48 protein-coding genes and 1 tRNA gene (2 of these 49 running past the window's edge) are annotated in these 57,671 nt (G+C 30.6%); 36 read left to right on the top strand and 13 right to left on the bottom strand.

Annotation, left to right across the window (positions count from 1 at the left end; translation table 11 throughout):
* From BUC09_RS03640 to BUC09_RS03620, 5 genes are all read left to right on the top strand, one after another.
* On the top strand, nucleotides 1-466 hold the final stretch of the coding sequence (locus tag BUC09_RS03640) for a SusE domain-containing protein (protein ID WP_073308767.1). Its footprint begins 590 nt before the window's first position; only the last 466 of its 1,056 coding nucleotides appear in the window; the start codon falls outside the window, past its left edge; it ends in the stop codon at nucleotides 464-466.
* 47 nt (nucleotides 467-513) lie between these two features.
* Complete coding sequence (locus BUC09_RS03635; protein ID WP_073308766.1) at nucleotides 514-3,396, top strand: alpha-amylase family glycosyl hydrolase; 2,883 nt, start codon at nucleotides 514-516, stop codon at nucleotides 3,394-3,396.
* Between the two features lie 131 nt (nucleotides 3,397-3,527).
* A complete protein-coding gene (locus BUC09_RS03630) occupies nucleotides 3,528-3,854 on the top strand; it encodes an ArsR/SmtB family transcription factor (RefSeq protein ID WP_073308765.1) in 327 nt (108 codons plus the stop codon).
* Between the two features lie 50 nt (nucleotides 3,855-3,904).
* Nucleotides 3,905-4,360: a DUF6428 family protein gene (locus tag BUC09_RS03625; RefSeq protein ID WP_073308764.1), complete on the top strand. Its 456-nt coding sequence runs from the start codon at nucleotides 3,905-3,907 to the stop codon at nucleotides 4,358-4,360.
* Nucleotides 4,361-4,493: 133 nt separating this feature from the next.
* Nucleotides 4,494-4,916 (top strand): arsenate reductase ArsC, encoded by a 423-nt coding sequence (locus BUC09_RS03620; RefSeq protein ID WP_073308763.1) that lies wholly within the window; start codon nucleotides 4,494-4,496, stop codon nucleotides 4,914-4,916.
* Between the two features lie 46 nt (nucleotides 4,917-4,962).
* Here the strand turns inward: BUC09_RS03620 and BUC09_RS03615 are convergent, their stop codons facing one another.
* The 5 genes from BUC09_RS03615 to BUC09_RS03595 form a co-directional block, all read right to left on the bottom strand.
* Complete coding sequence (locus BUC09_RS03615) at nucleotides 4,963-5,589, bottom strand: hypothetical protein (RefSeq protein ID WP_073308762.1); 627 nt, start codon at nucleotides 5,587-5,589, stop codon at nucleotides 4,963-4,965.
* 60 nt (nucleotides 5,590-5,649) lie between these two features.
* Complete coding sequence (locus BUC09_RS03610) at nucleotides 5,650-9,054, bottom strand: hypothetical protein (RefSeq protein ID WP_073308761.1); 3,405 nt, start codon at nucleotides 9,052-9,054, stop codon at nucleotides 5,650-5,652.
* 89 nt (nucleotides 9,055-9,143) lie between these two features.
* Complete coding sequence (locus tag BUC09_RS03605; RefSeq protein WP_073308759.1) at nucleotides 9,144-10,397, bottom strand: aspartate kinase; 1,254 nt, start codon at nucleotides 10,395-10,397, stop codon at nucleotides 9,144-9,146.
* 48 nt (nucleotides 10,398-10,445) lie between these two features.
* Entirely contained in the window at nucleotides 10,446-10,919 is a 474-nt protein-coding gene (locus BUC09_RS03600) for a GNAT family N-acetyltransferase (protein WP_073308758.1), read from the bottom strand.
* A gap of 1 nt (nucleotide 10,920) precedes the next feature.
* Nucleotides 10,921-11,754, bottom strand: a complete 834-nt coding sequence (locus tag BUC09_RS03595) for a M48 family metalloprotease (RefSeq protein WP_073308756.1) — start codon at nucleotides 11,752-11,754, stop codon at nucleotides 10,921-10,923.
* A 129-nt stretch (nucleotides 11,755-11,883) separates the two neighbouring features.
* Between BUC09_RS03595 and fbp the strand changes: the two genes are divergently transcribed.
* A complete protein-coding gene (gene fbp, locus BUC09_RS03590) occupies nucleotides 11,884-12,891 on the top strand; it encodes a class 1 fructose-bisphosphatase (RefSeq protein WP_073308754.1) in 1,008 nt (335 codons plus the stop codon).
* Between the two features lie 2 nt (nucleotides 12,892-12,893).
* Nucleotides 12,894-13,226, top strand: coding sequence for a hypothetical protein (locus BUC09_RS03585; protein WP_073308752.1), 333 nt, complete (start codon nucleotides 12,894-12,896; stop codon nucleotides 13,224-13,226).
* A 95-nt stretch (nucleotides 13,227-13,321) separates the two neighbouring features.
* Here the strand turns inward: BUC09_RS03585 and BUC09_RS03580 are convergent.
* Nucleotides 13,322-13,392, bottom strand: a tRNA-Gln gene (locus BUC09_RS03580).
* A gap of 161 nt (nucleotides 13,393-13,553) precedes the next feature.
* Here BUC09_RS03580 and BUC09_RS03575 point away from each other — a divergent pair.
* Both BUC09_RS03575 and BUC09_RS03570 read left to right on the top strand, forming a co-directional pair.
* The gene (locus BUC09_RS03575) at nucleotides 13,554-16,754 is read left to right on the top strand and encodes a glycosyltransferase family 117 protein (protein ID WP_073308750.1); all 3,201 of its coding nucleotides are present in this window, start codon (nucleotides 13,554-13,556) and stop codon (nucleotides 16,752-16,754) included.
* Between the two features lie 61 nt (nucleotides 16,755-16,815).
* A complete protein-coding gene (locus BUC09_RS03570; RefSeq protein ID WP_073308748.1) occupies nucleotides 16,816-17,445 on the top strand; it encodes a polysaccharide deacetylase family protein in 630 nt (209 codons plus the stop codon).
* Here the strand turns inward: BUC09_RS03570 and BUC09_RS03565 are convergent, their stop codons facing one another.
* Entirely contained in the window at nucleotides 17,446-17,742 is a 297-nt protein-coding gene (locus tag BUC09_RS03565) for a thioredoxin family protein (protein WP_073308747.1), read from the bottom strand.
* A 52-nt stretch (nucleotides 17,743-17,794) separates the two neighbouring features.
* Nucleotides 17,795-19,030 carry a metallophosphoesterase gene (locus tag BUC09_RS03560; protein WP_073308746.1) on the bottom strand — a complete coding sequence of 412 codons (1,236 nt, stop codon included), beginning with the start codon at nucleotides 19,028-19,030 and terminating at the stop codon, nucleotides 17,795-17,797.
* A gap of 125 nt (nucleotides 19,031-19,155) precedes the next feature.
* Between BUC09_RS03560 and polA the strand changes: the two genes are divergently transcribed.
* Together polA and BUC09_RS03550 are read left to right on the top strand one after the other, a co-directional pair.
* Nucleotides 19,156-22,002: a DNA polymerase I gene (gene polA, locus BUC09_RS03555; protein WP_073309049.1), complete on the top strand. Its 2,847-nt coding sequence runs from the start codon at nucleotides 19,156-19,158 to the stop codon at nucleotides 22,000-22,002.
* A gap of 68 nt (nucleotides 22,003-22,070) precedes the next feature.
* A complete protein-coding gene (locus BUC09_RS03550; protein ID WP_073308745.1) occupies nucleotides 22,071-22,400 on the top strand; it encodes a GIY-YIG nuclease family protein in 330 nt (109 codons plus the stop codon).
* A gap of 47 nt (nucleotides 22,401-22,447) precedes the next feature.
* Here BUC09_RS03550 and BUC09_RS03545 read toward each other — a convergent pair whose 3' ends face one another.
* Complete coding sequence (locus tag BUC09_RS03545) at nucleotides 22,448-23,017, bottom strand: hypothetical protein (RefSeq protein ID WP_143161857.1); 570 nt, start codon at nucleotides 23,015-23,017, stop codon at nucleotides 22,448-22,450.
* A 159-nt stretch (nucleotides 23,018-23,176) separates the two neighbouring features.
* On the opposite strand from BUC09_RS03545, the gene BUC09_RS03540 reads away from it, so the two are divergent.
* From BUC09_RS03540 to BUC09_RS03525, 4 genes are read left to right on the top strand one after another with little or no spacing between them, the layout of a single operon-like run.
* On the top strand, nucleotides 23,177-24,082 hold the full coding sequence (locus tag BUC09_RS03540) for a hypothetical protein (protein WP_073308741.1): 906 nt from the start codon (nucleotides 23,177-23,179) through the stop codon (nucleotides 24,080-24,082).
* Complete coding sequence (locus BUC09_RS03535; RefSeq protein ID WP_073308739.1) at nucleotides 24,075-25,535, top strand: B12-binding domain-containing radical SAM protein; 1,461 nt, start codon at nucleotides 24,075-24,077, stop codon at nucleotides 25,533-25,535. The genes BUC09_RS03540 and BUC09_RS03535 overlap by 8 nt, the downstream gene beginning before the upstream one ends.
* Nucleotides 25,525-26,301, top strand: a complete 777-nt coding sequence (locus tag BUC09_RS03530) for a class I SAM-dependent methyltransferase (protein WP_073308736.1) — start codon at nucleotides 25,525-25,527, stop codon at nucleotides 26,299-26,301. The genes BUC09_RS03535 and BUC09_RS03530 overlap by 11 nt, the downstream gene beginning before the upstream one ends.
* Nucleotides 26,298-27,665 (top strand): B12-binding domain-containing radical SAM protein, encoded by a 1,368-nt coding sequence (locus BUC09_RS03525; protein WP_073308734.1) that lies wholly within the window; start codon nucleotides 26,298-26,300, stop codon nucleotides 27,663-27,665. Before BUC09_RS03530 ends, BUC09_RS03525 begins: the two co-directional genes overlap by 4 nt.
* Here the strand turns inward: BUC09_RS03525 and BUC09_RS03520 are convergent, their stop codons facing one another.
* The gene (locus BUC09_RS03520; RefSeq protein ID WP_234972513.1) at nucleotides 27,666-29,081 is read right to left on the bottom strand and encodes a B12-binding domain-containing radical SAM protein; all 1,416 of its coding nucleotides are present in this window, start codon (nucleotides 29,079-29,081) and stop codon (nucleotides 27,666-27,668) included. It lies immediately after the preceding gene.
* A 34-nt stretch (nucleotides 29,082-29,115) separates the two neighbouring features.
* On the opposite strand from BUC09_RS03520, the gene BUC09_RS03515 reads away from it, so the two are divergent.
* Genes BUC09_RS03515 through BUC09_RS03475 form a run of 9 tightly spaced genes read left to right on the top strand, consistent with a single transcriptional unit; the run spans nucleotide 29,116 to nucleotide 39,333 of the window.
* Nucleotides 29,116-30,552: a glycosyltransferase family protein gene (locus BUC09_RS03515; RefSeq protein WP_073308732.1), complete on the top strand. Its 1,437-nt coding sequence runs from the start codon at nucleotides 29,116-29,118 to the stop codon at nucleotides 30,550-30,552.
* Nucleotides 30,549-31,538, top strand: a complete 990-nt coding sequence (locus tag BUC09_RS03510) for a polysaccharide deacetylase family protein (RefSeq protein WP_073308730.1) — start codon at nucleotides 30,549-30,551, stop codon at nucleotides 31,536-31,538. Before BUC09_RS03515 ends, BUC09_RS03510 begins: the two co-directional genes overlap by 4 nt.
* Before the next feature lies 1 nt (nucleotide 31,539).
* The gene (locus BUC09_RS03505; RefSeq protein ID WP_073308728.1) at nucleotides 31,540-32,460 is read left to right on the top strand and encodes a GNAT family N-acetyltransferase; all 921 of its coding nucleotides are present in this window, start codon (nucleotides 31,540-31,542) and stop codon (nucleotides 32,458-32,460) included.
* A 1-nt stretch (nucleotide 32,461) separates the two neighbouring features.
* Nucleotides 32,462-33,502, top strand: coding sequence for a glycosyltransferase (locus BUC09_RS03500; RefSeq protein ID WP_073308727.1), 1,041 nt, complete (start codon nucleotides 32,462-32,464; stop codon nucleotides 33,500-33,502).
* On the top strand, nucleotides 33,495-34,643 hold the full coding sequence (locus BUC09_RS03495; protein ID WP_073308725.1) for a lipopolysaccharide biosynthesis protein: 1,149 nt from the start codon (nucleotides 33,495-33,497) through the stop codon (nucleotides 34,641-34,643). The genes BUC09_RS03500 and BUC09_RS03495 overlap by 8 nt, the downstream gene beginning before the upstream one ends.
* Nucleotides 34,627-36,081 carry an aryl-sulfate sulfotransferase gene (locus tag BUC09_RS03490; protein WP_073308723.1) on the top strand — a complete coding sequence of 485 codons (1,455 nt, stop codon included), beginning with the start codon at nucleotides 34,627-34,629 and terminating at the stop codon, nucleotides 36,079-36,081. The genes BUC09_RS03495 and BUC09_RS03490 overlap by 17 nt, the downstream gene beginning before the upstream one ends.
* Nucleotides 36,081-37,160, top strand: coding sequence for a radical SAM protein (locus tag BUC09_RS03485; RefSeq protein ID WP_073308721.1), 1,080 nt, complete (start codon nucleotides 36,081-36,083; stop codon nucleotides 37,158-37,160). The genes BUC09_RS03490 and BUC09_RS03485 overlap by 1 nt, the downstream gene beginning before the upstream one ends.
* Before the next feature lie 2 nt (nucleotides 37,161-37,162).
* Nucleotides 37,163-38,683, top strand: a complete 1,521-nt coding sequence (locus tag BUC09_RS03480) for a B12-binding domain-containing radical SAM protein (RefSeq protein WP_073308719.1) — start codon at nucleotides 37,163-37,165, stop codon at nucleotides 38,681-38,683.
* The gene (locus tag BUC09_RS03475) at nucleotides 38,683-39,333 is read left to right on the top strand and encodes a methyltransferase (protein WP_073308717.1); all 651 of its coding nucleotides are present in this window, start codon (nucleotides 38,683-38,685) and stop codon (nucleotides 39,331-39,333) included. The genes BUC09_RS03480 and BUC09_RS03475 overlap by 1 nt, the downstream gene beginning before the upstream one ends.
* Here BUC09_RS03475 and BUC09_RS03470 read toward each other — a convergent pair.
* The gene (locus BUC09_RS03470; RefSeq protein ID WP_073308715.1) at nucleotides 39,330-40,355 is read right to left on the bottom strand and encodes a LacI family DNA-binding transcriptional regulator; all 1,026 of its coding nucleotides are present in this window, start codon (nucleotides 40,353-40,355) and stop codon (nucleotides 39,330-39,332) included. The genes BUC09_RS03475 and BUC09_RS03470 overlap by 4 nt on opposite strands.
* A 237-nt stretch (nucleotides 40,356-40,592) precedes the next feature.
* Here BUC09_RS03470 and rplM point away from each other — a divergent pair, with 237 nt between their 5' ends.
* The 4 genes from rplM to tsf all read left to right on the top strand — a co-directional run bounded on the left by rplM (nucleotide 40,593) and on the right by tsf (nucleotide 43,430).
* Entirely contained in the window at nucleotides 40,593-41,048 is a 456-nt protein-coding gene (gene rplM, locus BUC09_RS03465) for a 50S ribosomal protein L13 (RefSeq protein WP_073308713.1), read from the top strand.
* Complete coding sequence (gene rpsI / locus BUC09_RS03460) at nucleotides 41,048-41,434, top strand: 30S ribosomal protein S9 (protein ID WP_073308711.1); 387 nt, start codon at nucleotides 41,048-41,050, stop codon at nucleotides 41,432-41,434. Before rplM ends, rpsI begins: the two co-directional genes overlap by 1 nt.
* A gap of 144 nt (nucleotides 41,435-41,578) precedes the next feature.
* On the top strand, nucleotides 41,579-42,337 hold the full coding sequence (gene rpsB, locus BUC09_RS03455; protein ID WP_073308709.1) for a 30S ribosomal protein S2: 759 nt from the start codon (nucleotides 41,579-41,581) through the stop codon (nucleotides 42,335-42,337).
* A gap of 130 nt (nucleotides 42,338-42,467) precedes the next feature.
* Nucleotides 42,468-43,430, top strand: a complete 963-nt coding sequence (gene tsf / locus BUC09_RS03450; RefSeq protein ID WP_073308707.1) for a translation elongation factor Ts — start codon at nucleotides 42,468-42,470, stop codon at nucleotides 43,428-43,430.
* Between the two features lie 60 nt (nucleotides 43,431-43,490).
* Here tsf and BUC09_RS03445 read toward each other — a convergent pair whose 3' ends face one another.
* Nucleotides 43,491-45,593 (bottom strand): M3 family metallopeptidase, encoded by a 2,103-nt coding sequence (locus BUC09_RS03445; RefSeq protein ID WP_073308705.1) that lies wholly within the window; start codon nucleotides 45,591-45,593, stop codon nucleotides 43,491-43,493.
* A 66-nt stretch (nucleotides 45,594-45,659) separates the two neighbouring features.
* Here BUC09_RS03445 and BUC09_RS03440 point away from each other — a divergent pair, with 66 nt between their 5' ends.
* The 7 genes from BUC09_RS03440 (at nucleotide 45,660) to BUC09_RS03410 (ending at nucleotide 53,454) form a co-directional block, all read left to right on the top strand.
* Nucleotides 45,660-46,319 (top strand): queuosine precursor transporter, encoded by a 660-nt coding sequence (locus tag BUC09_RS03440; protein ID WP_073308703.1) that lies wholly within the window; start codon nucleotides 45,660-45,662, stop codon nucleotides 46,317-46,319.
* Between the two features lie 58 nt (nucleotides 46,320-46,377).
* Nucleotides 46,378-47,085: a UMP kinase gene (gene pyrH / locus BUC09_RS03435; RefSeq protein WP_073308701.1), complete on the top strand. Its 708-nt coding sequence runs from the start codon at nucleotides 46,378-46,380 to the stop codon at nucleotides 47,083-47,085.
* Between the two features lie 74 nt (nucleotides 47,086-47,159).
* Complete coding sequence (frr, locus tag BUC09_RS03430) at nucleotides 47,160-47,723, top strand: ribosome recycling factor (RefSeq protein WP_073308699.1); 564 nt, start codon at nucleotides 47,160-47,162, stop codon at nucleotides 47,721-47,723.
* A gap of 133 nt (nucleotides 47,724-47,856) precedes the next feature.
* Nucleotides 47,857-48,927, top strand: coding sequence for a Ppx/GppA phosphatase family protein (locus BUC09_RS03425; RefSeq protein ID WP_073308697.1), 1,071 nt, complete (start codon nucleotides 47,857-47,859; stop codon nucleotides 48,925-48,927).
* 61 nt (nucleotides 48,928-48,988) lie between these two features.
* A complete protein-coding gene (locus BUC09_RS03420) occupies nucleotides 48,989-50,227 on the top strand; it encodes an MDR family MFS transporter (protein ID WP_073308695.1) in 1,239 nt (412 codons plus the stop codon).
* 8 nt (nucleotides 50,228-50,235) lie between these two features.
* Nucleotides 50,236-51,099, top strand: coding sequence for a hypothetical protein (locus BUC09_RS03415; RefSeq protein ID WP_073308693.1), 864 nt, complete (start codon nucleotides 50,236-50,238; stop codon nucleotides 51,097-51,099).
* 153 nt (nucleotides 51,100-51,252) lie between these two features.
* Entirely contained in the window at nucleotides 51,253-53,454 is a 2,202-nt protein-coding gene (locus BUC09_RS03410; protein ID WP_234972512.1) for a DUF5686 family protein, read from the top strand.
* On the opposite strand, the gene BUC09_RS03405 is transcribed toward BUC09_RS03410, so the two are convergent.
* Nucleotides 53,437-55,698 (bottom strand): cation:proton antiporter domain-containing protein, encoded by a 2,262-nt coding sequence (locus tag BUC09_RS03405; RefSeq protein WP_073308682.1) that lies wholly within the window; start codon nucleotides 55,696-55,698, stop codon nucleotides 53,437-53,439. The genes BUC09_RS03410 and BUC09_RS03405 overlap by 18 nt on opposite strands.
* Before the next feature lie 149 nt (nucleotides 55,699-55,847).
* Here BUC09_RS03405 and BUC09_RS03400 point away from each other — a divergent pair, with 149 nt between their 5' ends.
* Nucleotides 55,848-57,671, top strand: the 5' portion of a protein-coding gene (locus BUC09_RS03400; RefSeq protein ID WP_073308680.1) for an efflux RND transporter permease subunit. The gene runs 594 nt beyond the window's last position; 1,824 of the gene's 2,418 nt are visible here — the first part of the coding sequence; it begins with the start codon at nucleotides 55,848-55,850; the stop codon falls past the right edge of the window.

Below are 57,671 nucleotides of genomic sequence, written 5' to 3'. Positions count from 1 at the left end.
ATTTGTAGCTCCTAATGCATCTGGTCAATTTGCTTGGGGTAATACAGACTATGGGGACGATGGAACTTTTGCAGGCGTTTTAGTAGAAACAAACGAATCAAACTGTCAAGCTTCTGCTGGATACTATTTAGTAAAAGCTAATACTGCTGCAGGAACTTATTCAACTGATCAAGCGAATTGGGCAATAACTGGTTCTGCAACTCCTAATGGATGGCCTGACCCAGCTCCAGATCACGATATGACTTATAACCCAACAACAAAAAAATGGGAAATTACAATTGCTTTAAGTGCTGGAGAATTCAAATTTAGAGCAAATAATGGTTGGTCATTAAATTTAGGTGCTGACAACGATGGTGATGATTCAATGGATTACGGAGGGCCTAATTTAACAGTTTCAACTCCTGGAACTTATACAGTAATTTTAGATTTAAGCAATCCTAGAAAATACACTTACAGTATACAGTAAACAAAAAAAAGGCTGGTTTGACCAGCTTTTTTTAACAAATACTCACAATGAAAAAAATTATACAACTATTTCTTTTTACTTTTTCAATTGGAATTTGGGCACAACAACAAAACATTAGTTATAATGTAAACCCAACTGCCTTTGAAGAAAACCAATCAATAACGTTAACTTTTCAAGGGAATTCAGTTAATGAAGCCACTTGGGGAGTAGTAGGAAATGCCTTGTATTTATGGGCTTGGTCATACGACATAAATGATTCTAACATTATTGATTGCCCAACAAATGGTACTTGGACCAACTCAAGTGAAACCAATAGATTGACTTATAATTCAGGAAACGATACTTATTCTATTACATTTATTCCCAACACATTTTATAACAGATCTAATATTGGTAGAATAGGTTTTCTAGTTAAAGCTAAAGATGGTACAGGTGACAAGAAAAGCCAAGATATGTTAGTTGAAGTTGGTTTATTCAATCTTAATTTGACTTCTCCGACTGAAAACTCAGCAACAATTATAACTTCGGGAAGTAACTTAACTATTTCTGCAAATAATACTAATGGCACAGCTAATTATAATCTAAAAGCTAATAATGTTAGTATTAATACCAGTAACGGTGTTTCAACATACAATTTTAATCACACTAACATTACTGCTAATACTTCTTATGTGCTTGAAGTAACGCAAGCAAGTGTTACAAAATCGAAAAAGTTTAGTGTAATTGTAAATCCTGGAATTATCTCTCAAGCTATGGCTGGAGGTTTAGAAGATGGTATCAATTACAACATTTCAGATCCAACTAAAGCAACTTTAGTTTTAACTGCACCAGGAAAAGATTTTGTATATGTTGCAGGAAGTTTCAACAACTATCAACCTACTGCTGCGTATGCTATGAAAAAAGACCCAACATCTGGAAAGTTTTGGCTTGAATTAAATGGTTTAACACCGGGACAAATTGAGCATTATCAATACTGGGTTGTAGATCAAACTCCAATTGCCAATTCACCTTCTTTAGTTAAAACAGCAGATCCTTTTTCAACTTTGGTATTATCACCTTATGATGATCCATGGACTCCATCTTCTACTTATCCTAACATGCCCGTTTACCCAGCTGGTCAGGAAAGAGAAGTAACCGTTTTACAAACTGGTCAAACAGCTTACCCGTGGAATAATACTTCATTTACAAAACCTAAAAAAGAAGATTTAATTGTTTATGAAGCATTAGTTAGAGATTTTGATTCTGACAGAAACTTTCAAGATTTAATTGATAAAATTGACTATTTCAAAAATTTGAAAATTAATGCCATTGAATTAATGCCTGTTATGGAATTTGAAGGAAATGAAAGTTGGGGCTATAACACTGCTTTCCATATGGCATTAGACAAACACTATGGCCCTTCAAACAAGCTCAAAGAACTTGTAGATTTATGCCATTCAAATGGTATTGCTGTAATTTTAGATATTGCATTAAATCACGCATTTGGAAGAAATCCAATGAATAGAATGTGGATGAATGATCCTGATGGCGATGGATGGGGAGATCCAAGCTCTGAGAATCCTTATTTCAACACGGTAGCAAGACATAGTTATAGTGTAGGTTCTGATTTTAATCACTCATCAACATTAACAAAAGACTATGTAAAAAGAGTAGCTAAACATTGGATTCAGGAATATAAGATTGATGGTTTCCGTTGGGATTTAACAAAAGGATTTACCCAAAATTGTACTGCTGGAGATGACTCTTGTACTAATTCTTACCAAGCTGATCGTGTAGCTATATTAAAAGAATATGTAGACCATTGCTGGTCATTAGATCCTACACATTATGCTATTTTTGAACACCTTGGTTCTGAAAACGAGGAAAAAGAATGGGCAAATTACCGAATAGCTGAAAACCCTAGTAAAGGCGTTATGATGTGGGGAGAAATGACTTCTCAATATGAAATTTTAATGAAAGGTAATGCAGGCGCTGATATAAGTGGTGTTGGCCATAAAAGTAGACCTACCTTTTTAGGCAAAAGATTATTAGGTTATCCTGAAAGTCATGATAAAGATCGTTTGATGTATACTGGACTTACTAGCGGTAATGCTGGAGGAGCATTCCCTGTATTTAATAATTTACCAAATGCATTAAACAGAATGTCAACGATTGGTGCTGTTTCAATACTAGTTCCTGGTCCTAAAATGATTTGGCATTTTGCTGAATTAGGTATGGATGATTCTATTTACACATGTACTAATGGCACTGTAAATACAGAAACTGACCCAACTTCTGGAGATTGTAAATTGGCCACTAAACCTCAACCACAATGGGTAGAAAATTGGTTAGCAGATGCAAATAGAAGTGCTATTTATAATAATTGGAGAAAGTTTAACATCCTTAAAACACAAGAAGCTGTTTTTGAAGGAGACTACACTATAAATAACGATGGTAGTACTGTAAAACAAAGACTTTATGTTTTTGACAATTCTTTACCGACTACAACCCTTAAAAACGTTGTTGTTTTAGCTAATTTTTCTGTAGCCAATTTGACTATTAATCCTAATTTCCCGTATACAGGAACATGGTACAATTTAATGGATGGTTCATCAATCAATGTAACCGACACACAAGCTGTGATTTCGGTACCTTCTGGTGGATTTAGAGTTTATGGTAATCAACCTGCTCAGAGTTTATCTACTCAGCAGTTTAACTTAGCAGATACAATAACATTGTACCCTAACCCATCAAGTGATTATTTTAATTTATCAGATTCTATCAAAACGGTAGAAATCTATACAATTACTGGTCAATTGGTAAAAAGCTACAAAGGTGGTTTTTCTTCTGAACAAAATTACTCTGTTTCTGAATTATCAAAAGGAGTGTATTTTGTAAAACTTACAGATGATGCAAATAGACAAGGAACAATAAAATTTATAAAAGAATAATTTAAGTTTGAGTTGATTAGTACCCCAATTCTATTACAAAAGGCTCTATTTGAGCCTTTTGTTTTATGTTAAATTTTACAAAATCATTTTTAAATCAAGATATTAATCGTAATATTGCGATATAATTTATTATGGGAATAACTAAAACAGACATATTTAACGAAAAACAGAATAGACTAGCTTCTATACTTAAAGCTTTGGCTCATCCGGCAAGAATTGCAATTCTAGAACATATTATAAAACAAAATGCATGTATTTGTAATGATTTAGTAAATGAATTAGGATTAGCACAAGCTACAATTTCTCAACATCTAAAAGAATTAAAAAGCATTGGAATTATTAAAGGAAATATTGAAGGTGCCAGTGTTTGTTATTGTATAGATCCTATTGTTTGGCAAGAAATAAAGACTGAACTAAACGTATTTTTCACAATGGATTTTAAATCCAATTGTTGTTAGCATTTTTTTGAAATTAATCATCGTAATAATACGATATAAAATTATGAACTATGAAACTATCAGAAGTTAAAAGCATTTTACATTCATTAGAGAACGTAGAATTTCAATTAGAAAATGGAACATTTGTACCAGAACATTTCCATGTGACTGAAATTGGAACAATTACAAAAACATTTATTGACTGTGGTGGCACTATAAGAAATGAAAAAGTAGTAAACTTCCAGCTATGGGATGCTAACGATTATGAGCATCGTTTAAAACCAATGAAGTTGATGAAAATCATCGAGCTATCAGAAGAAAAGTTAGGGATAGAAGACAACATTGTAGAAGTAGAGTTTCAAGGAGAAACTATAGGCAAATACGACTTATCTTTTAATGGCAAAAACTTTGTTTTAAACAACAAAAAAACTGCCTGTTTAGCGAATGATGCTTGCGGAATACCTACAAAAGAGGCTAATCAAGAGGTGGAAACTTCATGTTGTTCTCCTAATTCTAGCTGTTGTTAATATGAAGGAAAAAATTATCAAGTATAAAAAACCAATTATAATAACCTCATCAGTAATTATACTACAAGCTGTTTTTGGTTTTGATCCTAAGTTTTGCATTATAAATATAATTTGGCTTTTTGTTTAATAGATTATGGAAAAAAAGAAAGTTTTAGTTTTATGTACCGGCAACAGTTGTCGAAGCCAAATTGCTGAAGGGTATTTGAGATACTTCGCAAAAGAAAAAGCCATCATTTATAGTGCGGGAATAGAAACTCATGGTGTAAACCCAAAAGCCATTAGCACAATGAAAGAAGACAACATCGATATTAGCACCCATACCTCTAATCATGTAGATGAATATAAAAATATCGATTTTGAATATGTGATTACAGTTTGCGACAACGCTAAAGAAAGTTGCCCAATTTTTATTGGAAATTCTAAAAAGTATCATTACAATTTCCCAGACCCTGCAAAGGCTTCGGGAACTGAAGAAGAAATAAAAAAAGAATTTGAAAGAGTAAGAGACTTAATAAAGTCTTACTGCAAGAATTTTGTTGACACTAATTTGAAATAAAAAAGGCCTTTTAATAAGGCCTCTTTTATAATTGAATATCTAGAAATTAATCTACTTTTTCATCGTCTATATAGGTTTTATTACCATTTTTATTAATATAGTATTTACCTCCTCTAGGCCCTTCATACACTTTTCTGTCATTGTATTTTCCAATTACTTTATCAGTAGTATTAGGATTTGCTTTTTCTTTAGAAACTCTTTCTTTTTTTGGCTTAATAGTTTTTACAGATTTTGATTCATCTTTAACTTTAGCATCAGCTTTATTTGCAACTGTTTTCGCTTTTTTTGCTGTAGAGTTACCTTCATCCTTTACTTTAGCATCGGATTTATTTACAGCAGCTTTAGCCTTTCCTTTGGCAGATTGAACTTGACCTTTGTCCGAAGCATTATTTACTTTTTCCTTAGCCTCTGAATTTGCTTTTGTTGATTTAGATTTCGCAGACTTTGCTTCATCTTTAATTTTGGCATCAGCCTTATTTTCTAAAGTTTTCGCTTTTTTGTCTTTGGCTTCCGCTTTTTCTTTAGCAAGCTTAGTTTTTTCTCTTTTCTCTTTAGCCAATTTTGCTTTTTCAGCTTTTTCGGCAGCAGTCAATGTTTTTGCCGTTCCAGTTTCTTGTGCGTAAAAACTATTAGAAAAAACAAATAACAAACATAGTAATACTAATTTTCTCATTTCTTTAATTTTTTAGATGTACATTAAATTTACTACTTTTTTAACAAAAAACATACCAATCTAAAAATAAGCTCTCAACTGTACATTACCAGTATGAATTACTTTACTTAACTCCGATTTTCTTCCCTGATAATTGATATTAATATCTAAGTAATCAGTCAACCCTTTTTGAAGTAACAATCGCCATGTAAAGTTTTTACCTGCTTGAAGACCTTCTAACATCTGAAAGCCAACGGGAGAAAATTCATTACCTGTAAAATCGTTATTGACTGATGAAATCTCACCATTTGCAGTAAACTTTTTCTCACTTAAAAAATTGAAAGACAATCCAAATCTATTTTGCTTTAAAACTTCTTTTTCTCCAATTGTATTCTCTTTGTTTTTAAATTCATAAAAGATATCTAAACTTGCGTTTTTGTTAAACAAATAAGATATTTTAGGCTCAAATTGAAGACCGTTTATTTTAAAATTTCGAGCAAAGTAATTTTCTGAACTAACTGAAGAAGTAAATATTTTATCCGAAAGGGTAAACAACCAATATTTCTTCAATAAATATATGTACTGCATTTCATGAGAAACATTCTTTGCTTCTTGTTGTCCAGACGATTGTAGACTTGTCAATTCATTATAGATAAAACTATAACTCACAGAATGCATTTGTTTGCCTCTATTATAAAACAAACTATTTCTAAAACTTGTATTTAAACCAAGTAAATCTTTACTTTTTGTAGAGAAAGGATTCAAATCAAAATTATCATTTTCTCTTTTAATTTTTCTTTCGATTAAGTAAGATGTTTGATTGTAAAAGTGTGAAAGAAACTTCTTAACTCCACCATTATTTTGCCAAATAGATGGATTTAAAGTAATAGATTCTGAAAATTTATTTTGATGTGTTTTGATGAAAATTTGGTTAGGCAAAAAAATCTTTACATACTTAGCTTGATCTGGAAAAGCCGCAATTTCAAACTCTTGAATTTCTTGAATCCCGTTGTTATTATAGTCATTCCAAGCGTACACTCCTTTTCCGGGATCTACTTCTAAAAAACTAAATTCTTGTTGTGGAATTGTGCCCGAAGTGGTTTCGTAGACTGTTGTATTTTGTATAAGTTGATTGAAAAAACGATCATTATACAATATTCTCGAATTAAGCGAAGGCTCATTTCCTCTTGAATCTTTATATTTTAAATTTCGGTAATTAACAAAAACCGATAAATCACTGGTTTCATTTTGTAGTAATTTAGATTTCAGATAATACGACTGAGAAGTATTTACTCTTTGCAAAACACCTAAATTAATACTATCATTTACTCTATTTAAATACCCTAATTCAACAAATACTTTGGTAGAATCTCCACGCCCAACAAATGCACCAACCTCAGAAAAACGTTGGCTTAAATTAGACAATTGCCCCGTAGACTTGTCTTTTTCTCGATTGTTTTCATGTCTAAAGCTACCTCCTACCCAATTTTTAGTAAAATGATACTTTGCATACGACTGATTTCTGATAAACTTTGATGTAGCTGAGCTTCCATCGCTACTCATGTAACTTCCGTCGTTTTGAAACAACCATCCTTTGTTTTTAAAGAAACCCGAAACTATATGACGACTACCCGAGAAACTTTGTGAAAAATCCAATTTTTCAAATTGGTATTTCCAATTCGATTTCTCAGCTAATGAAAAATCAAATCCAGTTATTGCTAAACTTTGATTCCCTTGCGGATTTAATAAATTCCAATCACGATTAAATTCTATTGCAAATAATCGTTCTATTGGCTTAAAGTTTTTTTGAATTAACTGATAATTACCAAATGCATCTACTTTCCATTTTCCAGTAAACAATCTTTGTTTAAAATTTAATTTTCCAGCCAATCCCTGATTGTTTTTATCATCTTTATCAGAAAATAAATTTTGATCGTTATTGCTAATCCCTACTTCAAAATCAACAAGTGTCTTTTCGTTTGGATTAAATTTACCTAAAACTGTAGCAATTTGAATTTTAGTTGGCGCAATTAACTTCACCACTGGCTCATAACTTCCTTGCATTACTCCAGCAATTGGCTCAACATATTTAAAAACTCTTCCGTTTGTTATGGTGCTAGAAACAATATAATTTCCTTGATTTTGACCTAAAAAAGTAAACTTAACGCTATATAAAACATCTGCAGGATTAGTAGAAAATTCAAAAGCTTCTACTCCACTTATCAGGACCTTTTTGTAGAGTATTTTGTTATCCGAAAATGATTCTTCAACTGCCGAAGGCGCTACCATTAAAGATTGATCATCACCAGCATTAGCAAGAACTTGAGCCTGTTCTGTAGATAAATTTTGTTGAAGTGGTTGATTTTTTACATCATTTTCAGAATACACATAACCTCCCAAACTCCATTTTTCTTGTTCGTGGTTTACACCACCATAAGCTACAAATCGGGTAAAATTTCTATCAGAATATTGATACTCAACAGAGATTCTCATCTCAGAAGTAATAGGATATAGAGAAGTAAAAGTTATTTCTCCAGCATTGTAATCAATAACATAATCGTTGTTTTCTCCCCTTTTTAATAAAATTCCATTAACAAAAACTCTTTCAGAACCTGAAATGACTAAAATATACAACTCTTCGTTAGGACCTTTTAACTTGTATGGTCCTTGATTCCCTTCTTGGCCCACAAAAGTACTTTTAGCATATTGTCCTCTTACTAATGCTCCTGATGCAAAAACCTCAGTCTTTTTCTCTGGAGTTCCAAAAGTGAATTGTGAAGCAATTCCCTGCACCTTTTTATTGAAATTTAAAAATCTAGATTTTCGGTTTTCTAAAAATAAATCTCCTCCTCTTACACTCCATTTCTCACTAAAAAGTTCTATGAAAATTTGGTCAAATTCATCTAATTTTTGGGAATACCCACCTTGCTGCAAAGGAATATTACTATCTTGAATAGAAGCTCTTAAACTTACTTTATCAGATAGTTTACCTACAATTTGCAAATCTAGATTCGAACTTACAGAAGTGTTTTGGTTATTTCCTATCGAAACTCCTCTAGATATACTTCCTGATGTAGTTAACCCATCAAACGGAGTAAACTTTTTTACACCAGCATTTGATACTTTGTACAATTTATCTAGTCCATTTTCACTACTAACTACCTTATTTTTATCATAAATCATGTATTCTTTAGTCAAGAAATCAGGGAATTTTAAATATCTGATCGTTAAGGTATCTTGTGGGGTATAACCATTTTTGAAAATCAACTCTGCCTTCTGAAAGTCAACTTTATAATAAGATGTATCCACATCTTCTCCCTTGGAAGTTTGAAGTTTGAAGAAGCTCTTGTTAATGCTTACACTATCTATTTGTATTGAATCTTTTTGAACAAAAACCTTTTTTAATTGATACGGCGTTTCTTGTGCTAAAGTATTTAGCGTTGTAAAGAATATTAAAGTAAGTAAAAGTGCCTGTATCTTAGACATATAAAAGAAACTCCAAAACATCAAAGATATTGCAATTAAGCCAAATATCTCCCTTTGATGTTTTGGAGCAAAATAGTTTTTTAAAAAAATTATTCTTTAGTCACAACTTGAAGTGTTTCGCGACTCATTTGGCGAAGCAAAACTGTTTTGCTTTTTTCGACCGTTTTCATCGCTTTTTCATCAAAATGTCTTACTGTGTAAAGTGAAACATTTTCGTTATAACTCACTTTGAATTTTTTAGAAAGGATTTTTACCAATTCTTTAAATGTCCCAAATTTATCTTCTACACATACTGAAAAACTAATAGCAGAATTCTGGATTAAACTTACCTTTAACTTATGCTGATGTAGTAAAGCAAAAATTTCACTTATGTTCTCCTCCATTATAAACGAAAAATCAATTGATGACAGGGACAATAAAAGCTGGTTTTTCTTAACAATAAAACAAGGTAATTTAGGTTCTAAATCTTCCCCTTTTGAAACACTAGTTCCAGGTAAAAGCGGATTTACAAACGACTTAACATAAAGCGGGATTTCTTTTCTTTGAAGTGGTTGTAATGTTTTAGGATGAATTACACTAGCGCCATAAAAAGCAAGTTCTATTGCTTCTCTGTATGATATCTGGTTTAATAATGTTGCATTTTCAAAATAACGAGGATCAGCATTCATGACACCAGGCACATCTTTCCAAATGGTTACACTTTCAGCATTTAAACAGTAAGCAAAAATTGCACCTGTATAATCAGACCCTTCACGACCTAAAGTAGTAGTAAAACCGTTTTCATCTGACCCAACAAATCCTTGTGTCACAAAAAGTGATTTCTTTTTAGAAATTTTAGAAATATTCTTTTGAGTAATATCCCAATCAACATTAGCATCACGATAGGTATTATCTGTTTTGATATAATTACGTACGTCAAGCCATTGCGAACTAATTCCTCTAAAATTCATATAATGGCTCAAAATTGTAGTAGAAATAATTTCTCCATAACTTACTATTTGATCGTAAACAAAATTATAGTTAGGCGATTTATTACTTCTTACAAAATATTCGAAATCTGCAAAATGGCTGTCTACATCAAGAAAAACTTCGTGATCTTCATCTTCAAATAAATCTAAAAGTATTTGATAATGGTATTTTTTCACTTCTTGTATTGAAGCATTCAAATCTGGTGATTTATCAAAATAATTTTTAATAACAACTTCAAGTGCATTGGTAGTTTTTCCCATAGCCGAAACTATCAATAACACATCTTCATAACCTACTTTTTGTAAAACGTCAAATACGTTTTTTACACCCGAAGCATCTTTTACAGACGCTCCTCCAAATTTGAAAATTCTCATAACTTATTATTTTTCAAACTAACAATCATTTTAGCTTGACTCAGGTTTTTACAATTTATCTAAAAATTCATTTATTCCCATTTCATCCATTTGAACTACCCTCCAATCATCAAGGATTCGAGCTCCAGATTTTTCATAAAACTTAATTGCCGGAGTGTTCCAGTCTAGAACGTTCCATTCAATTCTTCTAACGTTGTTTTTTTTCCCTTGCTTAATAATTTCAGAATATAATTCGAAACCTATACCAGTTCCTCTCATTTCTTCTCTAACTATTAAATCTTCTAAATGAATTGTCTTCCCTTTCCAAGTAGAGTAACGGTAATAGTATAAAGCAACGCCAACAATTTTATGATTAACTTCAGCTACAAAAGTGTAAAAAAGAGGATTATCACTAAATCCATCTCTGATTAAATCAGATTCTTTTATAACTACAGCATCAGGTTCTTTTTCGTATATGGCTAATTCTTTTATAAGTTCAAGAACATTTGCCATATCTTCTTGTTTTCCTTTTCGGATTATCATTTTATTTTTTCTTTTTTACGACTTTTTTAGTTGTTGTTTTTACAGCTGCTTTTTTTACATAAGGCTTATATAAACCATCTGCAACAGCTCTTTGTTTAGCATCTTCTGCCCTTTGCTTTGGGTCAGGATGAGAACTCAACATTCTAGTTAAAAAATTAGATTCTGTTCCTTCATTCATCTTAGCTAAAATTGTAAATGCAGACTCAACCGCATTAACATTATACTTATGGCGCTTCATAAAATCATACGAATAAAGATCTGCTTCAGATTCTTGTTGGCGACTATGACGACTATCTATCATTGCACTACCAATTTTTGCATATTGACTATCAGTTAATTTTGCGACTTTATCTGATTGTGAAGCTACTGCATCTACCAATGCCTCTTTTTTATACGCCGCTTTTACAGCATCTCTTGTATCATGGTTTGCAACATGTCCAATTTCGTGACCAATAACTGCCAATAATTCATTATCGTCCATAATATCCATTAAACCAGAAAACACACGAACACTTCCATCTGCAGTTGCAAAAGCATTTACATCTTTAGTTAAATATACTTTGTAATTTAAGTTCAATCCGTTTTCAGTACTATGTTTACCAAAAATTTTATTCAATCTAATTGTATAAGCATCTTTGGGACCTGCTACTTTATTTTCAGCATCCATTTTTACAACCGCCTCTTTAGACATTGCTGCTGCCTCTTCATCACTAAAAGTAAAACCGGCATACCCTTTTTGGACAGCTCCTAATGCCTTTTCGCCTAGGTTTATTTGTGCATTTACTGTTCCTGTAAACATTACAGCGACTAAACCAACTAATTTCATTGTTTTCATGGTGTATAATTTTCTAACAAATATAAAATATCTTGAGGTGATAAAAATGGTTCAATTTGAAGTTTTTTGTGATTTAATTTAAAAAATAAATGATGATATTTGCCCAACTAAACTACAACGATTTCTTACATGGAAGAACGCAATAAAACATTAGGTGAATTCATCATCGAAAAACAAAGTGAATTTCAATATTCATCGGGAGAATTATCCAGAATTATCAACTCAATTAGACTTGCTGCAAAAGTTGTAAATTATAAAGTAAACAAAGCTGGATTAGTAGATATTGTTGGTGCTGCAGGCGATCAAAACATTCAAGGTGAAGACCAACAAAAACTGGATGTATATGCAAACGAAGTTTTTATTCAAACATTAATTAACAGAGAGATTGTTTGCGGTATTGCCTCTGAAGAAAATGATGATTTTATCACCGTTGCTGGTTCAGATAATAGTCACAATAACAAATATGTGGTTTTGATGGATCCATTAGATGGCTCTTCAAATATTGATGTAAATGTTTCTGTGGGAACTATTTTTTCGGTTTTTAGAAGAGTTACCCCAATAGGAACACCAGTTCAATTAGAAGACTTTTTACAACCAGGCGTTAATCAAGTGGCCGCAGGATATGTGATATATGGAACCTCAACCATGTTAGTTTACACAACAGGACATGGAGTGAACGGATTTACTTTAAACCCTGCCATTGGAACTTTTTATTTATCTCACCCGAATATGCAATTCCCAAAAGATGGAAAAATATATTCAGTAAACGAAGGAAATTATATACACTTCCCTCAAGGAGTTAAAAATTATATTAAATACTGCCAATTAGAAGAAGGTGACAGACCATATACTTCTCGTTATATTGGAAGTTTAGTTTCAGATTTTCATAGAAACATGATTAAAGGAGGTATTTATTTATATCCAACCAGTTCAAAAGCACCTAACGGAAAATTACGCTTATTATATGAATGCAACCCTATGGCATTTCTTGCTGAACAAGCCGGTGGAAAAGCTTCTGATGGTTATAAACGTATTATGGAAATACAACCCACAGAATTACACCAACGTGTTCCTTTTTTCTGCGGAAGCCAAAATATGGTAGAAAAAGCAGAAGAATTTATGGAAAATAATAAATAATCATGTCAATTGTTTCTTCCGACGAATATCAAATAGATACCAATAAAAATATTTACAGAAGATATTATTCAATTTTAGGATTTAAATATGGTGAATGGAAAAATTGTCCAAAATTTGAGTACGTTACAATTATAAAATCTAAAGTTAGACAGAGAATAAACAATGAGTCTGCAACAGTTCAATTACATAGGGAAAGATTTCTAGTAAATATTTTTTTTGACCAGAATAAACATATAACTTTCTCGATGGAAGAAAATCTGAAAGACGCTTTACAAACTGCAGAAATTCTTTGTGAAAATTTAAAAATCAAAATATTAAACACCCCTAAGGATTAGACATAAAAAAGGACTCAAATTGAGTCCTTTTTTTATCTTATTCAGTATCAAACATATTGAAATAAAAAAAGCTCTGATTTCTCAGAGCTTTTTTGTTGGCTCACTAGGACTCGAACCTAGAAAGACGGCACCAAAAACCGTAGTGTTACCATTACACCATGAGCCATTAAACCTGCATTAATTCCTTAATGCGAGTGCAAATTTACACCCATTTTTTATTTCTGCAAGTATTTTTGAAGAAAAAATTAAAAAAATTTTTTTTAACCTTTTCTTTAGACAAAAAAATAGTTTCTTTGTGTGGTCAAACACAAACTGAAACATAATTATATGTCATTCAATTTCAATAAATGGAACACTATCCTTGGATGGGTTTCTTTTTTCATTTCATTAGTAGTCTATTCTTTAACTGTAGAGCCCACAATGAGTTTTTGGGATTGTGGTGAATACATTGCCACAGCTGCAAAACTTGAAGTTGGCCACCCTCCTGGAGCACCATTATTCCAAATGATGGGAGCTTTCTTTTCGATGTTTGCTATTGGAAAAGAAAATATAGCTTTAATGGTCAACATGATGTCTGTGTTTTCAAGTGCTTTTACCATTTTATTTTTGTTTTGGTCACTAACTATTATTTTACGCAAAGTAGTTTCGTCATTTACAGAAATAAATAAAGACAATGGTATAGCTATACTTGGAAGTGCTTTTGCAGGTTCGTTAGCTTTTACTTTTTCAGATAGTTTCTGGTTTAACGCTGTTGAAGCAGAAGTGTATGCAATGGCAACTTTTTTAATTGCATTATTGTTCTGGCTTGGTTTAAGATGGGAGCAAGAAATGCATTTACCAAAAGGTAACAAATGGCTATTACTTATTGCTTTAGTAGTTGGATTATCATTTGGTGTCCACTTCATGGCTTTATTAACGATTCCTTCAATAGGATTTTTATATTATTTTAAGCATTTCGAAAAAGTAACAATTAAGAACTTTATTGTTGCCAATATAGTTGTAGTTTCTATATTATTGTTCATCTTCAAATCATTATTACCATGGACAATGACATTCTTTGGAGCAACCGAAGTATTTATGGTGAACAGTCTAGGATTACCTTTTAACTCAGGGACAATTTTTGTTAGCATATTATTAATTGCGTTTTTCTATTTTGGCTTGAAATATACTAGAGCAAATGGGAAAGTATTCTACAACACAATTATATTATGTGTTTTGTTTATCTTAATTGGATTTTCTACTTGGTTAATGTTACCTATTAGAGCTAACGCAAAAACTCCAATTAACGAAAACAACCCTTCAGATGCTAGAGAGGTTCTTGCTTATTATAACAGAGAGCAATATGGTGAACAAAAATTATTTTATGGACCTCAATTTTCTGACACCTATGCTGGTCTTGACGAAAACAATCCTTACACTGACGATAAGCCTAACTACGAAAGAGATTATAAGAAAGGTGAGTATGTAATTGTAAATAACTTCAAAAACGGAGCACAAAATACCGATGACAATCACAAAGCTTTTTTACCGCGTTTATGGAGTAGTGAGCATGCAGTAAACTATATGCGATTCACGAATGTTCTAGATTTTAAAGTTAAACCTGATTATGCTGAAGAAGAAGAATTACTTCAAGTTGTATCTGAATTCAGAGCAGCGTATGCTTCAGGCAAAATCGACGTTGAAGATTATGATAAGTTTCTTAAAAGCTACGGGCATTATTTAGACATACAAAAACCTACAACTCTTGACAATTTGAGATTCATGTTTGAGTATCAATTTGGCTATATGTATTGGAGGTATTTAATGTGGAATTTTGTTGGAAGACAAAATGACAAACAAGGTGAATATGATTTAAAAGACGGAAACTGGATTAGCGGTATTAATTTTATTGATGCTATCAGACTTGGATCGCAAGACAATCTTCCTGCCGATTGGAAAAACAACAAAGGAAGAAACACTTATTTCTTTTTACCTTTCATTATAGGATTAATTGGATTCTTCTTCCACGCCAGAAAAGATTTAAAAAGTTTTTACGTAGTCTTAGCACTTTTCTTATTTACAGGACTTGCTTTAAAGATTTACTTAAACGAACGTCCATTTGAACCTCGTGAAAGAGATTATGCACTTGTTGGATCGTTTTATGTATTTGCCATTTGGATCGGAATTGGTGTTTATGCCATATACGATACTATTAAAAAGTTTATTCAACCTAAAATAGCAGCACCTATTGTAGTTTCTGTTTGTTTACTTGCTGCGCCAGTACTTATGGCTTCTCAAAACTGGGATGATCATGATCGCTCAGGTAAAAGAACTGCTGTAGCCTCTGCAAGGGCATATCTTGATTCTTGCGAACCAAATGCCATATTATTTACCATTGGAGACAATGACACCTTCCCTCTTTGGTACCTACAAGAAATAGAAGGATATAGAACAGACGTACGTATTGTTAACACTAGCTTATTAATGACCGATTGGTACATTGATACTATGAAAGCAAAAGCTTATGAATCTGACCCTGTTCCAATTTCTTTTTCACATGAAGATTATGTTTCAGAAAAAAGAGATTATTTAGTTTTCGAAAAAAGAACTGATGCACGTTTAGATGTTAATGAATTTTTCAATTTCATTTCTAGTGATGACCCTCGAACATTAATTGAATTGAATAATGGACATCATGTTCAATTCTATCCTACAAATAAAATAAGGATACCTGTTAACAAAGATGAAGTACTAAAACACAAAGTTGTTAATCCTAAATTAGCTGATTCAATTGTGCCTTATATTGATGTTGACATTAAAGGAAATGCAATTTACAAGAACAGATTAATGATGTTAGACATCGTAAGAAATAATAACTGGAAAAGACCAATTTATTTTTCGCCGGGTGCTTTTGCAGATGATGACTATATCTGGATGAAGCAATTCTTACAACTTGATGGAATGGTTTATAGACTAGTTCCAATTAGAACACCTTTACCTGAAGACGCTTACACTTTTGACATGGGAAGATTAGATTCTGACATCATGTACAACATAATCATGAAATGGGATTGGGGTAACGGAGAAAGTCCAAACATTTATCACGACCCTGAAACCAGAAAGGATTGTATTTCTCATAGAACAAACATGGCTCGACTAATGAACCAACTAATTATAGAAGGTCAAAAAGATAAAGCTAAAAAAGTTATTGAATTAGCATTAGCAAAAATGCCTATAGACCTTTATGAGTTTTATAGCACGGTAGATTCTTTTGCTGATGGTTATTACAAGATTGGAGAAAATCAAAATGCTCAAAAGTTACTTACTAAACTAGCGTCTAAATACCAAGACGAGTTAAGATATTTCAGCGAAATTCATCCTAGTGAGCAAAATGATATGGCAATTGACATAATCACTGCTATTGAAAGATATAGAGGCTTATTAGAAGTTGCTAAAAACAACAATGATATTGAGTTTTATAATAAAATGAAAACTACATTCAACGCTACTAACAAACGTTTTGAACGTTTTGGTAGAGATATGGAATAAATTTTACCAAACAATTAAAATAAGGCTTTCAGTACATTATTGAAAGCCTTATTTTTGTTATATGAGTTTCTACTGGACAAAAACATCTTCATTTGTAAAACGGTTATTTTTTAACCAAGTTTGGAGTATACCCAATAACGACAACAAAATCTATTTGACGTTTGATGATGGTCCAACACCTGAAATTACGGAATGGGCTCTGTCGACCTTAAAAGAAAACAATATCAAAGCCACTTTTTTTTGCATTGGGAAAAACATCGAAAACAATCTTGAAATTTTTAATAAAATCATAGCTGAAGGACACTCTGTAGGGAATCACACTTTTAATCATCTTAACGGATGGAAAACGAACACTAAGGAGTATCTGGAAAATATCGAATTATGCGAGAATGCAATTCAAAAAACTCAAAAAAACAAACTCTTTAGACCTCCATATGGCAAAATAACCCTAAAACAATCAAAGCTTGTTCGAAAATTGGGCTATAAAATAATTATGTGGGATGTACTTTCTGCAGATTTTGACCAAACCATAAGTCCTGACAAATGTCTAGAGAATGCAATTCAAAAAGTAACTTCTGGAAGCATTATCGTTTTTCACGATAGTGTAAAAGCAAGTGTCAATCTAAAACATGCTTTACCAAGAGCCATTGCTCATTATAAAAAAAAAGGATTTGTTTTTGATGTTTTATGATTAAATCTGTTCCTGAACAAGATTTATAAGAGTATTAGCATCCAACTCTCCAGATTGACGCCATTTCATTTGCCCTTCTTTATAAATCATAAGTGTAGGTAAACCTTTAATACGAAGAGCTTCGGCTAATTCTTGATTTTTATCGACATCAATTTTGATTACTTTAGCTTTATCTCCAAGTGCAGCAGCCACATCTTTAATCACAGGATTCATAGACTGTGACGATTCATTCCAGTCAGTATAGAAATCGATTAAAACTGGGACGTGTGCATTAATAAGCTCTCCAAATTTTGACATAAGCGTACTAATTAGTTATAGTTTGCAATACAAATATACTCTTTTTAACGAATTATGCTAGTTTTTCACCTTTTTTTAACGTGATTACAGTTATTTCAGGCATAATTCCTACGCGACCTGGATAAGCATGAAAACCAAAACCTCTATTTACATAAACATATCTTCCTAAATACTCATAACATCCTGCCCATTGTTTATACATGTATTGCGCTAAACTCCATTTAAAATAACCTGGAATCTCTATCCCAAACTGCATTCCATGTGTATGACCACTCAACGTTAAATGGAAATTTTTATGATGATGTTTTACAATTTCATCCCAATGACTTGGATCATGACTCATTAGTATCTTAAAATCTTTATCTGTCAATCCCTCCGAAGCTTTATCAACATCTCCCATCGAACCAAAATGTTTTCCCCAGTTTTCAACTCCTACAAGAACTAACTCCTGATCTTCTTTTTTAATCTTAACATGTTCATTCAACAGCAATTTAAAATCAATCTGGCGATGCAAATCTTTAATGTCTTCAAAATTCTTTGCTTTTGCTTCTTCAGAATCCCAGTCTAAATAAGCGCCATAATCATGATTCCCTAGTACCGAATATTTTCCAAAAACTGGTTTTGTTAAACGATTAAAAGTATCAATCCAAGGATGCATTTCATCTGCTTTAGCATTTACTATATCGCCTGTAAACAATAAAATATCTGAACCTTGTTGGTTAATTAAATCAACAGCGTAATTTATCTTTTCTGCATTATCAAAACTTCCCGAATGTATATCAGAAATATGTGTTATGGTAAACCCATCAAAAGCATCTGGCAAATCGGGAAAATATAAATGTTGGTTAAAAACTTTAAAATTGTATTTCCCTTTTGTTACTCCATAAAGCAACGATAAAAATGGAACAGCTGCTAAGCCAAGAGCAACCTGACTAACAAACTTCCTCCTCTCAGGCAAAAATGTCGAACGGCTATCATACTCAATAAAATAGTTCGCCACACCAGATAAAAATCGGACAACATCCTCGCCTAACATTACAGTTGTAAGTACAATTTTAGGCAAATAAAGTGTAAGCAAAAGACCCAAAGCAAATAAGCTCTGCTTGGTTTGACCAACTTTTCTATCAAAATTGAAAATAGTATAAAATATATACACATAAGCCACAAAGCTTACTAAGGCATATGCCCATAAAATCCACTTAGACTTAACTAATGTCCTAAATGCCTGTAAAGCATAGATTTCAACCAACAAAAGAACAACAGCAACTATAATAAATCGAAATAACATCTCAATAATTTTTGAACAAAGTAACAAAGAAACTCAACACGATAGGATTTTGTTAATCAAATTTTAACTATTGATTGACAACTTATATTTCGATTGATTATTTTTACATTTCAAATTACAAAAGAATGTCACAAAAACGCTTATTTCTACTCGACGCATACGCTTTAATTTTTAGAGGATATTACGCTTTTATCAAAAATCCGAGAATTAATTCTAAAGGCATGGATACTTCAGCCATCTTAGGATTCATGAATTCATTAATTGATGTTATTAAGCGCGAAAAACCAGATCATTTAGCCGTAGCGTTTGACAAAGGTGGAAGCGATTATCGTTTAGAAATGTACACCGAGTACAAAGCAAACCGTGACGAAACTCCTGAGGCTATTAAAATTGCCGTTCCTTACATTCAGGAATTATTGCAAGCCATGCATATTCCAATTATCGAAAAAGCCGGTTTTGAAGCCGATGATTTAATTGGAACATTGGCAAAACAAGCCGAAAAAGAAGGATACCAAGTTTTCATGGTAACACCAGATAAAGATTTTGGACAATTGGTTTCAGAAAATATTTTCATGTACCGCCCTGCTCGATTAGGAAATGATATTGAGATTTGGGGAGTAGAAGAAGTGAAAGCCAAATTTGAAGTCCAAGACCCTTTACAAGTTATTGATTTCTTAGCGATGATGGGAGATGCCGTAGATAATATCCCCGGCTTGCCGGGCGTGGGCGAAAAAACAGCTAAGAAATTTTTAGCCGAATATGGTTCCATAGAAAATTTATTGAACAATACACATCAATTAAAAGGTGCTATAAAAGACAAAATTGAAGCAAATAAAGAGCAAGGATTACTTTCTAAAAAACTGGCTACTATCCTACTCGATTGCCCCGTTACTTTTGATGCTAAAAATTATGAACTTTCTAAACCAGATGTAGAAAAAACAGATGCTTTATTTCAAGAATTGGAATTCCGTCAGTTAAAAACACAATTTGACAAATTATTCGGCTCTGGAAAAGAATATGATGAAATTACAACTACCGAGGACAACAACAAACCACAAACTAAAAAAACAGCTGTAAAGAAAACTCCCGAAAATCAAATGGATTTATTCGGTTTTGTAGATGAAGATAGTGACGAACCAAAATCACATTCGTACTACGCAACACTAGAAAACACTTCGCACTTTTACCAAACCGTTCAAGGAGATTTACCTTTAAAATTGTTATTACAAAATCTTCAAAATCAAAAATCAGTTTGTTTTGACACCGAAACAACTGGCATCGATGCAATAAACGCTGAATTGGTTGGTTTAGCCCTTTCGTGGGAAAAAGGGAAAGGATTTTACATTCCATTCCCAGAAAACCAAGAAGAAGCTCAAGTTCTAATTGACAAATTCAAACCCTTTTTCGAAAATGACAAAATTGAAAAAATTGGTCAGAATGTAAAATACGATTTAAAAGTATTAGCTAATTATGGTATTGAAGTAAAAGGAAACTTGTTTGACACCATGATTGCGCATTATTTGATTAATCCAGACATGCGTCACAACATGGATGTATTGTCTGAAACCTATTTAAAATATTCTCCAAAATCGATCGAAACATTAATTGGTAAAAAAGGAAAAAACCAATTATCAATGCGTGACGTAGCATTAGAAGATATTAAAGAATACGCCACAGAAGATGCCGATATCACTTTTCAACTAAAAGAACATTTTCAACCTATTTTAGAACGTGTTGGCACTAAAAAACTATTTGATGAAATTGAAATCCCTTTAATTCAAGTTCTTGCGGACATGGAACGAGAAGGCATTAACCTTGACGAAAACTTTCTAAAATCAATGTCAGTTGACATGCAGAAAGAGATTGAAACTTTCGAAAACAAGATTTATGAAGAAGCAGGTGAGAAATTCAATTTAGCTTCGCCAAAGCAATTAGGAGATATCTTATTTGATAAATTAAAAATTGGCGGTTCCAAACAAAAGAAAACCAAAACGGGTCAGTACGCTACTGGTGAAGAAGTATTAAGTTATTTAGCCAACGAGCATCAAATTGTAAAAGACATATTAGAATGGCGCCAATTGGTAAAGCTAAAAAGCACTTATGTGGATGCTTTGCCAGAACAGGTAGATAAAAAAACACAACGTGTTCATACCGATTATATGCAAACTGTTGCTGCAACTGGACGTTTAAGTTCAAACAATCCTAACTTACAGAATATCCCAATTCGTACCGAAAGAGGTCGTCAAATACGAAAAGCATTTATTGCTCGTGATGAAAATTACACTTTGCTTTCTGCCGATTATTCTCAAATTGAGTTGCGCATTATTGCTGCGCTTTCAGGCGAAGACAATATGATTGCCGCTTTCCAAAATAACGAAGATATTCACCGAAGCACTGCTGCAAAGGTGTTCAATATTTCTCCAGAAGAAGTAACAAAAGAACAACGTAGTAATGCAAAAACGGTAAACTTCGGAATTATATATGGCGTTTCTGCATTTGGATTATCAAATCAAACTTCTCTTTCACGTAAAGAAAGTGCAGAGTTGATTGACGCCTACTACAAAACCTATCCAAAGCTAAAATCATTCATGGCCAACCAAGTAGATTTTGCTCGTGATAATGGTTATGTAGAAACCATCTCAGGTCGTCGTCGCTATTTAAAAGATATTAATTCAGCGAATGCTGTGGTTCGTGGTGCTGCTGAACGAAATGCTGTCAATGCGCCTATTCAGGGAAGTGCTGCGGATATTATCAAAATAGCCATGATTAACATACACAAACGATTGAAAGAAGATAATTACAAATCAAAAATGTTACTTCAGGTACATGATGAGCTTGTGTTCGATGTTCACAATTCTGAAATCGAAAAAATACAACCTATGATCAAACACGAAATGGAAAATGCTTTCAAAATGGCTGTACCATTAGAAGTTGAAATGGGATTAGGTAAAGATTGGTTGGAAGCGCATTAAGAATTAGTCATTATTTTACAGTTTGTCATTTCGACCAAAGGGAGAAATCACATAAAGTTATTTATTCCATGAATGAATTCAATCCACAAATAGGATTCCATTCCTACTATGTTTATATAATCACAAACAAATACAGGTCGACATTATATATAGGCATAACTAATAATTTAAAATTGAGGTTATTCCAACATAAAGAAAATATAAGACTTAGTAATAAAACCTTTGCTTCAAATTATAACTTAGAGTTTTTGGTTTATTATGAAAAATTCGTTTGGGTTGAAGATGCTATTGCAAGAGAAAAAGAATTAAAAAAATGGCGAAGAGATAAAAAGACTGAGCTAATAAAAAATTTCAATCCTAAATTTGAATTTTTGAATCATCACTTTGAACAACTTTAGATTATGTGATTTCTCCCTTTGGTCGAAATGACAAAAATCACAGAATATTATTCATGGATTTTAGACATTGGAAATCTAATCCTTTTCTTGTCCCATTTTATAGAATCAGAGTTATAATCTTTCTTATATTTTTTACACAGTAATACAACATCTTCTTCTTGAGTTGTTGGATAGATAAGGTAAATATCTCTATCTTCTCTATAATCAAGATATTTATCCAAAGATTCTTGAAGTTTAAAATATGCTTTTGAATTTAGGGTATCTTTTTGAGAAGCTATTTTAACGGCATTTCTTTCTCCTTTTCTAAAATTCAACTTTAGAAAACCATCAATTGATTCTAAAGGCAATTTAATAAAGCTTTCTGGTTTTAATTTTAAAAAGTAAGGAATTGAATCCTTTCCTGTATCTGTCCCACAGCCTGAAGCACTAAAAAACCTTTCAAGTTGATAGTAATAAACATTCGAACTATCATCTAAAATAAAATTCTCACTTCCATAAAAATACTCAGGCAAATGTGTGAGAACAACTTTGTCAATTTTTCCCTCCTTATATAGTTCATCTTGCATTTCATACTTTTTTCTTTCTTCTGAAATAATATAAGGTCTATACTCAATCATTTTTTCATTCTTCTTACAAGAAACAAAAAAAATCACAAAAAATAAAAAACAAACTATTCGCACAAACATTCTAAAAACAAAATCATTAATATTTCGAATTAACAAAATATAATTCAAATATTTGGGTTTAAATATTAAATTTGATTAAACAAACTAAAATTGAAAATACTACAACCATTATTATATTTCAGCATATTTAATCATCCTTTAAAAAAGGAGGAGGTATTTTCTTTTTCTTCAATTAAAGATTTAAAACAACTTGATGAAGATTTAAATGTAGCACTCAATAAAAACATTATTTGTAAAACAAAAGACTACTATCACTATCATCAACACGAGAATACAATACAAAAAAGAGAAGAAGGCAACATTAAAGCTGAACTAGCACTTAAAAAAGCTAAAAAAAGAGCCAAATTTATATACAAATATTTCCCCTTTGTTGAAGGTGTTGCAATTTCTGGATCTTTATCTAAAGGGTATTTTGATTCAAAAAGTGATGCTGATTTTTTTATAATTACTAGTCCAAACAAATTATGGACATGCAAAATGATTTTCATCCTTTTTAAAAAATTTTTTTTGCTAAATTCTAAAAAATTTTTCTGTATTAATTATTTGATAAGCTCAGACAATTTAGAAATACCTGAAAAAAATAGATTTACTGCAACAGAAATATCCACTTTACTACCTATTCATGGTCAGGTTTTTAATGATTTTTTCAACCAAAACAATTGGTATAAAAACTATCTACCTAACAAATCTATAAATCGAGAAATTGAAGAAACGCCAACAAAAAACAAAATAATTACTATTATTGAAAAATCGAATATTAGTTTTTTTGGAAATTGGATTGAAAATATATGTTTCAGAATTATCTTTTTTGTTTGGAAAATAAAATACAGTCATAAAATGTCTGATGAAGATTTTGCTATTGCTTTCAAGTCATCCAAAAAAGTATCTAAGCACCATCCATCTAATTTTCAAAAAAAAGTGATTGATTCTCTGAATAACAAATACAAAGAAGTTAAAGAAAAATATCTAATGGAATTCCCAGAGGAACATGTCTAGAATTTTATTTTCCCACTCATATTATTATCAATTAGATCCAAAACAATGGAAGAACAAAACACCTTTTCCTCCATTAGGGACTTTGTATGCAGCAGCTTTATTGCGAAAAAATGGTTACGATGTGGATTTGTTTGATACCAATTTAAGAGACAATCCCTATGAGATTCTATCTGTTTTGGAAAATCAGAAACCTAAATATTTGGTTATTTACGACGACGGATTTAATTACCTAACCAAAATGTGCTTAACTAACATGAGAAAGGCATGTTTTGAGATGATTAAAATCGGGAAAAACAATAATTGCATCGTCATTATCAACAGTTCTGATTCCACTGATCATTTCGAAAAATATTTAGATACTGGTGCTGATTATGTAATTCAAGGAGAAGGAGAAATAACATTACTAGAATTAATAGATTCAATAGAAAAAAGAGAGTCAGTTGATGAAATTGAGGGCATAGTTTTTAAAAAAAACGAAGAAATTCAAAAAAATAAATCTAGAGTTGTACTTCAAGACTTAGACGAATTACCTTTACCAGTATGGGACTTAGTTGATATTAATAAATACAGAGCTATTTGGAAAGAAAGCGGTCAAGAATTCACCTTAAACATTGCAACAACAAGAGGTTGCCCTTACAAATGCAATTGGTGTGCTAAACCAATTTATGGGAATAGATATAACGCTCACTCACCAGAGTATATCGTTAATCAAATAAAGCATTTAAAAAATCTATATAAAGTAGAAAGATTTTGGATGTGTGATGATATTTTTGGTTTAAAACCCAATTGGGTCCAAGATTTCAATACCCTTCTTAAAAAAGAAGAATTAAACATTAAATACTTTATTCAAAGCAGAGTCGATTTACTCTTAAAAGAAGACACCATAGATTGTCTCTCAGAATCTGGTCTTGAAGAAGTTTGGGTAGGTGCCGAAAGCGCTTCGCAAAAAATTCTCGACGCAATGGATAAAGGAACAACTGTAGAACAAATTTATAAGGCTACACAATTATTAAAAGATAAAAAGATTAAAGTCGCTTTTTTTCTTCAGTTTGGTTATCTAAATGAAACTCAAGAGGACATTCAAAAAACCATAGCGATGGTTAAAGAATTATGTCCTGACAATATTGGAATTTCGGTTTCTTATCCTTTGCCTGGAACAAAATTTTATGAAAAAGTAAAAGATGATTTAAAATTAAAAGCAAACTGGACAGATTCTGATGATTTTGAAATAATGTTTCAAGGCACATACAACTCCAACTATTACAGAAAACTTCAACGTTATGTGCATAAAGAATTTAGAAAAACACAAGGTATAAAAGCTTTAAAAGAAATCATCATAAAACCTCAACTTATAAATATTAAAAAAACCAAAGCAATATCAAAACTACTTTATTACATACCTAGTTTATTCATTGATAACATAATATTAAATCGACTAAAAAATGAAAGCTAGTTTTGATGATGAGGCAAAAAAATACGACTATAATTTTACCGAAAGTTTAATTGGTAAAGCGCAACGTAATATGGTTCATTATCATATTAAAAAACACTTAACAAAAACGCTCAATATACTGGAGATAAACTGTGGAACTGGTGTTGATGCCATCTGGCTTGCTGAACAAAAGCATAACATTATTGCAACAGATATTTCTGAAAAAATGATTTTAGAAGCATCATGCAAAACCGAACTTAAAAATCTAACATTTTTACAACTTGATTTATTAAAAGTTCACGATAAATTTAAGGGAGATAATTTTGATTTTATGTTTTCAAATTTTGGCGGACTTAATTGCTTGACAAAATCTGATCTCAAAAATTTTTTCCAAAATATTCCTTCTATTTTACATTCAAAATCAAAGATAGCTTTGGTTATAATGCCAAAAAATACAATTTGGGAACAAGTTTATTTCATTCTTAAACAAAGAACTCAAGAAGCCTTCAGACGCAAAAAAGAATCAGTCATTGTTAATGTTTCAAATGAATTGATTACAACCTATTATTACAATCCAAAAGATATTGTAAATTTATCAAAAAGCAATTTTACGTGTATTGAATGCAAACCTATTGGTTTTTTTGTCCCTCCGTCCTATTTGGAACCTTTTGTAAAAAGACATCAAATTGTTTTTAGAATACTAAGAAAATTGGATGTAGTAATTAAGAGCTTTTCATTCCTGTCAAAATATGCTGATCACTATTTAATAGTATTGGAAAAAAAATGAGTATACTTTTCACACATGCTTATTATTTGTCTGATGATCCAAAGGAACAAAAGATAATGAAACCTTATCCTCCATTAGGGTTACTCTATGTTTCTGGCTACTTGAAAAGTAAGAATATCGATAATGATGTATTCGACAGCACATTTTCCAATCAAAAAACACAACTAGATTTTATTTTAGAAAAAAGGCCAAAAGTAATTTGCATATACACCAATTTGATGACTAAAATTGAAGTTATTAAATTGATGAATATTCTAAAATCTGAAAAATATAATTACCCGAAAATAATCCTTGGTGGTCCTGATGTAACTTATAATATTGAAAATTATTTAAAAGCTGGAGCAGATTATTTAGTCATTGGAGAAGGTGAAGAAACAACTTTCGAGTTATATCAAGCTATCATCAATCAAACCAATTTAAAAGGTGTAGATGGAATTGCATACTTAGAAAACGAACAAATAATTCAAACAAATCCTCGAACAAAAATCAAAGACTTGTCCGAACTTCCTTTACCTAATAGAGAAGCTATTCAAATGCAACGCTATTTAGACACTTGGAAAAACAATCACGGACAAAGTTCTATGACTATTTCTACACAAAGAGGTTGCCCTTATACTTGCAAATGGTGTAGCACAGCCGTTTATGGTCAAAGTTACAGAAGAAGACCTGCAAATTTGGTCGCAGCCGAAATGAAAATGTTAAAACAAAACTACAATACTGATGCGATTTGGTTTGTAGATGACGTTTTTACCGTAAGTCATAAATGGTTACAAGAATTCAAAGACGAGGTCTTAAGACAAGATGCTCTAGTCCCTTTTGAATGTATCACACGTGCCGAAAGACTAAATGATGAAATTTTGGGTTTATTAAAGGAGATTGGCTGTTTTAGAATTTGGATAGGTGCCGAAAGTGGTTCGCAAAAAATTATCGATTTAATGGACCGACGTGTAGATGTAGATTTAGTTAAAGAGATGATTCAAAAAACTAATAGTATTGGAATTGAAACTGGAACTTTTATTATGCTGGGTTATCCAGGTGAAACCAAAGAGGACATTAATCAAACTATTAAATACCTTAAAGAAGCAAATCCAACTCATTATACCATAACAGTAGCTTATCCAATTAAAGGAACTAGTTTATATAATGAAATAGAGAATAAAATTACAAATCAACTAGATTGGGCAACCTCTACAGACAGAGAAATAGATTTCAAAAGAACTTATTCTCGTAAATTTTATAATTATGCTGTGAGTAAAGTGGTAAATGAAGTTGAAAGTTTTAGAAAAAAAGGGCTAGATTCTATTAAACATAAAACTAAGGCACTTTTTGCTAATGGAATAATGATGATAACTAAACACATTTAATTAAGACAATCGCTGTTTATTATAAAAAATATCAAAAAGTCTTTTCTCTATTGAATATTTAAAAAAACTTTTCTCACATCTTAATCTAGCAATATGCTGAATAGGCTTAAAAACAAAGTGTTGCTTAGAGAACCCAAGTTTTAAATAAAATTTAAAATTTTCAAAAAAATCATATTTCTCATTGCTTACCCAAGGACCAGAAGAACCTATATAATCGAAATTTGACCATTCATGAATGGTATTAGGCAATTGATATCCGTTTTTTACAATTTCTTCTGTTATAGTAGAACCTGGATAAGGTTTAAAATAAAATATTGGTGTTGAAAATCCTGAATCCATTCTATTCAAATCTTTAACCATATTTATTGTAGCATCAATACTTTCTTTGGTTTCATTGGGAAACCCTACAATGAATGGAAATATAACAGAAACTTCATATTTCTTACATCGTTCAGCACATAATAAAACCTGCTCCATCTTTATATCTTTTTTCAGCCAATCCATCATTTCTTGAGATCCACTTTCTACTCCAATCAACAATCTTCTTAAACCAGATTGAACACAAACTCTAAAATCTTCCTCAGTTAACCTAGAACCTTGATCGGCTCTCATGGTTGCTGCCCATGAAAATTTTAAATTTCTATCTATGATTTGCTTTGCAATTTCAACAACCCTATCTCGATAGGTAAAATAGGTTTCATCTTGTAAATTTAAGTCTGTGAATTTATATTTTTTGTAAAGTGATTCCAATTTATCAACCATTACTTCTGGGGATATTGCAGTCCATTTTCGTTCATATACAAAAGGATCAGCACAAAATGTACATCTAAAGTAACATCCAGTTGAAGAAATATAATCTAATTGTCTTCTCCCTTTTTTTACAAAATATTTCTCAATATCAATTAAATCATAATTTATATCAGCAAAATTGTCCATTTGAGCAATTACTCTTGCTGGATTTTTAATCACTTTTCCTTCATCATTTCTATAACAAATTCCTTTAATATCGAAGAACTCTTCATTATTGTCTATAGCATCTACTAGCTCTTTGAATGTAACTTCTCCTTGACCTTGAACAGTGATATCGATTGAATTTTCATCTTCAAGTGTTTGTGTTGGAAATAATGACGTATGCCAACCTCCCCAGATTACGGGTAGGTTAGATTTTCTTTTTTTTACTTCATTAGTAATATACAATGCGTCTTTGATGGGATTTCCAGTAAGCACCGTAACTGCAAAACAAATTGCATTATCTAAATATTTATTTATTTTATCTAAAGGATTTTCATCAATTCTAGCATCTACAATCACAACATCATATTTAGAATTATCTAAAGCTGAGCCAATAGCTAAAAGTGCTAGAGGCATATCAAAAAAGACTGCTTTTGGGTTGTATAATAAAACTGTTTTTTTCAAAAAAAGAGTATCTTTATTATTTCAAAAATAATTAATGTTTAAACAAAAAACACTTTTAATTGTATTGAATTTCATATCGATATTAATTATTTTAATACTAATACGATTTATTTTCAAATTTGATGGCTTATATGGACAAGATTCATATGAGTATTTAAGGTATACTATTGCTCTAAAAAATTATTACCAAACATGCATAAACCCTGGTGATTATTTTTGGCCTTTGTACTACCCTATATTAGGATCTTTATTAAGTTTTTTTGTAAAATCTGATGTGGCATTACAGCTTATTAGTATTACATCGTTAATTATCACTTCACTTTATATATCCAAAACAATTGTACTTTTAAATGAAAACAAAAAACATATACCTTTCTATGTGTTTGCTTTTTTTTGTCTATCTCCAATAGTTTTTAAAATAGGAGTTTCAAGTATGTCTGATATGTTATCGACATTATTTATTATTCTATTTTTTTATAATGGACTTGTATATAGTAAGAAAAATAAAGTCAGCAATCTATATTACGCTCTAATTTTTGGAATAAGTGCAATAATGACTCGGTATGCAGCTTTTGTAGTCATTTCCCCTTTTGGATTGTATTTAATATATCTTTTCATCAAAAGGAAAGAAAATCTAAAACATGTATTTGTTTTTATTTTTATTGTATGTTTATTGTTTCTACCCCACTTAATAATTCGTCAAAACAACTCAACCGAATTCTTAAACCATAATTGGCTTAAAGATTGGTCAGTTACTAATTTTTATAAAAATTCTTTTACAACTGCAGATGGAACAAGCTATAATTTATTACCAAATATTTTGTATGCTTTTTCGTCTGTATACCATCCTCTATATTTCTTATTTGGAGTAGCCTTTATCCCTTTTTTCATAAAAGCGAACAAATTTTCCATTGAAGTTAAAATTCTAATTTTATCAGTTAGTGCCTACAGCTTTTTTTTAGCAGGAATCCCTTTCCAAAACAATCGATTTTTATTGCTCTCTTTTCCACTGATCATAATCATTTTATTCTCAGGATTTAATTTTGTTTTTGATAAATTCAGCAACATCTCCGTTCAAAAAGTGGCCATGTTTATTGTTATAACAATTCAACTTATATTATGCTATTTTAGTTTGAAGCCTATTTTAGAAAGGAATCATTTGGAGAGAGAAATTGCTTATAAACTAGAAAACTATCAAAATAAAACTTTATATAGTTTTGATTTAGATATAGCTTTACAAGGTAGAGGTTTAAATTTTGATTATAAAAATTTATGGATAGAAGAATATAGAACTTTCCCAAATGATGCGTTTATTTTGTTTCACCCAACTAAGTTTGAAAAACAATGGAAAGATAAAAATCCAATAATAAATTGGAATAATTTAATAAATAATTACAATTTAAAGGTTGTCCATAATTTACCAGAAGGTTGGGTTTTATATAAAATTATTAGCAAAAAACAATCAATATGATTTTGCTTAAAATTAAATACAGACTTCTATTATTTCTTAAATTATTTATTTTCCAAATTGGATTGGGTAAATATTTATTAAGAAACCGTTATAGAGAAAGAATAATTGTATTTCACGGTATTGATAAAACTGGAGAAACAAAATACAACAGTCGTTTCGTTTCAGAGAAATATTTTACTCAATTTATAGATTTTATTTCTAAAAATTACAACATAATATCACTACAGGATTTTTATGACAAAAAATTTAAACCAAACACTTTAAATATAGCAATAACTTTTGATGACGGTTATGCTAATAATTTCAAATATGCAATTCCTATTCTAGAAAAGTACTCAATCCCAGCAACTTTTTTTATTACTACTATTCAGGATAATAATACTAATTTTTTATGGCCCGATTTTTTAGATTTAGTTTCATTTTATAGTAATCAAAATAGCATTATTTTTGAAAATCAACATTATTCTAAAAACCATAAAGGTGAATTTATTTATAATGGAATTTCACTAAAAAACAGATGCAAAAAACTATCTTGGAAGGAAATCCAACCATTATTAAATATTTTTAAAGATGAATGGAAAATCATTCAGCAACAACCCTTAAATGACTATTGGGAACTAATGAATTATAATCAAATAAAAGAAGTAGCAAAAAAACCGCTTTTCAAAATTGGTTCACATGGTTATACACACGCAAATTTGAATAGTATTACTTTTGAAGAAGCTACACTTGAAGTTTTAAAAGGAAAAAAAGTATTGGAATCTATTTGTGAAAAACCAATTTTAGATTTTGCATTTCCTTTTGGCTCTTACAATTCTGAATTAATAAACTATTCAGAAAAAATTGGCTTCAAAAGGATTCTTTTGGTTGATTATAATACTGAAAACGAAAAGAACAATCCGCTTTTAAGAAATCGATTCGTAATCAATCCTCATATAAATTTCAAGATGCAATTAGTGTATTTGTTGAAAGGAAAATATTTGTAGTATGGAGAACTTAAATTTTACATATAAAAGACTTAGTGAAGAGAGTTTAAAAGATCTTCAATATTTATTTTTGAATGTTTTTAATAAAAAAAAAACAATTCACTATCTAAAAAACAAATACAATACTTCTTATTTAGGAATTAAAAACATATGCTTTTTAGCATATCACAACAATAAACCAGTAGCTTTTTATGGTGCCATTCCCCAGAAATTTACTTCTAGTTCTTCAACAATTTTTGCAGCACATGCTTGCGATTCGTTTACCTTAAAAGAATATCAAAACAAAGGATTACATTATAATTTAGCTTTAAAATCATATGAACTTATGCGTGCCGAAGGAATTAAAATGGTGTATGCATATCACAGTGAAAATACATATCACAGTACAAAAAAACTTGATTGGTTAGAACACAAAAAAATGCAACGTTTCCATTTTAAAACAGTTGCGTTTCCAATAGCAAAAATAGCTAAGAAGACATACTTTAATAGTTTGTATCAAAAGATATGCGAAAATTATTTGAGAAGATTTGAATCATTAAACCCTAGAGCAGATTACTCTAACAAATTCAAACAAAACTACAATAGAGATTTTATTGTTTATAAAAATAGTTTTAATCATCATTTTTTTATTGAATTACATGATTGTAATTTTTGGATTAAAATTGATTCCATTTTACACGTAGGACACTTTTCATCTAAGTCTGATCAAAATTTTAAATTGGCTTTAAAAAAATTAAAAAAAATAGCGGCTTTTTTAGGTATTAATGAAATTTTATTTCAAGTTGTAATAGATTCACGAGAATATGAAATACTTTCAAAAATCAAAACTACAAAACCTTCATGGCTAATTGGCTATCTTCCTTTAGAACCTATAAACATAGAAGATTTTGAATTTAATTATGCTGACTTAGACACATTTTAATTTGGAAAGTAAAGTTAAACATATTGTCTTATTAACGCCTGGTTTTGCTCAGAACGAACAAGACACAACAACTATTCCTGCACTTCAAGAATATATTTTTGCCTTAAAAAATGAAGAACCTCAATTAAAAATTACAATTATTGCTTTTCAATTTCCTTTCAACAATAAAAGTTACAATTGGCATAATTGTATTATAATTCCGTTAAATGGTAGAAACTCAAAACTTAAAAAGATTTTTGTTTGGCAAAAAGCTTATTCAACTTTAAAAAAAATTCACCAAGAATGTCCTATTGATATTCTACATAGTTTTTGGATTGGTGAATGCTCATTAATTGGTCAATATTTCACAACAAAGAAAAACATCAACTCTATAGTTACAGCCATGGGACTAGATGTTTTCAAAAATAAATATGCTCTTTTTTTAAACAAGAATGCTACTAAAATAGTTACACTTTCAAAAAATCATCATGATGAATTATTTAAAAACTACAACATAGAATCTAAAATTATTCCTTGGGGAATAACAAAAAAACGTTTTTTAAATTCAACAATAAAAACCATTGATATAATTGGTGTTGGTTCATTAATCACATTAAAAAACTATGAGCTTTTTATTGATGTTATTTTTGAAATAAATAAAAGTACTTCTTTAAAAGTTATATTGATAGGAGATGGTATTGAAAAAGAGAAATTACAAGAGAAAATAAAAAGACTAAACCTTGAAAACACCATTACACTAACTGGATTATTATCGTATCAAAAAACATTAGAGTATCTTTCTAAAGCAAAAGTACTTTTGCATACTAGTAATTACGAAAGTTTTGGAATGATTTTTCCAGAAGCCTTAGAGAGTAAAACCTTTATAGTTTCTAAAAATGTAGGTTGTGCTTTTTCTATGAAAAACTGGCTAATTACTGAAACCAAAGAAGAAATAATTTTGGCTTGCAAAAAAGCATTAACAATGCATTTTTCTGAAAAACACATAAATCCATATGTTGTTGAAAAAACTGTAGAGAACTATTTAAAACTATACAATGAATAGAATTTTACAGCTTCTCTATAGTATTTTAAAATTGGTTTCATTACCTCTTTTCAATTTCTTACTTCTTTTTTCAGGAGTAAAGTTTTATGGAAAAGAAAATTGGGGAACATTTATTTCAATTTCTATCTGGATTTATTTTCTTGCCTTTATTGCGAAATGGTCGGGACAAAATTATTTAATAAAAGAATTAAGTAAAAACACATCTAATTATCTGTCGATATTTTATTCCAATTTGATCGAACGAAGTACGTTATTACTTCCAAGTTTAACTTTTTTTGCTTTTTTTTCAAAGGCTATTTCGCTTTATTCAATTATATTGTTAATTCTAATTTTCATCTATAACAGCTTTGAAATATTAGTAGTTTATAAGCAAAAACTAGAATTACAATTTACATCTGAAATAATTGGAATCACTATCATTTTATCAGGTTTTTATTTAATTCCAAATTTCGAATTACCTTCAATTTTGTTACTATTTTGCTTTAGTTTTTTAATTAAAAATCTAATATTATTTTTCTGCATTAAACCAAATCTTAAGAATGTTTCATTAAATTTTTCAATTAAAAATCTAATAAAGACCTTTCCATTTTTTTTAATTGGTTTTAGTGGATGGTTAGCCTCAAAATGTGATATTTATTTAGTTAATTATTTTTTCACAAAAAAAGAATTATCCGAATATCAAATTTTAATGAATTGCTTTATTATTCTTCAATCCATTCCTGCTTATTTAGTTTTACCCATTAACAAACATTTATTTCGTTTACCAGAAAATTCCATTTCAAAAATAAAATCAAAAATTTTACTTTTTACAATTCCAATAACAAGCATAGCAACTATTATAATTTGGATTTTTTTAAAAAAATCACTTCAAATCGAATTCTCCAAACTCATTTATTTATTTGCAGCTTTATCAACCATACCAACTTTTCTTTACACAATTGATATTTTACAATTTTATCGAAAAGAAAAAGAAAAATTTGTAATGCTTTATAGCTTCATTAGTATCATTTTAAATTTTGCTATTGCCTTAATTCTCATTCCATACTTAAGAATTTTAGGTATAGTAATTTCTGTATGTATATCACAATGGTTATATTTGTTTTTAATATTAAGAGAAAATAAAAATGAGAAACATTATTAATTTTTTATTAATTTTAATACCATACCTGTTTCTTTCTTGTTCTGAAGAAGATGATAATAAAATTGATAATTCAATTTCTTCTTTTCATATTTCAACTGGTGAAATTTATCCCGCATTCGATTCTTCCGTTAAAGATTATCGCATAACATCTTTAAACACTTTAAATTTAATTGACATTATTATTGATAATTTCGATTCTAAAAAAGTAATTTATATCAATGATCAAAAAGTAATTACAAAAACAACTAGTATAAAATTAAATCCTGGCGACGATATAGTTATTAAATCATATAATGAAAATGCTGAAGCTTTAATTTATACTGTTCATTACATGCCCGAAGACATGCCTAATATAAATGTAATTACTAAAAATAATCCATCAGATGGATATATTTTAATTAACCAATTTCACTTATCAAATAACAATCCTAATTTAACAAATTATATTGCCATTTTAAACAATGATGGGTTTCCAGTTTATTACAAAAAAAACAACAATCAAATTATTAATTTCAAGTATTTTGAAACGAATACAAACCAAAAAAGATTTTCATATAACGACAATACCTTAGGCAAAGTCGTTATTATGAATGAAAAATTTGAAGAAATTAATGAACTTGAATTATTACCTCAGAACAATCATAGTTACATAAGAACAGACAATCATGATTTTATTTATTTAAATGACAATCATTACATTCTACCTGCTTATGTCTATCGTCCTGGTGTTGATATGGCTTCTTATGGCGGATCGAGTGCTGTTGAATTAGTTGATTTTGTTTTCCAAGAAATTCTAAATGGGCAAGTTGTATTCGAATGGAATTCGGCAGATTTTCCAGAATTTTTACAACATACTGATCCTATTTATTACCAACAATTTGCAACCAATTCAAGAGTGGATTATTTACATTTTAATTCGATTAACATTGATCCAATAGATAATAATTTTATCGTTTCAGGAAGACATATCAATCAAGTTTTTAAAATCAATAGAAACAACGTACAAATTATGTGGCGCTTTGGCGGAAGTAATAGCGATTTCAACTTAACAGGAAACAATATTATTTCGCATCCACATCATGCTACGATTTTAAGCAATGGTAATTTATTACTTTTTGACAATGGTGTTACTAAAAATCCACAACAATCTAGAATTGTAGAATTTGACATTGACGATACAAATCATACAGCAACTATTGTAAATGAATATTCCGAAACAGGAAGATATTTCGACATTATGGGATCAGCTCAAAAATTAAACAACGGTAATTATTTTATTGGTTGGGGAGGAAATACTACATCCCAAATAAATGCTAATAAATCAGATATTACAGAAATTACTTCCAATGGAAATATTGTGTTAGATTTGAGTTTTAGAAACAACCCAAATAGTTTCAGATATTCATATAGAGCTTTAAAGTATAATATTAGTTTTTAATGATAGACAATTTTCTAAAAAAAATTAACCAAAAAGTTTTACCTAAAAACTATTTTTTCTCACCAGAATGGATTGTCTTAGGTGTAAACAATGTGTGCAATTTACATTGTAAAATGTGTGATGTAGGCACAAAAACTTTAGAAACTAATTTTGCTCAAAACCTAATAGGAACACAACCTTTAAATATGCCATTAGATTTGATAAAGAAAATCATAGATCAAATGGCACTATATTATCCAAAATCGAAGTTAGGTTACGCATTTACAGAACCATTAGTGTATCCCTATCTACATGAATCTTTAGAATATGCTAAAAGTAAAAACATAAAAACATCTATAACTACAAACGCATTAACTTTAAAACAAAATGCTTCAAAATTAGTTACAGGTGGATTGTCAGACTTATTCATTTCATTAGATGGACCAGAAAAAATTCATAATCTTATTAGAGGACATGCAAAATCTTTTCAAAAGGCAGTTGAAGGAATTGAAGAAATTTTAAAAATAAATCCAAAACAATCCATATCCGTTTTTTGTGTAATTACAGAATGGAATATTGGTTACTTGAAAGAATTTGCAACATATTTTAAAGGTTTCCCACTAAAACAGATTGGGTTTATGCACACCAATTTTACAACACAATCTGTTGCTGATACTCACAATTTAATCTGGAGAACTAAATACAAAGCAACAGCATCAAATGTTGAAGAAATTAATATTGACAATTATAATTTAGATTTGCTTTGGAATGAAATCAATGAAATAAAAAAGGAAAAATTCAATTTCCAAATAAGTTTCTCACCTGAAATTGACAGTAAAACCAAACTAGATGAGTTTTATTTAAAATCAGAGAAAAAAATAGGTAAAGTTTGTAATGATGTTTTCTCAAATATCATGATAAAATCAGATGGAAGTGTAATTCCCTCTCATGGTAGATGCTATAATTTAAATTTAGGAAATTTAAATACTGAAACTCTAAAACAAATTTGGAATTCAAATGTTTTAAATAATTTTAGAGATGACTTGATTAACAATGGAGGTCAATTACCAGCATGCAGTAGATGTTGTAGTGCATTTTAGAAATGAAAAGAAAAATCATCATATTCAACCCACGTAGTGCTAACGGCAAACATCGAATTCCTAATTCTATACTGCAAGTTGGCGCCTCAATACATGGAAGATATGAATATGTTTTTGTGGATGGAAATTTGGAAATAAATCCTTGGGGAAAAATTGAAAGTTATTTAAAAACTGGAGAGTTTAAATACTTTGGTTCCACGGTTATGCCGGGTCCTCAATTGCGTCAAGCGATTCCGTTCACTAAAAAAATAAAAGAACAATTTCCAGAAGTAACAACAATTTGGGGTGGTTATTTTGCATCCAATCAATATAAAGTTTGCTTACATTCTGGCTATGTCGATTATGTAATTAACGGGCCAGGCGACAATACATTTCCTGAACTTTTAAAAGCATTAGAATTCAACGATTTAGAACAATTGCCTTCAATAAAGAATCTTATTTTTAAAGACAAAGAAGGCAAAATCATTAAAAATTGTGTAGAAGCATTACTCGATCAAGACACTTTACCAAAATTTCCATACGACTATTTAAATACTTTTTATCCTGTTAGAAATTATTTAGCAAAAACATTTATGGGAAACAAAACCTTGTCCTATCATTCTAGCATGGGTTGTCCTTTTTCATGTTCATTTTGTGCAGTAGTACCAATTTATAATGCGAAATGGAAAGGTATGTCAGCTACTCGTATTTATGAAGATGTGAAGTATTTCAAGGAAAAATATAAAATTGACGCCATTGAATTTCACGATAATAATTTTTTTACCTCCAAAAAACGCGTCTTAGAATTTTCAGAACTCATTTTAAATGATAACATAAGTTATTGGGGCGAAGGTAGAATTGACACCATAAACATGTATTCAGACGATGACTTAAAACTGATGCGCAAAGCTGGCTGTAAAATGATATTTTTAGGTGCTGAAACGGGTAACGATGCTGTTTTAAAACAAATGAATAAAGGCGGAACACAAACCGGACAAATGATTAAAGATTTTGTCTTGCGGATGAAGAAGGTCGACATCATTCCAGAGTTATCTTTCGTATTAGGAATGCCTGCTCCAACGGAAAAGGAAGTTTACGACCAAATCTTGTGGGATATTAATTTCATAAAAGAAATTAAATCCATCAATCCTAAATCTGAAATAATAATATATTTATTTAGTCCTGTTCCCACTGAAGGATCAGAATTATACCAACAAATACTTGATGCTGGCTTTCATTTTCCCGAACAATTAGAAGATTGGATTTCGCCAAGTTGGGAAAATTTCGATTTACGTAAAAACCCATTAACACCATGGTTAAAACCTTATATGATTGACACAATCAAAAATTTCGAAACCGTTTTAAATGGATATTATCCCACCGCTTCTGATTTCAGAATTCGAGGATATAAAAAGAAAGTTTTACAAACCATATCTGGTATACGATACAAAACAAATTTCTATCATTTCCCTTACGAAATAAAAGCATTACATAAAATATGGAAATACCGTCAACCAGAAATTGAAGGTTTTTATTCTGAATAATGAGAAATATAATTAAAAAAATAACTCATCCTTTTTTAAAACTTGGTTCAAACTTATATTATTCAAAACCAAGAAATTATTGCTATGAAAATATTTGTGTAAAAGTACATCCTGATGTTTTTCCTCCACATTTAACATTTAGCACAAAGATCTTACTTGATTTTATCTCCACAATAAATTTGAGTAATAAAAAACTACTTGAACTTGGTTGTGGCTGTGGTATAATTTCCATTTATGCTTATAAAAGAGGTGCAATAGTAACAGCTACAGATATAAATTTGAAAGCATTAGAATTTTTAAATAAAAATTGTATTCAAAACAATGCCTCTGTAAATATTTACTATTCTGACTTATTCGAAAAAATTGAAGATATTAATTTTGATTTCATCATTATTAATCCACCATATTACCCAAAAAATCCTAAAAGTATAAAAGAACAAGCGTGGTTTTGTGGGCAAAATTTTGAATATTTTGAATCATTATTTAATCAGATTAAAGAAAAAAGCATTAAGTCTAAAATCTACATGATTTTATCCGAAGATTGCAAAATTGAAAACATATTGCAAATAGCAAAAAAAAATGAAGTTGAATTTAATCTCATTAAAGAAATAAAAATTTACAGAGAAACAAATTTTATATTTGAAAATTAAACCGGTTTCTTCACAGAATCTCTATAACGCAACTCTGTTTTTATCACAGTCGTTTTGTAGACATTTTTCTCTGCTTTCTTTTCAATACGGTCTATTAAAAGTTTAGCAGCCTCGGCTCCAATTTGTGGTCCGTGCTGGCTTATTGTAGCTAAACTTGGTGTTAATCGTCTTGACCAAGCCCCATCGGCAAAACCTACAATTTGTAATTCATCCGGGATTTTTATTCCTTTCTTAACAGCTAACTTCATCGCTAAAGTAGAGGCGTGTTCATCCAAAGCAAAAATTCCATCAAAAGAAACATTATCAATTAAATGAGTTAATCTTTCATCATATTCTTCAACAGTATCCGTCATAATTACCAATTCATCTGCTACTGCAATATTATTTTCTTTTAATGTATCATAATAACCATTGGCTCTCAATTGAGAAACACTCAAACTAGCATCACAAGATAAAAGCGCAATACGTTTACAGCCTGTATTTATTAAATGTTGTGTTGCATGCACTGCGGAGTCATAATCATCAACTATAACTTTATCACATTCTACATTATCTGAAGTTCTATCAAACATCACGATAGGAATACCATCTTTAATAGCTTCTTTAAAGTGTGACATTTCGTTTTGCATTTGTGTTTCTTCTGCAATAGATAAAATAAAACCATCTACAGTACCGTTGCTCAACATATGCATAGCTTGTTTCTCCTTTTCCATTGACTCATTAGATATATAAGTAATAACATTATAACCTTTGTCATTAGCATATTTTTCTATACCACTAAACACCTTTGCAAAGAAAGGATTCAAAATATTAGGTATAATAACACCAATAGTATTAGTACGTTGTCTCTTTAAATTTTGAGCCATACTATTAGGTTTGTAATTTCTAAGCTTCGCAAACTCTTTAATTTTATCCCGAGTAGCAATACTAATCTCAGGACTATCGCTTAGCGCTTTTGAAACAGTGGATACTGAAACACCTAAATCTGCAGCAATTTGCTTTAATGTGGCTTTTGGCTTCATCTATTACATTATATATAGCGTAAAAATACTAAAATAAAATTTCTTTTGGTTGGATAAATTCGATTGTCATTATTAAATGAATTATAGTTTAAAAAGAAACATTTACCTCAATCCTTGTAACCAATTGAAAGGCAATAAAAAAAGAAAATTTAAAATGCTATTTGCTTTATAAATAAATAATTGTACTTTTGCACTCCCTTAATTGGGAATGGAATGTTTAATTAAAAAGTAATTATTGTGAACACATTAAGCTACAAGACAATTTCGGCAAACAAAGCTACTGTAAACAAACAGTGGATTGTTGTTGATGCTGAAGGTCATAACTTAGGTCGTCTTGCTACAAAAGTTGCGATGCTTTTAAGAGGTAAGTACAAGCCAAGTTATACACCGCACGTGGACTGTGGAGATAACGTAATCATTATCAACGCAGAAAAAATCAATCTAACTGGAAACAAATTGGCAGACAAAACTTACGTTCGCCACACAGGTTACCCAGGAGGACAAAGATTTTTAACAGCTAAAGTAATGCAACAAAAAAACCCTGCATTATTAGTAGAAAAAGCTGTAAAAGGAATGCTACCTAAAAACAAATTAGGTGCTGAGTTATTCCGTAATTTAAATGTAAATGTAGGTCCAGAGCACAAACATGCTGCTCAACAACCTAAAACCGTTAATCTAAACGATCTTAAGTAATGGGAGTTATTCACAAAATCGGTAGAAGAAAATGTGCCGTGGCACGTGTTTATGTATCAGAAGGTACAGGAAACATCACTGTAAACAAAAGAGCATTTAATGCTTATTTCCCTACTGCAACTTTACAGTACAAAGTTATGCAACCTCTTGCAATGACTGAAAACGCTTCAAACTATGATGTTAAAATCAATGTTTATGGTGGTGGTACTACAGGTCAAGCAGAAGCTGTTCGTATGGCTATTGCTCGCGCTATGTGCGAAGTTGGAGAAGGAAACAGAGCAATCTTAAAACCAGAAGGATTATTAACGAGAGACCCTAGAATGGTTGAACGTAAAAAATTCGGTCAGAAGAAAGCTCGTAAGAGATTCCAATTCTCTAAACGTTAATATTTATTATTATTTATTAAAACTAAGTTATTGTTGCTTTTCCGTACTGAGGTCGGAGATTAGTTTAGCATCTAAATGGTTAAGACCTGATTATAAATCGCTACTTATCCATTGCTAATTCAACAGAACGTAAACTATTACAAAATGGCAAATAAAGTAGAAGTTAAAGAATTACTAGAAGCAGGTGTTCATTTTGGACACATGACTAGAAAATGGGACCCAAACATGGCTCCTTACATCTATATGGAGCGTAATGGTATCCACATTATCAATCTATATAAAACTGCAGCTAAAATTGAAGAAGCTAACGAAGCTTTGAAAAAAATCGCTGCATCTGGTAGAAAAGTATTATTCGTTGCTACCAAAAAACAAGCTAAAGACATCGTTGCTGAAAAAGCAGCGGCTGCAAACATGCCATACATCACTGAAAGATGGCCAGGTGGTATGTTAACAAACTTCGTTACAATTCGTAAAGCTGTTAAAAAAATGGCTTCTATCGACAGAATGAAGAAAGACGGTACATTTGACACTCTTTCTAAAAAAGAGAAATTACAAATTGAGCGTCTACGTGCAAAATTAGAGAAGAACTTAGGTTCTATCGCTGATATGTCTAGATTACCAGCTGCATTATTCGTAGTTGATATCAAAGCTGAACACATCGCAGTAAAAGAAGCTCAAAAATTAAACATTCCAGTTTTTGCAATGGTTGATACAAACTCTGACCCACGTCAAGTTGACTATGTAATCCCTGCAAACGATGATGCTTCAAAATCAATTGACAAAGTATTATCATTAGTTACTGCTGCTATCACTGAAGGTTTATCTAACAGAACTTCAGACAAAGAAGTAGAAGCTACTGAAGAAGCAAAAGTTGAAACTACAACTGCAGCTTCAGAAGAATAAATAAAATAGATTCCAATCTCAATTCCAAGTTCCAACGAATTATCAAATTTGATGATTTCTTAAAATTGGAACTTGGAATTTGAAGATTGGAATTTTTTACTTTTAAAAAAACTTAAAAATTTAAAACACTATGGCAACAATTACTGCTGCAGACGTAAATAAATTAAGACAAACTACAGGTGCCGGAATGATGGACTGTAAAAAAGCTTTAGTTGAAGCTGAAGGAGATTTCGATAAAGCTATCCAAATCCTTAGAGAAAAAGGACAAAAAGTGGCTGCTAACCGTTCTGACCGCGAGTCTTCTGAAGGAGCTGCTGTTTCTTTTATCAATGCAGACAACACTAAAGGAGCTATCATCACTTTAAACTGTGAGACTGACTTCGTAGGTAAAAATGAAGCTTTCGTAGCTTTAGCAAAAGATTTAGTTGAAAGAGCTATTAACTTTTCTTCTAAAGAAGAATTTTTAGCTTCAGATTTTAACGGAATCACTGTTGCTGAAAAATTAATCGAACAAACTGGTGTTATCGGTGAAAAAATCGAAATCGGTGGTTTTGAAATCTTAGAAGGTGCTTTCGTTGGATCTTATGTTCACGTGAACAAAATTGCTGCTTTAACTGCAATTTCTGCTCCAATTGCTAATGCTGATGTTTTAACTAAAGACATCTCTATGCAAGTTGCTTCAATGGGAGCTGACACTTTATCTTACAAAGATTTTGATCCTGCTTTCGTTGCTTCTGAACTTGCTGCACGTATTGCTGTAATTGAAAAAGAAAATGAAGAAGCACAACGTTTAGGAAAAACATTGAAAAATGTTCCTAAATATATTTCTTATTCTCAATTAACTGAAGAAGTATTAAAACAAGCTGAAGAAGATGCTAAAGCCGAATTAAAAGCTGAAGGTAAACCAGAGCAAATTTGGGATAAAATTATTCCTGGAAAAATCCAACGTTTCATTTCTGACAATACTACTTTAGATCAAGAAAAAGCTTTATTAGATCAAAACTTCATCAAAGATGATAGTAAAAAAGTTAGTGATTACGTTAAAGGATTCAATGTTGAAATCACAGGTTTCAAAAGAGTTACTTTAGGTTAATCTACAAATTACAATAAATAAAAAGAGACTTCAATTGAAGTCTCTTTTTTGTTTTATAAACTATTCTTTAAATCCTCTAGCTTTCATCAAAGCATCTGATTTTGGATCTTTTCCTCTAAAAGCGCGATAGCCTTCTGCTTGATCTATTGTATTTCCAACACTAAACACATGATCATATAATTTCTTAGCTACGTTTTTATCATAAAAGCCACCTTTAGCTTCTAAAAAAGCTTCTGTAGCATCAGCTGAAATAACATCTGCCCACAAATAACTATAATATCCAGCTGCATAACCATCACTAGAAAAAATATGCCCAAATTGCGGAATACGGTGACGTAAAACTATTTCTTTAGGCATTTTATATTCTTCCGAAAAATCTTTTTCAAACTTTGTTGGATCGATTGTTTTAGATCCTGCTAAATGTAATTTCATATCTACTAATGAACTCGAAATCGTTTCTACGGTAGCAAACCCTTCATTAAAAGTAGCCGCCTTCTCTATCTTCTCAACTAAACTTTGTGGAATTGGTTGATTTGTTTTATAATGCAATGCAAACTTATTCAACACCTCTGGAGTAGACAACCAACGCTCTAAAACTTGAGAAGGAAACTCCACATAATCTCTAGCTACAGCTGTACCTGAAAGTGACGGATACGTAACATTTGAACACAATCCGTGTAATGCATGTCCAAATTCATGAAATAAAGTATTAGCATCATCCCATGAAATCAACACAGGCTCTCCCTCTACTCCTTTTATAAAATTAGAGTTATTAGATACTATTGTCAATACATTTCCATCAATTTTATGCTGGTTACGATAGGCATTCATCCAAGCTCCAGAACGCTTTCCTTTGCGTGCATAAGGATCAAAATACCACAATCCTACTTTTTGACCAGTTGCTTTATAGGTTACTTCCCAAACTTTAACATCAGGATTAAAAACCGGAATATTGGCAACTGGTTTAAATTCTAACCCGAACAATTGCCCAGCTACCCAAAACATACCTTCACGTAGTTTATCCAACTGCAAATATTCTTTAATTTCATTTTGATCTAAATCGTATTTAGATTTACGTACTTTTTCTGCATAATAACGATAATCCCAAGGTTCTATTTTAAATTTACCTCCCTCAGCATCAACAATTTTTTGCATTTCTGCAACATCTTTTTGTACCTGAACTATAGCTGGCTTCCAAACAGATTCCATTAACTTCATAGTATTTTCTGGAGTTTTAGCCATCCTATCGGTTAAATTCCAATGTGCAAAAGTTGGGAATCCCATTATCTTTGCTTTTTCAGCACGTAATTTAAGAATCTCTGTTAAAATCTTTTTAGTATCATGTGCATCATTGTTATCTCCACGTTTTACAAACATTTCAAATACTTTTTCACGTAACTCGCGATTAGGTGAAAACGTTAGAAACGGATCCACAAAAGAACGTGTATTACCAATGCATCCCAAAACAGTCAAATTTCGTTCTTTAGCTTCCGCTTTTGCCGCTCTAACAATTCCATCTGGTAATCCAGCAAAATCGGATTCTTTAGTTAATGCAACATATTGGTCGTTTTCATCTGCCAACAAATTATCACTAAACTGAGTGAATAAAACCGATAATCGAGCGTTTATTTCTTTTACTTTTTGTTTGTCTGAAGCCGATAATTGAGCACCTTGCTTAACAAAGTTTTTATAATATACCCAAACTAAACGTTGCTGTTCTGGCGTAAGTTTTTTCATTTCAGCCGATTTATAAATTGTTTCTACACGACGAAATAATTTTTCATTTTGATAATACTGACTGCTCAAATCAGCCAAAACAGGTTCCATTTCTGATTGTACTTTATTGAATTCTGGAGAAGTAATGTTCGACCCATAAATGCCATACACTACTGAAATACGTTTCAATTTATCGCCCACTTTTTCTAAAGCCACGATTGTGTTTTCAAAAGTTGGTTTTGCTGCATTATTTGCAATAGCATCTAACCCTTGAATTCGCTCTTGAATTGCTACATCAAAAGCCGGTTTAAAATCAGAAACCTGGTAAGTATCAAAAGCAGGAACACCTCCATAAATACCAGTCCATTCTTTCAAAAGAGGATTCGTTTGAGCATTTGCCATTGTTAAAATTGATCCCATTATAATAATTCCAATTGTTTTTTTCATTGTTAGGAAATTAGTTTGATTCAAATTTACTAAAATTGTAAGATATTTACTTTTGAATAAAATTTTATGTTTAAAACCAAGAAAGATATAGTATTCATAATTCTAGCCGGAATATTTATAACTAACGCTATAGTTGCAGAATTAATTGGCGGAAAACTAATCCAAATTGGACCTTTTTTAATGAGCATTGGCATTTTACCTTGGCCAGTTGTTTTCCTCACCACTGATTTAATAAACGAACATTTTGGAAAAGATGGTGTAAAAAAATTATCATTCATCACAGCTGGACTCATTGCTTATTGCATCATATTGTTATTTATTGGAACAAAAATTCCTGCATTTGAAACCGGACAAACCGTAAACGATTCTCAATTTTTTGCAGTCTTCGGCCAAGGTCTATTCATAATGGTAGCCAGTATCATTGCCTTTTTGGTTTCTCAATTAGTTGATGCATCTGTATTCTGGATTCTCAGAAACAAAACAGGAAAAAAAATGATTTGGCTACGAAGCACTGGATCAACAGTTATTTCGCAATTAATAGACAGCTTTATCGTTTCTGGTATTGCCTTTTGGTTAACTGGAAAAATTTCAACAAAAGACTACATCAATATGTCTCTTTCAGGATATTCTTTTAAACTAATTATAGCCATTGTATTAACACCTTTAATTTATCTTGGCCATTATTTGATAGAAAAATACTTGCATTCAGAAGAAAAAACAACCTAAAAACAGTATTTCTAAAATCACAGATAATATCTATATTTGCACTGCTAAACAATGTAAAATGAAATACAAAAGAATACTTCTAAAATTAAGTGGAGAAGCACTAATGGGAGAACGCCAATATGGTATTGATCCAAAAAGACTTAGCGAATATGCTGAGGAAATAAAACAAATTCATGATTTAGGAGTAGAAATAGCAATCGTTATTGGTGGAGGAAACATCTTTAGAGGTGTTGCTGGCGCAAGTAATGGTATGGATCGCGTTCAAGGAGATTACATGGGAATGCTTGCCACAGTTATTAACGGAATGGCACTACAAGGCGCATTAGAAGAAAAAGGAATGTTAACTCGATTGCAAACTGCTTTAAAAATCGAAGCTATTGCAGAACCTTATATTAAACGTAGAGCAGTTAGGCATTTAGAAAAAAATCGCATCGTAATATTTGGTGCTGGAACAGGAAACCCTTACTTTACTACCGATACTGCTGCTGTATTAAGAGGAATTGAAGTAGATGCAGATGTTATTTTAAAAGGAACACGTGTAGACGGCGTCTATAATGCAGATCCAGAAAAAAACCCTGATGCTGTTAAATTCGATTACATTTCTTTTGAAGATGTTCTTGCCAAAGGATTAAATGTAATGGATACTACTGCTTTTACTTTAAGTCAAGAAAATAAATTACCAATAATTGTTTTTGACATGAACAAGGAAGGCAACTTATTAAAAATTTGCAAAGGAGAAAACGTAGGAACTGTAGTTAATATATAATTTTTAATGAATTTAGACAAGTTAGTCTTACTAATAAAAAAGTCTAACACTCTAATAATTTAATAATCTAAAAAATGACTGAAGAAATTAATTTTATACTAGACAGCACTAAAGAATCTATGGAAGGCTCTATTGCTCACTTAGAAAAAGAATTTTTAAATATTCGTGCGGGTAAAGCATCACCACAAATGTTAGGTGGTGTATTTGTAGATTACTATGGATCACAAACACCTTTATCGCAGGTTGCAAACATAAATACACCCGATGCAAGAACTATTACAGTTACTCCTTGGGAAAAAAACATGTTACAACCTATTGAAAAAGCAATTATGATTGCAAACATTGGATTCAACCCAATGAACAATGGTGATAACATTATCATTTCTGTACCACCTTTAACAGAGGAACGTCGTAAAGATTTAGTAAAGCAAGCTAAAGCAGAAGCAGAAGATGCAAAAATTGGTATTCGTAATGCACGTAAAGACGCTAACACAGATATCAAAAAACTAGAAAAAGATGGCACTTCTGAAGACATTTGTAAAACTGCTGAAGAAAATGTACAAAAATTAACAGATGCTTTTATCAAAAAAATAGATGAGCATTTAGCAATCAAAGAAGCTGAAATAATGAAGGTTTAACGATTGAAAATATCCTTATTTAGAATCCGTCTTATTGACGGATTTTTTTATTATTACCAATTTTAACTTTTATATTAACAAAATTTTAATATTTTTGGAAGCCTAGTAACAAATTTAACCTAAAGCTACGCTTATGAAAAGTTTACGACTACATTTTACAATAGCCTTATTATTATTAGTTCAACCAATACTCTTTTCACAAGAAAATATTTTTGCAGGAATTGAAGTAGGAAGTAAAGGAATCAAAATGTCTGTAATAGATGTTTACAACATTAAAAAAGGAGGTTTTAACATAAAATCCTATTGGACTGAAAATGTTGCTTTAGCAAAAGGGATTTCGATAGATGGAAACTTAATTCCAGAAGATATAGATCGTGCAACAACCGTAATAACAAATAATTACAAAAAAATTAAAAACGAAATTGGAGTGGCTGATGGAAACATTTTCATTGTAGGCTCTTCAGGTGTTGCAATGGCAAAAAATACTCAAGCACTTGTAGATAAAGTTAAGGCTGCAATTGGTAAAGAAATGGAATTTATCGATGCTCAAATGGAAGGAAAAATGCTTTTAAAAGGTTGTATTCCACCAGTTGATTATAAAGACTCGATGGTTTTAGATATTGGAGGAGGAAATACAAAAGGAGGATATGTAGATGTTTACAACAGTGAAAATTTTGTGTTTTTCCCACTTAGCTTGAATTACGGTACAATAACATTAACAGAAGCTGTTCTCAAAAAAACTAGGAATGATGAAATTAACGAGTTCAACATTAAGTCTTTTGGATTTTTACCTACACTTCGCGAACAAGTAAACGTTATGTATGGCTCAAAACCAACAGCTCTGGAAAAAGAAAAAGTTTATATGTCAGGTGGTGCAGTTTGGGCATTTTATACCTTATATAATGGGGCTGCAAAGGAAACTTTCAATGAATTTAAGCTAGAAGATGTAATAAACTATGATGCGATTTTGAAAAATAATTTCAAACGATTTGAAGAACTTGCAAAAACCGACAAAGACATTGAAAAAGTTTTAAAAACATATTCGCAAAAATATCTAATCTCAGGTAGCAATATTTTATTAGTATGCCTTGAAGCTATACCTGAAGTGAATAACAAAAAATTATACTTTGCAAAAGAAGGACAAATCGCTTGGCTTGTTTCATACGTAGCTGATCGTTCTAAAAAAGTCAAAAAAATCTACTAGTTCCTACATTTTCTTTTAGAAAATTCTCGACTATTTTTTTTAAGACCTAAGCCCCAAAACAATGCAACGTTATTTTAATTCCTATATAGACAATTTTAAAGGATTTTCTCGTGAAATATGGGTATTAACGCTCATTACTTATATCAACAGAACGGGCGCCATGGTTATGCCCTTCCTGACAAAATATTTACATGAGGAATTTTTCTTTTCATTCAATGAAATTGGATGGATGATGGCATGCATAGGTCTTGGATCATTAACAGGATCGTGGATAGGTGGTAAATTGACTGATAAAATAGGTTATTACACCATAATGCTCTCAAGCCTCTTCTTAACTGGATTTGGAATAATCGCATTAATGTTTTTATATGATTTTGTCGAGTTATGTGTTGGTTTGTTTTTAATCACAGCAATTGCAGACATGTACAAACCAGCAATGTATGTTGCGGTTTCTAACTTTACTAATGATCAAAATAGAACAAGAGCATTAACACTCATTAGACTTGCTGTAAATCTAGGTATAGTTTCGGGACCTATAATTGCAGGTATGCTAATTCAAAAAGACAATTATGATTTATTATTTTGGATTGATGGTTTAACTTGTATTATAGCTATAACAACATTTATGTTACTCATAGATGAAAGTAAAATTTACAAAGCAAGAAAAACAATACTTCGCAAAAAAGAAAATAAAACTCTAATACAAAAAAGTAACATTTACGACAAGAACTTTGTGCTCTTCTTATTTGCTAGTTTCATAACTGCCTTCTTATTTTTTCAATTATTTACAACAATCCCTTTGTATAATACTGAAAAACTGAAGCTAAGTGAAATCGAAATAGGACTTCTGCTTTCGCTTAATGGTATTATTATATTTTTATTCGAAATGCCATTAATAGGTTTTTTGGAAACAAAAAAATACAAAGACACTAAAATAATTTTATCAGGATCTGTGTTCATGACACTCGGGTTCTTTTGTTTATTAATTTCAAAATCAATAACCATAATGGCCTTAAGTATTTTCTTAATTACAATTGGCCAAATATTATTGTTTTCTTTTTCTAATACATTTGCTTTTAATAGAGCTATAAAAGGCCATGAAGGAAAGTATATGGCATTATACACAATGAGTTTTAGTGTAGCACAAATAACTAGTCCTAAAGTTGGATTTACAGTTATCGAAAATTTTAATTACTTTTCAAATTGGTTATTAATGGCTTTGGTTGGAATAATAGGAATCAGCATGTATTATATACTAGACAAAAACATTAAAACAGAAAACAAATTCAAAATACAGTAATATTATCAATGCAAAAAAACACTCAAAAAGTAAATAATAATTTAAAAACTGTAATAGTCCTTTTAGCAACTACGCTAATAGGAAGCATGTATTACATCTATAAGATGTCTGACAGATCTAAAGACATGATTATTTCACTTAGAGAAGAAAAACACAACATTATTAAAGACCTCGAAAAATCTCAGCAATTGTTAACCCAAACTATGACAAACAATAGTTTTTTGTCAAAAAAAGTGACTGCGGAAGAGCTCAAAATAAAAAAACTAATTAGTGAATTAAAACAAAGAAAAAACATTAACGCTAACAATATTGCTGACTACAAAAAAAATGTTACTGATATAGACGAAAAAATAAAACTTCTATTAGACGAAGTAGATGTATATAAAAAGAAAATTGACAGTACTAATTTAGCCTTAAAGAGAGAAAAAACTAAAAACGACACTTTGTTAATTGCACACAAAAAATTGGCAAAAAAAATATCGTCAGCTTCAAAACTTTATTTCTATGATTTAAAAACTAGTTTTTTTAAAACTCGTAATTCAGGTAAACAAATAGAAACAAAGAAAGCTAGCAGAACAGATTTAATAACTGTAACATTTTCAATTGCTGAAAATGACTTCACAAAACCAACAACAAAAGAACTTTATGTTCAAATCATTAACAGTAAAAACAATATTGTTGGCACTAAAAAAGAGAAAAAATTTGGAGGAAAATCATTAGCATACAGCGCTTCTAAAGAAATAAAATATGATGGAAAAACAACTCCTGTAACAATAGAAGTACCAACAAATGATTTAGAATCAGGATCATTTTTTTTAAATGTTTTTGACAAATCTAAATTAATATTGAATTCCTCTTTTGAATTAGAATAATACTTAACACAAAACAAAACCACTAAAATCTGCTTCATGCAGATTTTTTTATGGAATAAATCTATATTTGTAAACCCCTACGGGATATATTCTTCTTAAATGGTTTTAAAAAAGGTTTTTTTAATAGTTTTTCTGTTTTCATTTGGTTTCATAATGAAAATAAAAGCGCAAAAAATTGATTTGTCTGCTGATGAAATAATTAAAAGAACAATTAATCTTTCAAAAACAAACGAAACTAGAAATTTTGAATCTACAACTTATAACAAATTAATAATTACAGCAAATCCAGAATTGATAAACGGTTATATTGATTCAATTTTTGTGATAAAAAGAGGTAAAAAAATCCTTAAAGAAATAGACTCATCCGATTTTAATTTTAAAAAAATAATTTCAAAACAACATTTGTATCAAACAGAGAAAATTTCAAAATTCAAAACTCTAAATGGTCAAAACAAAGAGATTATTTTAGCAACAAGAATGGCCGGTTTCAAAGAACCGATTTACGAATATTTTGCACTTCAATTACAACCACAATCCGTTTACGATCATAAATACTCATTAGTAGAAAAAGAATATTACAATCCTATTTCAAAAAGAGGCCTTTCAAAATACAATTACAACTTAAAAGAAGTAATTCAACTAGAAGACCGAAAAGTTTACAGAATAGAATTTGAACCAAAGACTGAAAGCAAAAAAAACAAACTCTATGGTACATTATTTATCGACGCAGAAAAATTCAGCATTGCAAAATTAGAACTCAGAGTATCAAGAATTCTAAAAGTTTTTTCTTTACATGAATTTGATTTTAATGTTGAAATTAACAACTGGATCCCTAAAAAAACTAGTTTAACTATTAAAAAAGGGAATAGCAAAGCTCCTATAAAAATTTTAGGTGAAACAATTACTTTTGAAGGAACAGATCCAAAATTAAATCCAGGAAATAAAAAATACGCCTCAGATTTTATAGAAATCAAATCGAATACTACCTATTTTGAACCTCGATTTAATCAAATATCTAGCCTAAACCAAAATGACACAGAAATTGAGATTAACGAAAAGGCAATTTCAAAAAAAGATAATTTATGGTATACATACTTTAATGATTCGACCGATGTAAGAAGTAATCCTACTTACATTTCATTGGATAGTTTGGTACAAAAAAGAAGATGGGAAAACAAAATAAAAATTGGACGAAAAGTAATTAACGGCTACTATCCTATTGGGTTTTTTGATGTTGACTTAAGATACCTTATTCGTTACAACAACTACGAAGGGTTTAGATTAGGAATTGGGGGAGTAACAAACGAAAAACTGTCAAAAAGATATAAAATTGAAGGATATGGCGCATATGGAACAAAAGACGGTTTCTTTAAAGTATTTATATCCAATGCTCTAAAAATAGGAAATCAATCTGAAACCTGGCTTGGTCTCTCTTATAAAGATGATTTGAGTGAAATTGCTAACACAAACTTTGAAATTGACAAACGTGTTTTTAAAATTTACGATCCTAGACCTTTCAATATTAGTACATTTTATAATCATGAGACCTGGAAAGCTTTTTTAGAAACGAAAATGATTCCTAAAACTCAAAGTGTTTTTCAAATTACTCATAGTTTCATTGAACCTAAATTTGATTATTTTTTTGAAAATAACGGTGTATTATATGATGACTTTTACGCTACAATATTTACTGCATCTTTACAATGGAACCCTTTCAGCAAATACATGCAGACACCTAGCGGAAAAATTGAAATTGAAAAAAAGTTTCCAAAATTTACATTTCAAATCTCGCAATCGTTAGATGGAGTTTGGAACAATTATTTTGATTTCGGTAAATTTGAATTTAGATTTGATTATCAGAAAAAATTCAATTCAAATCATAAAATACTTTTTTTAGCAGAAACAGGATATGCTTATGGAGATGTCCCAATAACTCATTTATATAATCATTCTCCAAATAATCTCAACAAGAATAAAATTTTAAAAAGAATAACTTTTGCCGGAAGAGACAGCTTTGAAACTATGTTTTACAATGAATTTATTTCAAACAAGCATGCTTTTTTCCAATTAGAACATCAATTCCCTAAACTAGAAATATCAAGAAGAATAAAACCTGTTTTCTCATTAGTTAGTCGATACGGAATAGGCACTCTTGACAACAAGGAAAAACACAAAAACTTTTATTTCAAAACACTTGATAAAGGGTTTTTAGAATCAGGTTTCGAATTAAATCAAATTTACAGAGGCATAGGTTTTACTGCTACTTATAGATATGGTGCAAATCATTTACCCCAATTTGAAGATAATATTGCCATAAAATTGAGTATACAAATCAATTTAGGGTTTAATAATTAAAACCGAAGGCAAATTACTCAGCCAAATATTATTGGTAGCTACTAATTTTTTCCAACTTTCTAAACTAACTAACATTAAATCCTGCTTAACAAGGAATGATGCATTAACTTGCTCTTCTTTCACAAAAGAAATATTATCTGGATATTCTTTATCTAATGTTTCCACAGCATTATTAATTAAGTAATTATTTTCTACTTGATTTTGTATATTCACTTTCGAATTGTTATTGTAAACAAACTTCTGAATATAATCTACTAAAAAAGCATCTTCAAAATTAAAAAGAGGAACAAAAATCTTATCTATAGATTGCAATTCGTTGTCTACTAAAATTCCTAGAGGAGTTTCATTTTTTGCAATAATTTGACGTGTTCTTTCATCAAAAATAGAATTAGAAAACAAACCTTCTTTTCCAGTTAGTTTATCTAATAATCTATCAGGATTTATAATTCTAGTAGTAAATCCAAGCACTTTCCCTAAAATAGTTCCTTCGAAAATAGATTTACCCAAACCAACTAATAATAAATCATAATCACCTTGCTTTGCGATCTCAGCAATATCATTTTCTATATCTGTGGTTGCTTTGAAAATAGTTTTAATCTCTACGTTTAAGAGTTTTGATTTTTCTAAAATAGGTTCAAAAGTTTCCTTTTCGTACTCTTCAATATTAAAGCCATGAATTTCATCACTCAAAGACAAATGCATAGCTGTCAAAGCTGCTTTTTCTTTTTGCTTTTTAGTTAAAGCATTGGCAACATTCAAAAGTGACTTTCCTTTCTCATAATTCCCAAAAGAAATCAAAATTTTAAATTTGCTAACCGCTTGCTCAATTTCAGGAATTACAACATCTTTTGTTTTAAATATAAAATTAATTACATCCAAAGCTGGACCTGTCATTAGTGTTGTTACTAATGCCATAATTACCATCATGGTAAAAATTTCTGAAGATAAAACCCCTAAATCATAGCCAATATTTAAAACTACAAGTTCCATTAACCCTCTTGTGTTCATGAGCGCTCCAATTGTAAAACTATCTTTCCAATCCTGTCCTACAACTTTAGCAGCAATAGCACTTCCTAAGAACTTACCAATAACGGCTACGAGTATAATAAGTCCTGTTACTTTCCATAAATAAGGGTCATTAATTAATCCAATTTGTGTTCTCAAACCAGTAAAAACAAAAAACAATGGGAGAAGTAAAATCAAAGCTATATCTTCAACTTTATCAATAAAAATATTTCTAAACTTTGTTATATCTGGCATAATTGCCCCTGTCATAAAGGCACCAAATAATGCATGAATACCTATCACTTCGGTACAATAAGAAGAAATGATTAAGGTTAAAAAGAAAATAGCTACAACAGGCTTACTTAAATTATCGTTTTTACCATACAAATCTCCTACTCTTTTAAGGAAAGGTTTTACTAAAAACAACATTACAATTACATACAAAGCCGCTAACCCTATCACATACAAAGCACTTACAAAACTACCTGCTTTAACAATAGCTATCACTACAGCGAGTAAACACCAAGCAGTAATATCATCTGCTGCTGCACAAGTAATCACTATAGTTCCTAATCTAGTTTTGTGTATTCCGCGTTCTTGTACAATTCTTGCAAGTACAGGAAAAGCTGTAATACTCATTGCAATTCCAAGAAAAAGACTAAATGATAAAAATTCAACACCTTGTGGTGCAAACTTGTGGTAAATAGAATACGCCAAAACCATGCCCAATGCAAAGGGGATAACAATACTTGCATGACTTATAATAACAGCATCATTCGCTTTATTTTTAAGAACTTTTAAATCCAATTCCATTCCTATAACAAACATGAATAGAATTAATCCAATTTGACTTAAAAACTGAAGATTTGCTAACGATTCTACAGGAAATAATACACTTGAAAACTCAGGAAAATACATTCCAACAAGAGAAGGTCCTAAAAAAATTCCAGCTATAATTTCACCTATAACAGAAGGTTGACCTATCTTTTTAAAAATCCAGCCAAAAAAGCGAGCTATAATTATTATTGTAATTATTTGAGCTAATAGAATTGCTAAAGGGTGTTCTAAATTATGGCTTAACGCAATAAGGAAATCATTCCAATAAGTATTTTTTGAGGTGGGAGCTATTATTTTTCTACCTATTTCTAATCCTTTACCTTCCCCTACTATCCAATACATAAGGGTTGTAAAGACTCCTGTCACTGCAAAATAAAAAATTGCGTTTTTAAGATTTTTCATAATTGAAACATCAAATTTCGAGAACAAAGATGACAAAATAATTATTCTAATAAAATAGCGAATTAAGATTTATTCAAGATTTAAAAAAATGTTATTATTCAATTTACTTTTAAGGGTTTTCTGTACTTTTGTTGGTACTTTATTTACCTATGAAAAAATTATTAAGTATTGGTTTTTGGGAATTAATTGCCCGAATTATTTTAAGAAACAGAATTCTAATTATAAGCATTGTTACCCTTATTACAATTCTTTTAGCAAGCCAGTGGAAAAATATTATATTTACTCAAACAGAAGCCAATCTAATTCCTGCAGACGACAAAGTAAATGTCGACTACAATAATTTCTTAGATAAGTTTGGCGAAGAGGGTAATTTGATTGTTATCGCTACTAAAGACCCTAAATTATTTACTCCAAAAGTATTTAAGGCTTGGAGTGAAATGATGTCTACAATAAGCAAACATAAGGAAGTCGATTTAGTTATTTCTGTAGACAATTTAAAAGTTTTAACCAAAAACGATTCATTGGAAAAATTTGCTCTTAAAAATCTTGTAGATAAATCTAAGGTTGAAAAGCAAAATTATTTAAACCAAATAAAATCCGAATTACTAAATAATTTACCCTTCTATGAAGGATTATTATTCAATAAAAAGACTGGTTCTATTCGTTCTGCCATATATCTTGACAAGAAAATTGTAAATACAAAAGCACGTAAGGAATATGTTCTAAACAGCTTAATTCCAGAAATAGAAAAGTTTGAAAACGAAACTAAAATTGATTTACGTGCATCTGGCATGCCTTATATTCGTACACTAAATGCTAAGACAATTATTGACGAAATTGGATTATTCATTGGAGCGGCTCTACTAATTACTGGCTTAATTTTCTTTATTTTTTTCAGATCATTCAGAGCTACTTTAATTTCTTTAATTATTGTAATTATTGGTGTAATGTGGTCATTTGGACTACTCGGTTTATTAGGTTATGAGGTTACTGTTTTAACTGCACTTGTTCCTACGCTGGTTATTGTAATTGGAATCCCTAATTGTATTTTCTTAATCAACAAATACCATCAGGAATTCGCAAAACATGCAAACAAAGCCAAGGCTTTGCAAAGGGTTATTACCAAAACTGGTACAGCAACATTTATGACCAATCTAACAACTGCATTTGGTTTTGCAACATTTATTGGTACAAATAACGATTTATTAATAGAATTCGGAATTGTTTCCTCGATTGCCATAATGTGTATCTACCTATTGTGTGTTTTTATAATTCCTATTTTCTTTAGTTTTATTTCTTCCCCTTTAAACAGGCATCTTTTACATTTAAACCGTGATTATCTTAATTCATTTATGAAATGGATTGTAAACACAGTTAAATACAAAAAAGTTGAAGTCTATTCGGTTGCCGTTGTTCTTTTAATTGTTGGACTTATTGGAATTCATAAAATAAAAATTTCAGGAAGCATTTTAGAAGATATGCCCAAAAAGACCTCTTTTTTTAATGACATTTTATTTTTTGAAAAAGAGTTTAATGGAGTGCTTCCTCTTGAAATAATGATTGATACTAAGCGTAAAAAAGGAGTAATGAAATTGTCGACTTTAAAACGTATGGATGAATTAGAAGAGACAATAACTGATATTCCTGAGTTATCTAAACCGCTTTCAGTAGTTAGCTTAATCAAATACTCTAAACAAGCATATTACAATAACAATCCTGAGTTTTTTGAACTTCCTACAGCTCAAGAACAATCATTTATTTTGTCTTATGCCAAAAATGCCACACAAAATTCTAAGGAAAATTTAATGAAAAGTTATGTAGACAGCACAGGTCAATATGCTCGAATAACAACTTTCATTAAGGATGAAAATGGCAAAAACATGGAAGCTATTGAGGAGCAAATTAGAGCAAAAGCGAACAAGCTTTTCCCTTCTCCTCGTTATGAAGTTATTATTACAGGCAAACCCTCTGTA

The organism is Flavobacterium terrae (assembly GCF_900142035.1).
Classification (GTDB): domain Bacteria; phylum Bacteroidota; class Bacteroidia; order Flavobacteriales; family Flavobacteriaceae; genus Flavobacterium; species Flavobacterium terrae.
Note: the sequence above shows the minus strand (reverse complement) of the source record. Positions and strands in the feature narration are given on the sequence as shown.

Coding starts and splice junctions, on each gene's coding strand:
- BUC09_RS03565 (WP_073308747.1), bottom strand. CDS start 17,742: ATGTCAAAATTTGGAGAGCTTATTAATGCACACGTCCCAGTTTTAATC.
- BUC09_RS03415 (WP_073308693.1), top strand. CDS start 50,236: ATGCAAAAAAACACTCAAAAAGTAAATAATAATTTAAAAACTGTAATA.
- pyrH (WP_073308701.1), top strand. CDS start 46,378: ATGAAATACAAAAGAATACTTCTAAAATTAAGTGGAGAAGCACTAATG.
- BUC09_RS03635 (WP_073308766.1), top strand. CDS start 514: ATGAAAAAAATTATACAACTATTTCTTTTTACTTTTTCAATTGGAATT.
- BUC09_RS03475 (WP_073308717.1), top strand. CDS start 38,683: ATGAGAAATATAATTAAAAAAATAACTCATCCTTTTTTAAAACTTGGT.
- BUC09_RS03570 (WP_073308748.1), top strand. CDS start 16,816: ATGAGTTTCTACTGGACAAAAACATCTTCATTTGTAAAACGGTTATTT.
- BUC09_RS03595 (WP_073308756.1), bottom strand. CDS start 11,754: ATGAAAACAATGAAATTAGTTGGTTTAGTCGCTGTAATGTTTACAGGA.
- BUC09_RS03490 (WP_073308723.1), top strand. CDS start 34,627: ATGAGAAACATTATTAATTTTTTATTAATTTTAATACCATACCTGTTT.
- polA (WP_073309049.1), top strand. CDS start 19,156: ATGTCACAAAAACGCTTATTTCTACTCGACGCATACGCTTTAATTTTT.
- BUC09_RS03560 (WP_073308746.1), bottom strand. CDS start 19,030: ATGTTATTTCGATTTATTATAGTTGCTGTTGTTCTTTTGTTGGTTGAA.
- BUC09_RS03585 (WP_073308752.1), top strand. CDS start 12,894: ATGTCAATTGTTTCTTCCGACGAATATCAAATAGATACCAATAAAAAT.
- BUC09_RS03425 (WP_073308697.1), top strand. CDS start 47,857: ATGAAAAGTTTACGACTACATTTTACAATAGCCTTATTATTATTAGTT.
- BUC09_RS03575 (WP_073308750.1), top strand. CDS start 13,554: ATGTCATTCAATTTCAATAAATGGAACACTATCCTTGGATGGGTTTCT.
- rpsB (WP_073308709.1), top strand. CDS start 41,579: ATGGCAAATAAAGTAGAAGTTAAAGAATTACTAGAAGCAGGTGTTCAT.
- BUC09_RS03525 (WP_073308734.1), top strand. CDS start 26,298: ATGAGTATACTTTTCACACATGCTTATTATTTGTCTGATGATCCAAAG.
- frr (WP_073308699.1), top strand. CDS start 47,160: ATGACTGAAGAAATTAATTTTATACTAGACAGCACTAAAGAATCTATG.
- BUC09_RS03485 (WP_073308721.1), top strand. CDS start 36,081: ATGATAGACAATTTTCTAAAAAAAATTAACCAAAAAGTTTTACCTAAA.
- fbp (WP_073308754.1), top strand. CDS start 11,884: ATGGAAGAACGCAATAAAACATTAGGTGAATTCATCATCGAAAAACAA.
- BUC09_RS03610 (WP_073308761.1), bottom strand. CDS start 9,054: ATGTCTAAGATACAGGCACTTTTACTTACTTTAATATTCTTTACAACG.
- BUC09_RS03545 (WP_143161857.1), bottom strand. CDS start 23,017: ATGATTGAGTATAGACCTTATATTATTTCAGAAGAAAGAAAAAAGTAT.
- BUC09_RS03630 (WP_073308765.1), top strand. CDS start 3,528: ATGGGAATAACTAAAACAGACATATTTAACGAAAAACAGAATAGACTA.
- BUC09_RS03615 (WP_073308762.1), bottom strand. CDS start 5,589: ATGAGAAAATTAGTATTACTATGTTTGTTATTTGTTTTTTCTAATAGT.
- BUC09_RS03605 (WP_073308759.1), bottom strand. CDS start 10,397: ATGAGAATTTTCAAATTTGGAGGAGCGTCTGTAAAAGATGCTTCGGGT.
- BUC09_RS03405 (WP_073308682.1), bottom strand. CDS start 55,698: ATGAAAAATCTTAAAAACGCAATTTTTTATTTTGCAGTGACAGGAGTC.
- BUC09_RS03470 (WP_073308715.1), bottom strand. CDS start 40,355: ATGAAGCCAAAAGCCACATTAAAGCAAATTGCTGCAGATTTAGGTGTT.
- BUC09_RS03505 (WP_073308728.1), top strand. CDS start 31,540: ATGGAGAACTTAAATTTTACATATAAAAGACTTAGTGAAGAGAGTTTA.
- BUC09_RS03535 (WP_073308739.1), top strand. CDS start 24,075: ATGTCTAGAATTTTATTTTCCCACTCATATTATTATCAATTAGATCCA.
- BUC09_RS03495 (WP_073308725.1), top strand. CDS start 33,495: ATGAATAGAATTTTACAGCTTCTCTATAGTATTTTAAAATTGGTTTCA.
- BUC09_RS03445 (WP_073308705.1), bottom strand. CDS start 45,593: ATGAAAAAAACAATTGGAATTATTATAATGGGATCAATTTTAACAATG.
- BUC09_RS03625 (WP_073308764.1), top strand. CDS start 3,905: ATGAAACTATCAGAAGTTAAAAGCATTTTACATTCATTAGAGAACGTA.
- BUC09_RS03510 (WP_073308730.1), top strand. CDS start 30,549: ATGATTTTGCTTAAAATTAAATACAGACTTCTATTATTTCTTAAATTA.
- BUC09_RS03410 (WP_234972512.1), top strand. CDS start 51,253: ATGAAAATAAAAGCGCAAAAAATTGATTTGTCTGCTGATGAAATAATT.
- BUC09_RS03620 (WP_073308763.1), top strand. CDS start 4,494: ATGGAAAAAAAGAAAGTTTTAGTTTTATGTACCGGCAACAGTTGTCGA.
- BUC09_RS03515 (WP_073308732.1), top strand. CDS start 29,116: ATGTTTAAACAAAAAACACTTTTAATTGTATTGAATTTCATATCGATA.
- BUC09_RS03530 (WP_073308736.1), top strand. CDS start 25,525: ATGAAAGCTAGTTTTGATGATGAGGCAAAAAAATACGACTATAATTTT.
- tsf (WP_073308707.1), top strand. CDS start 42,468: ATGGCAACAATTACTGCTGCAGACGTAAATAAATTAAGACAAACTACA.
- BUC09_RS03480 (WP_073308719.1), top strand. CDS start 37,163: ATGAAAAGAAAAATCATCATATTCAACCCACGTAGTGCTAACGGCAAA.
- BUC09_RS03420 (WP_073308695.1), top strand. CDS start 48,989: ATGCAACGTTATTTTAATTCCTATATAGACAATTTTAAAGGATTTTCT.
- BUC09_RS03600 (WP_073308758.1), bottom strand. CDS start 10,919: ATGATAATCCGAAAAGGAAAACAAGAAGATATGGCAAATGTTCTTGAA.
- rpsI (WP_073308711.1), top strand. CDS start 41,048: ATGGGAGTTATTCACAAAATCGGTAGAAGAAAATGTGCCGTGGCACGT.
- BUC09_RS03550 (WP_073308745.1), top strand. CDS start 22,071: ATGAATGAATTCAATCCACAAATAGGATTCCATTCCTACTATGTTTAT.
- BUC09_RS03440 (WP_073308703.1), top strand. CDS start 45,660: ATGTTTAAAACCAAGAAAGATATAGTATTCATAATTCTAGCCGGAATA.